The following is a 57,671-nucleotide window of genomic DNA, read 5'->3' as shown; positions in this document are numbered from 1 at the left end:
GCTAGCAATCGAAGCTGCTGGTGGTAGCATCGAGGAGTAGTAACGTGTCAAAACAATCAATGTCATCGGCTGGTATACCGCTCAATCCATTTGCTTTCATACGAAAGTATGATGAATTATGGACGCGTTTATTATTCTTAATCGGCGCATTGATTGTTTATCGTTTAGGGTCACATATTCCGGTGCCGGGTATCAATCCGGTTAACTTGGCTGATCTGTTTTCGCGCAACGAAAATACCATTTTGAGTATGTTTAATATGTTCTCAGGTGGTGCACTAGAGCGTATGTCCATTATGGCGCTCGGTATTATGCCGTATATCTCAGCATCGATTATTGTACAAATGATGTCTGCGGTATTGCCATCGCTTGAAGCCCTCAAAAAAGAAGGCGAAGCGGGACGACGCAAGCTAAACAAGTACACCCGTCAAGGGACACTTGCTTTAGCGCTAGTACAGTCGTTAGGAATGTGTGCTGGCTTAATCAGTCAAAATCTTACCTTATCTTCTGGCCTGACTTTTTATATTCCAGCCGTTACGTCTTTAGTAGCGGGCGCTATGTTCTTAATGTGGCTTGGTGAGCAGATTACAGAGCGCGGCGTAGGTAATGGTATCTCAATGCTCATTTTTGCGAGTATTGTGGCTGGTACGCCAGGTATGATTTCGCAGTCTATTGAACAGGTCAATCAAGGTCAGATGAACTTGATTGTACTGTTTATTTTTGTGCTATTAGGCATCGCGGTTACTGCTGGTATCGTTTATATTGAACGTGCTCAGCGCCGTGTTCCAGTGAACTATGCACAGAAGCAACAACAAGGTCGCAAAATCTATGCTCAGCAGCAATCTCATTTGCCGCTAAAGCTTAATATGGCAGGGGTTATCCCAGCCATTTTTGCCAGCTCGTTATTGTTGTTTCCAGCAAGTTTAGGGCAGTGGGTCGGTCAATCAACTGATCCTACTCTTACACAAAAGATATTACAGAATATGGCTTTGGTGTTGTCTCCAGGACAGCCGCTATATTTGGTTCTGTTTGGCGCGATGATTATTTTCTTCTGTTACTTCTATACGGCATTGGTATTTAGTCCACGTGAAGTAGCTGAAAACCTTAAACGTAGTGGTGCGTATATCCCAGGTATTCGCCCCGGACAACAAACTCAGCGTTATCTCGATCATGTATTAAACCGACTGACCTTTATTGGCGCGATGTATATGACGGTTATTTGTTTAATGCCAATGGTCGTCCAGTCATCGTTTGGTGTACCGTTTCAACTCGGTGGTACGTCTTTACTGATTATGGTGGTTGTGGTAATGGACTTCATTTCGCAAATTCAAGCGCATTTGATGACCCATCAATATCATGATCAGACGTTAATTCAATCGCCCACTCAACCTTAAATGAGCGGTACGATATTTCAAGGAGCATGCTATGAAAGTTCAAGCATCAGTTAAAAAGATTTGTGGTAGCTGTAAAGTTGTGCGCCGTAAAGGCCGTGTACATATCATCTGTACAGCAGAACCTCGCCACAAGCAACGTCAAGGTTAATATTTAGTATTGTAAAGTTTTAGACTTTTGTTACTATTTGAATTAATACTTGAAAAATGACGGCGGATGGGATATCATCCGCCACTTGCCGTAGTTTATGCAAAAACTTTTATAAGACCGTCAATGAATAGGCTTGTAACCAAGTCAAAGCAGCGATAATAATTATAAAAGCTTTAGTATTGACAGCAACAAATCTGAAAAATAAAGCCTTATTGATAAATAACGCTTATTTTTCTTTAATGGAGAGAAATCAATGGCTCGTATTGCCGGCGTAAACATTCCGGATAATAAGCATGCTGTTATTTCACTAACTTACATCTTTGGTGTAGGTCGTACCACTGCTCAGAAAATCTTAGAAGCAGTTGGCATTGCCCCTACTACTAAAGTTAGTCAGTTAGATGATACACAGTTAGATGCTATCCGTGCACAAGTTGCAAATTACATGACTGAAGGTGACCTTCGTCGTGAAGTGTCAATGAATATTAAGCGTTTAGTTGATCTTGGTTGTTACCGTGGCATCCGCCATCGTCGTAACCTACCAGTTAGAGGTCAGAATACTAAGAACAACGCTCGTACTCGTAAGGGTCCGACACGCCCTCTCAAAAGATAATTAACTTAGGAAGCTAAAAGATGGCTAAAGACACTCGTAGTCGCAAGAAAGTGACTCGTCGTTCAGTATCGGAGGGCATTGCCCATATCCATGCGTCTTTTAATAACACCATTGTTACGATTACCGATCGTCAAGGTAATGCACTGGCTTGGGCCACTTCAGGTGGACAAGGCTTCCGTGGTTCACGTAAATCTACACCATTTGCAGCGCAGGTTGCAGCTGAAGTCGCTGGTAAAGCGGCTCAAGAATATGGTGTTAAGAATATCGACGTTTTGGTCAAAGGACCAGGACCGGGTCGTGAGTCTGCGGTAAGAGCACTAGGTGCATTGGGTTATAAAGTTAACAGCATCTCTGATGTAACCCCAATCCCACACAATGGTTGCCGTGCGCCGAAAAAGCGCCGCGTCTAATATTAAAGACGAAGCTTTTTATCCCAAAAGCTTATAGGAGACATAACAATGGCCCGTTATATTGGACCAAAACTTAAATTATCACGTCGTGAAGGCACTGACTTAGGTCTTAAGTCTGGCGTTAAACCATACGACGTAAAAACGAAAAAAGCTGGTCGTCCACCAGGTCAACACGGTGTAAGTCGTAACAAGACCTCAGAATATGCTCTACAGTTGCGTGAAAAGCAAAAAGTTAAGCGTATCTATGGTGTATTAGAGCGTCAGTTCGCTAATTACTATAAAGAAGCTGCTCGTAAGCGCGGTGCTACTGGTGAAAACTTGTTAGCTATGCTTGAGAGCCGTCTAGACAACGTGGTATATCGCATGGGCTTCGGCTCAACTCGCGCTGAAGCACGTCAGCTAGTCAGTCATCGTACTGTTATGGTAAAAAAAGCTGGTCGTGATGAGTTTGTTCGTGTGAACATCCCATCAATTCAGCTTCAAGATGGTGATGTCATCGCTATCCAAGAGAAGTCTCGCGAACAGCTACGTATTAAAAACGCTATTGAACTAGCGACACAACGTGGTATTCCAGAATGGCTAGATGTTGATCACAGCAAACTACAGGGCACGTTTAAACAAGCGCCTGATCGTATTGATCTACCTGCTGAAATCAACGAAAGCTTGATCGTTGAGCTATACTCTAAGTAATGACGTACTGCTCGATGTCGTGAAAACGGCATTGAGCAATCAACGTTAATTAAACCAGTTTAATAAATCGAGGTGACATCATGATGCTAAATGCAACTGAGTTTCTAACGCCGAATGCCATTAATGTGGATACGGTTAATGAAACGATTGCGAAAGTCACGCTCGAACCGTTAGAACGCGGCTTTGGGCATACCCTTGGTAATGCCTTACGTCGTATCTTGTTATCTTCATTACCTGGTGCTGCAGTCATTGAAGCTGAGATTGATGGTGTTGACCATGAATACTCAACGCTTGAAGGGCTACAAGAAGATGTACTTGACTTGCTTTTGAACCTAAAAGGCTTGGCTATTACGCTTCATGACCAAAATGAAGTATTTTTGACCTTGGATAAACAAGGTCCAGGCACTATTACTGCTGCAGACATCGCGTTACCGCATAATGTAGACATCGTCAATCCAGAATTGGTGTTGGGTACATTGAGTGATCGTGGTCATCTTAAGATGCGTTTGCGTGTAGTAATGGGTCGTGGATATGAGCCAGCAAACCAGCGCCGTGAAGATGGTGATACTAAAGCAATCGGACGTTTAAAGCTTGATGCAAGTTTTAGTCCTGTGCTTCGTGTTGCTTATCAGGTTGAGAACGCTCGTGTAGAGCAGCGTACTGATCTTGATCGTCTTATCATTGAGCTTGAAACTAATGGCACTATAGATCCAGAAGAAGCAATTCGTAAAGCAGCCACTATTTTACAACAACAGATTTCTATCTTTGTTGACCTAGAAGCTGAAGAAGCGCCTGAGCCTGTGAAAGAGAAAGAAGAGGTTGATCCGGTGCTATTACGCCCTGTGGACGATCTTGAACTAACGGTTCGCTCAGCCAACTGCTTGAAAGCTGAAAACATTTACTATATCGGTGATTTGGTACAACGTTCAGAGACTGAACTTCTAAAAACCCCAAATCTTGGTAAGAAATCATTAACGGAAATCAAAGACGTACTAGCGTCTAAAGATTTAGAGCTCGGTATGCGCCTAGATAACTGGCCACCAGCTGACCTTCGTGTTGATGATCGCTTTTCTTATCGTAGCCGTTAAACTTTAAGGATTTTTGACTATGCGCCATCGTAAGAGTGGAGTCAAGCTGGGTCGTACCGGCAGTCATCGTAAGGCAATGTTTCAGAACATGACTAACTCATTATTTGAGCATGAACTGATCAAAACAACTTTACCAAAAGCAAAAGAGTTACGTCGCGTTGCCGAGCCATTAATCACTATGGCTAAAGAAGACAGCGTTGCTAACCGTCGTTTAGCGTTTAGCCGTATGCGTAGCAAAGCTATGGTAGGCAAACTATTTGGCACGTTAGGTCCTCGTTACCAGACGCGTCCAGGTGGCTATTTGCGTATCGTAAAATGTGGTTACCGTGATGGTGACAATGCGCCAATGGCTTATGTAGAATTGGTTGATCGCGACTAATTTTACAATAAGCAAAAGATGTATATAAAAAAGCTCCAATTCAATTGGAGCTTTTTTTGTGTCTGATATTTTAGTCTATTACCGCAGTAGTGAATCTACATCAGCGGCACCTTGTCTGATAATTTCAGGTTGGCTACCAGTCATATCAACGATAGTAGTTAGCTTAGTGGTCTTTACACCTGCATTTATCAAAGCGTCAATTTGATTGCCTAATAAATCCTCAATCTCAAAGGGATCATCTAGTATGTCGTCGCGATTGGGTAGAATTAATGAACTGGTTAAGATCGGCTCATCCATGGCTTCTAAAAGCGCCTGAGCAATGGGATTGCTAGGTACCCGGATGCCAATGGTTTTTTTCTTCGCATGTGCTAATTTCTTTGGCACGTCTTTCGTGGCATTGAGGATAAAGGTAATGGGCGAAGGAGTGTGTGCTTTGAGCTGTTTAAATTGTACATTGTCTACTGCGGCATAGTTGGCAATTTCGCTTAAGTCACGGCATAGCAAGGTAAACTGGTGTTTATCATCAAGCTCACGAATTTGTTTGAGCTTATCGAGTGCATCCTTTGCCCCTAAGCGACAACCAAAAGCATAGCTGGTATCGGTAGGGTAGATAATGAGTTGGTCTTTGCGTAACAGATCTGCTACTTGCTCAATAAGACGTGGCTGTGGATTTTCTGGATGAATATAAAATACTTGCATAGCAGTTCCTTATTTTATAATTATGGATTGTTGAATATGAAGTTTTTGACTAAGTAGACCGTTTTTAGCGGTCACGCTCCTTTCACGAAATTTGCTAAAAAAGTATCACTGCTTCCTTAGTATAGCGCAAAGCCAATATAAGTTTGGTAGCAAGGCGTTACTATGCGTAGACAATCGTTAACGCAAAAATGCTACACCTTTGAGCTGATATGTTGCTGTTATTCTGTATCAGATGTAGAGACACTGAGTAAGGCGTGTAATAGCGTTTTAGCATCACGTGGCAGTATATGAGGCTCAGCAATATATTGTTGCGCTTGTCGATAGACGTCATTTGCAAATGTACTATTGCTCGTATCGAAGTCAGCGAACAAATTATCTTGTGATATCTCAAATGACCGTTCGCAAGCGAGAGTAAATAGACACTCTAACGCTTGCGGCTTAATCTCTACGCGTTCAAATGCTTGCTGCTGAGCGGCGGTACGACCATCTGGTGCATACCAGTAGCCAAAGTCAGGCAAACGTCTACGAGCCTCTCCAGCCACACACCAATGGCTGAGCTCATGCAATGCGCTAGCAAAAAATCCATGAGCGAATTCAATTTTTGCGGGTTCGTTATTTTGTGCCGGAAAGTACTCTGGGTCTCCTTGACCACGAACCAATATAACGTTTTGATGAGCGAATAAAGTGTTGAAAAATTGGATGAGCCAAGCAGTAGCCGCTTGCTCGTATTTATTAACCAATGATTGAGTGCCATCTAAGCCTTTGATAGCAGATAACCTTTGCCATTCGCTTTTTACATCCTCTAAGTCCTGATCTTTTTTAAAGCTCCACGAGTCAGTAGAGGATGTATTAATATTATTGGTTAACGTGGTGAGACGTTGCAACAAGATTTTTGCTTCGAGTGCAGAGAGTAGGTTCGAGAAATCAGGTTTATTATTAAACACATTCATAGGTAAAACACTGGTTAAATAAAAGATAAAAATAAGAACTATCTTTGAATATAAATAGAGGAAATAAAGAGATGAAAATAGAGCGCATATCAAAAAATTTAACATACTAGCGCTAGCGTCGTTCAATGCTTTCCGTTAGTATGGCAGGCAATATTATACACCGTTTTGATGAATGAGGCCGCGCATGTCAAGCACTCCAGAAAGTAAACCGTCAGCAGCTTATGCTGATAATAAAAAAGCGCCTTTATCTACTAGTATGCCTGAATCTATTTCTTTGGATAAATGGGCAGATACTGGTTATGAATGGACAGGAGAGATAGAGCCAAGCGCTTTCAAACGTCTTGCTGCTACCTTAGCCACTGAACATGAACAAGCAAAAATATCGCTCAATGCTAATTTGTATCGCCGCAATAATGTCTTACATTTGGCATTTACATTGACTGGTGAAGTTTGGTTAACGTGTCAACGTTGTTTACAGCCAGTAGCTATCGATTTGTCTGATGATTATAATATTGCGCTACTAGAAGATGAAAGCCAAGCACGTTCAATCAATGATGACCAAGATTATTTATTACTTGATGAAATTATTACTGAGCCTGCACCAGAGCTTTTATTACCGTTTAAAAAATTGGTAGAAGATGAGATATTGCTGAAGACGCCAATGGCACCAAAGCATGACGACTGTGAAATGACGGTAGAGCAATTTGGTGAGATTCCAGAAGAGGAAGAAAGCGAAAATCCTTTTGCTGCTTTAGCCTCACTAAAAGGCAAGTTGTAATCTTATTAAGAGACAAGTCATATATCAATGTACTACTTAATAAATTTATGATACCTTTCATCAGCTTTCTACCAAAGAGTGAGAAGCAGGGCTTTATTAATCCGCTAAACATGCGTATAATGTCCCGTTTATTGCATTCTAGCAATCTGCTACTGGCAGATAGATGCTGATCTTGCAAACTAACTATAGATTTTAGACGTAATCAACACTTTAATACGTGGCAATCTATTTAACTAATGATGCGTAAGACTTAGGTTGTTGTGATTATATAGCCTCTGTCAGTGTCGATTAAAGCTGAATTTCAAGCTTATCCCCTTTTAAGTATAGGAGCTATATCATGGCCGTTCAAAAAAGTCGTAAAAGTCGTTCTCGTCGTGACATGCGCCGTTCACATCATCGTATGGAAATCGCTGAGATAAGCGTAGATGCTACCACTGGTGAAAAACATCGTCGTCATCACATGACTAAAGATGGTTTCTACCGTGGTCGCCAGTTGTTTAAAGTTAGTCAAGACGCTTAAGTTGTTGGCTATTCGATAGCTAATTGCAAAAATAATGATAGTACTGGTGACTGTCATTATTTCTGCAACGCTGTTATTAGGTAATATGCTTTGAGCTGAAGAAAGCCAAGTTATTTCGCTATCATATATTATGTGGCTAGATAACTTGGCTTTTTGCTATTGGCTTTTTATAGTAGTTATTTGAATAACCTTTTACCCTGAGCCTTTAGAAAATATGAAAATGAACTGATATGTTCTATCATTCTAATTTGAGTGGTATCTTTTACTGTACGTGTTTAGGTCGCATCCGCTATGATAATAGTGTGCGTCAGTGTATAGTTTATCGATAATCCGTTTTTTTAGACAAATACTAAAGCAACGGTTTTATATCGCCTCTAATAATATAATAAACCCCAATTGTTTTTAGGGATATTTCCAATTAAATAAGGAATATTGGTTATGGCCTCTGTACCCGATATGGTAAAAAAGCCGCCAACACGTATTGCGGTGATTTTTCCTGGTCAAGGATCGCAAGTAGTCGGGATGACTAGTGAGCTTGCTGAAATCTATCCAGAGATTCTCGATACCTTTACTGAAGCTAGTGCAGCGCTTGGTGAAGATTTATGGGCAATCTGTCAAAATGAAGAAAAACTCAATCAAACGCAATATACTCAGCCGGCATTACTGACGGCCAGCATCGCCATTTGGCGTATCTTGAAACAAAAAATAGCCACAGCGCCTTGTTATTTAGCGGGTCATTCTTTGGGTGAGTACAGTGCGCTTTGCGCAGCTGAGGTCATATCGCTTGCTGATGCGGTTAAATTGGTACACAAGCGCGGTCAACTGATGCAAGAAGCCGTTGTAGGTGTCGATACTGCTATGGCAGCAGTGCTAGGACTTGAAGACAATCGAGTTGAAAACCTATGTGAGCAAGCGACTGAACATGTCGAGGGTGCCATTGTAGGTGCAGCCAACTTTAATAGTCCAGGGCAGGTGGTGATATCGGGTAATGCTGCTGGTGTTAATGCTGTTATCGATAAAGTGCAAAACACAGGCAAAAAATCTATCCCGCTAAAGGTCAGCGTACCGTCACATTGTGCACTCATGGAGCCAGCCAGTAGTGCATTGGCTGAGATTTTGGCAGAAATAAAATTCGATCAAGCGATGATTCCTGTTATTCAAAATCGACATGCGCGTGTTGAGAGCAGTGCGGTAGGTATCAAGCAGGCATTAACAGAGCAATTAAGCCAACCAGTATTATGGTCAAAAACCATGCAAGAACTGGCTGACAAACAAATTAATATTTTAATCGAATGTGGCAGTGGTAATGTATTGAGCAACTTGGCGAAGCGTCAAGCACAGCCAATTACTAGCTATCCTACCGACAAACCCGCTCGTCTTGATAAATTAATGGAGGTGTTATCATGAGTCGTACGATTACCTTAGTGACAGGCGCTAGCCGCGGTATTGGTAAAGCTGTTGCCAAACGTTTCGCCAAAGAAGGACATTTTGTTATTGGCACAGCGACCACGGAAAAGGGCGCTGAGCTGATTGATGGTTATCTCCATGATAGTGGCGGTATTGGACGTGTCTTAGACGTGCGTGATACCGCGCAAGTTGATAAACTGTTTGAAGAGATTGAGAGCGTTTATGGCGCAGTACAGGTCTTAGTCAATAATGCGGGGATCACCCAAGATGGTCTACTGATGCGCATGAAAGATGAAGATTGGGAAAATGTCATCGATACCAATTTGACATCGGTATACCGCATGAGTAAACGCGCCGTGCGCGGTATGATGAAAGCGCGCCGTGGTCGTATCATCAACATAACCTCTGTTGTTGCTCAAATGGGTAATGCAGGTCAGTCTAACTATGCTGCGACCAAAGCTGGCGTTGAAGGGTTCAGCCGTACGCTCGCGCGTGAAATTGGCTCACGACAAGTAACGATTAATTGCGTAGCCCCAGGTTTAATTGAAACGGATATGACGGACGAGCTCGACGAACGTTTACTAAACTCTATGCTAGACGCTGTACCCATCAGCCGTCTTGGACAGCCAGAAGACATTGCAGCAGCCGTACATTTCTTAGCCAGCGATGAGGCCAGTTACATCACAGGCGCTGTTATTCCTGTCAACGGCGGTATGTATATGTAGGTAGGTAGTAAATAAGTGTTACACAGTTATAATAAAAAACTCTGTGTACGAGTGTAAACTATAATAAAGGGTGCTATAATGGCGAATACTTTTATGTCAAAGCCCTGTATTATAGCAAGGCTGTACCGGACATTAGTCAAAACGTATAACTAGTTATAAAACAAGTTACAAAGTACTCAGACAGCTGTGCTAGTCTGAAGATGTCATTTTATATAATATGCTATAGAGCCTAATGATAGGGCTATGGCATTTTGCCAAAATAATAGATCAAAAAGGAGAAATCTACATGAGTAATGATACCGAGCTAAGAGTTAAAGCTGCAGTAGCTGAGCAATTGGGTATGAATGTTGAAGATATCAATAATGATGCGTCATTTATGGAAGACTTAGGTGCAGATTCGTTAGACCTAGTTGAGTTGGTCATGTCATTTGAAAGTGACTTTGGTATTACCATTCCTGATGAAGATTCAGCAGAATTAACAACTGTTCAAAAAGCTATTGATTATGTACAAGCGCAGCTATAATTAGCTAGTGGCTTAGCAAGTTATTTTAGCCGCCTATCTGCATAGATAGGCGGTTTTTTTATGCTCATTATTTACTATGGCACAGACATTTATCCGACTAATCATTGCGTTAACATAAGCTACGCCAAATCAACATTACTCAACATACTATTACTATCTACCTCACCTATCTTTGACTATACTCATAATAGTGAGCAGTAACAAAGTGTGGTGATATATAAAACTATATATGCCATTAAAAAAATAATGATGAATAGTAAATAATAATATTTAAAGGAGTATGTACATGGGTATGTTCAGTTTCGCAAAAGATATTGGTGATAAAATTTTCAATCGTGATGACGCCAAACACGATGCTAAGTCAGAAACAAAAGCAGATGCTAATACGCCAGTACAAAGTAGCGAACCTTCTGCGCAATCAGTTGCCAATATTTTACTTCGTCGTATTCAGCAGCAGAATCTCAATATTAGTGATTTGAAAATCAAGTATAATGGCTCAACAGATACCGCAGAGATCAGCGGTAAGGCCAAAACGCAAGCAGACCGCGAAAAAGCGATTATAGCCATTGGTAATGTACAAAATGTGGCTAAGGTAATCGATAATATTGATATCGAAGAAGATGCGCCTGAGTCAACGATGTATACGGTGAAATCTGGTGATAGCTTGTCTAAGATTGCAAAAGAGGTTTATGGTTCAGCGGATGATTATATGAAAATCTTTGAAGCCAATAAGCCGATGCTATCTAGTCCTGATAAGATTTATCCTGGCCAAGTGCTACGTATTCCTAAGCCATAATATGGTTTTGAACTGTCAAAAATATGTGTGAGTAAAAAATGCCTCTTATTCTATTAAGAGGCATTTTTTTCGGGTTTATATAAATATAAGCTTAAGATTTAAATGTTTTCTAATTTCTCGTACTGTTCAGCTATGGCCCAGTTGATATGTACATCAAGCATCTCGTTGTGTATGCCTAGCTTTGATTGTAACTGAGTAATGGTGTCTTGATGACCATTAGCATTTCCAAGACCAATAGCAATATTGCGCAAAAAGTTCACATAGCCTGTGCGTCTAAGTGGGCTGCCTTCAGTTTTTTTCATAAATTCAGCTTCTTGCCATTGCCATAGCTCAAGCAGACTGCTGCTATCAAGGTTATGCCGTGGTGCGAAATCCTCTACAGGTGTAAGATTGGCGTAGCGATTCCAAGGACAGATGAGTTGACAATCGTCACAGCCAAAGATGCGATTACCAATTGCGCGGCGGTACTTTGTATCAATAATACCATCGTGCTCGATAGTGAGGTAGGAGATACAAGCTGAAGCATTGAGCTCATAGGGCGCGACAATCGCTTGAGTAGGACAGATATCAATACAGGCGCTACAACTGCCGCAATGCTCTTTGACGGGTTTGTCATCAGGTAACTCAAGGCTAATAAATAGTTCACCCAATACAAAAAATGAACCCGCTTGCTTATTGATGAGTAGGGTATGCTTTCCTGTCCAGCCAAGACCAGCAGCATCGGCAATGGGTCGCTCGAAAATAGGAGCAGAGTCGCTAAAAGGCCTAAAAATAAAATCTTGTTCTGAACCAATATTGAGGTGTTGCCATTCGGGAAGCATGGCTTCTATCTTTAGTGCCAATTGTTTCAAACGACTGCGCATCGTTTTATGATAGTCGCGTCCTCTTGCATAACGAGCGATGATCCCTTGATTGGGATAGTCATTGTCAGTGACCGTACGTGGGGTTGGTGTTTGAGTCAGATAATCCATACGGACACTGATGATGGTTTTTGCTCCTTCTACCAGTTGGTCAGGATGAGCACGTAAATGATGGTTGTTATGCATAAACTGCAGCTGCCCTTCATAACCTTTATCAAGCCATTGCTGCAATTGTGTAATCTGTTTAGCGAACAAAGGATGATGCACCGATAAAAACCCGCAGTCGGCAAACCCTAAAGCCTGTGCTTGGGTTTTAATCCATTGTTTGACATCTGCTGTGGTGGTAAATATTGGGCTATTATTAACATTAATCTTTTTTTCGGACGCAGGCTTAGGTTCAGAAGATGTTTGCTTAGCTGATTTCTGCTGGGTTGAAGAGATAGGCGAGTTTACTTTAGGAGGATTATTCATGTGTGACAGTAGGTGATAGAGTGAATACCGCTATGATAAGCCAGTGAGCTAAGAGCGCAAGTATAAAAGCAAATAATTTCACATTCATATTGATACATACGTTGACGTACGCGTTTGCTAAGCTGATGCTAAATGGTAGTAACCATATCTCGATAAAATAAAAAATCAGCAAAAAAATACTCAAGGATTAGTTATGAACAATCAGAGCAATTTATCACCTATAAAAAATACAAAGTCTATCCCGTTATATAGTAGTGAACAACTCTATGCGATGGAGCAAGCATGGTTTGTAGAGGGGCATGATAGTTTTGGGTTGATGAAACAAGCAGCCTGGCAAATGGCGCAACACATAGAGCAATTATATGAAGAAAAGCAATTAAATATATATTCATCAGCCACTACTTATGCTTCTCGTCGTCATATGCGTCAGCATCGAGTGAGCATTTGGGTTGGAAAGGGTAATAATGGTGGCGACGGTTGGCTCATTGCTTATTATTTACAGCAGATGGGTTGGCAGGTACAAGTGGTGACAGTTGGTTTTGAGAGTGATGATTTTGATATCAGTGACACCACCGCCTTTTCCGATGCAAAAAAAGCGCTAAAGGTAGCGCTTTTGGCTAATTGCCCTTATCAACGCTTTGAAAGTAGTGCTTATAATATAGAGGAAGGAATAGATAGTAATTTGCAAGCCGGTGTCTATATTGATGCGTTGTTTGGTATTGGTCTGGATCGTGCACCTACAGGTACTTATAAAACAGCAATTAGCGCTTTCAATGAGTTATCTGAACGAAATAATACCTTAGCAATTGCTGTTGATATTCCAAGTGGTTTGGTGGCTTCGACTGGTGAAGTATTTGAGCACGTAGCTATACAGGCTGATATAACGCTATGCTTAATTGCACGGAAATTCGGTTTGCATACCAAGGATGGTGTGGATTATAGCGGAAAGGTAATTGATATACCGCTGATACCCTATCAAGTAAATGACAAAAGGTTCATGCCAGTAGCAAAACTGATTGCTAGTGCATATTGTCTATATCCTCGCCGTCAAAATAGCTACAAAGGCAGCTATGGTCATGTGCTGGTTATTGGTGGCAACCGTATCGATGGCTCACAAGGTATGGGCGGCGCTGCGATACTGTCTGCTTCGAGTTCGATGGCGGCAGGAGCAGGTAAAATTACGGTTGCTTGCCATGAGGCCTTTCATAGCGCTTTATTAACCTCATTACCAGATGCAATGACGATCAATTTGCATGATGTGGACGGAGTGAAGCAGCTAATCAAGTCAGCCACAGTGATTGCTATTGGTATGGGGCTCGGCCGTGATGAAAAAGCAAAAGTTTTATTTATAAAGTATCTACAAGCTGCTATGGAAGAGAAAAAGTCGCTAGTGATTGATGCCGATGGACTTTATCATTTGGCATCGTTGCAATTGGAGCATCATGAACTGGTAAGTCAGCTGCGAGAATATAGCATTAATTATCAAGTTCGCTTGACACCTCACAGTGGCGAAGCCGCTAGATTACTTGATAAAAAGATCAGTGAGGTGGAAAGCGATAGACTGCAAGCTATAAAAGAGTGCGCTACAACTTATGGTGGTGAATGGGTGCTAAAAGGCTCAGGCTCTTTGATATTAGAGCAAGGCTCAGGTCAGCGCCAAGTTTATGTCTGCGCTGTCGGTAATGCTGGGATGGCGACAGCTGGCATGGGTGATGTGTTATCTGGCGTCATTGCTGGTCTGCTAGCGCAGCAAGACTTACCATCAAGCATACAAAGCTTGCACCAAGCAGTTGTGGTGCATGGATTAGCAGGGGATATGCTAGTCAACTCACCACATAATACGCTATTGATAGGACAACGAGGGCTACAGGCTCAAGATATGCCAGCAGCCATTCGCCATGTGATGCAGCTACTGATTAATGTCTCTAATTAGCATTGAGTCTAGGTAGCCGAGTTGCCACAGTATTGGTCGATTGCCTGCTGGACACGTTCACGTTTAAGCTCAATTTCTCGGCCATCTAGATATTGTCGTTTGCCATTGGCATCCATCTCATAGATGCGTCCGCCGACATTCAAGTTGGTCAGGTTATTGCGTAGTGACTGGCAACGCTGTGCATTGGCTTGTGCCTCTTGCTCTTTAATGCGTGCTTCAAGCGCTGCAACTCTTTGTTCTTCTACGCTTTGAGTATTGTTGCTTTGATTGGCATCTGTTTTGCCAGCCAATTGTCCAGCACTGCTTTGCCTGCCATCACTGCGAAATTCTATCAGCTCAATATTTTTGCCATTTTGCGGCGCATGTTGGCTATATTTGACTTCACCATGTGCACCCACAGATTTATAAACTTGAATAGCATGACTGGCATTCATCGACAGCATCAGCATATACGCAGTACTCACAAGCAATTTGGCAGCGGTGTTTATCTTAAACGCATATGCCATAGTAGCAGTCCTCTTAATGGGTAAAAAACAGATGTGTATATATGTGTCAATATATCATTTAAGTGTTGGAATGGTACTAAAAATGTACCAGCTTTTGATTCTACCAAATAATCCTTATGAATGTATATTATTTAATAACTAATAGTTAGGGATGGGCTTTAGAAGTTTTTCTTGACAATAGCTCATAAACCATCGAATATGATAGCAGTTGATTGGTCAGTGAGCGGCTTTTATGATATTGCCGTGGCACTTGAAAAAGAAGACTATAGCTTACTTATCAGTGGCTTACGCAGTTTTCTTTTCTTTGTGACAATGATATTGCAAAGATAGTAATTATAATGATTGTTATCGATAACTTTATGCATTGTCTCCGGACTTATCTGTCTACAATGACTAAGATAAACTTATTATTTGAAATGCGCTAAGCGTGACTCTAGCGGTTGTATTAAATATGGAAAAATATTCAGCAATTAAATATTTTTAATCAGCCTGTTGTAAAATATAAACCATTTTACAAATTATTATGGGCTATGAAGGTGATTTAAATTGCGGATATTGATTTCTCTGTATAGATCAATCTGTTGCAAATGCTGTCTGCTATTTATCAATAATAAGCTTCTTTTATAGATGCACTCGCATCTTGTCACTGTACATCGATAGACTCCTGCCATAAAACTGACCTTACATATATTGCTGTGTTTGAGTAGCATGCTGTCTTATAAGGCAGTCTTACTAAAATATAGCGGGCACACATTCTGGATATGGACAAGAATTTTCAGCCATTTCTATGAGACGAACAACCTTGTGTAAATAGCATTGTTTTCTCTTACGAATGAGCACCAATTCTTGACAAAAAAAAGGTGATGACAGTGACGCAAACCACGCAAAGTCCGAATATGACGGGACATACCCAAACGGGAAATGCCGCCAAAAATTTTGAAGAAAAGCAACAACGCCTTGCTGAAGGTAGTGAGCAACCTGTAATGCTATCTGGTGCTGAGATGTTGGTGCAATCACTGACTGATGAGGGCGTCAAATATATTTTTGGCTATCCAGGTGGTGCAGTTCTTCATATCTATGATGCTTTGTTTCAACAAGAGAATATCGAGCACATCTTGGTGCGTCATGAGCAAGCAGCCGGTCACATGGCAGATGCTTATTCGCGAGTGACTGGTGAAACTGGTGTAGTATTAGCGACGTCAGGTCCGGGTGCTACTAACACGGTGACGGCTATTGCCACTGCTTTCATGGATTCAGTGCCGATGGTAGTCATCGCAGGTCAGGTACCTAGCAGCCTAATCGGCGAAGATGCTTTTCAAGAAACGGATATGGTTGGCGTATCACGTCCTATCGTGAAGCATAGCTTTCAAGTGCGTCATGCTAGCGAAATCCCAATGATTGTCAAAAAAGCCTTTTATATTGCACAGTCTGGACGCCCAGGCCCTGTAGTCATTGATGTGCCAAAAGATATGACCGCGCCAAGTGAAAAGTTTGCTTACGCTTATCCAGAAGAAGTGTTTATACGCTCGTATCAGCCGTCATTAAAAGGTCATAGTGGTCAGATTAAAAAAGCGGTTGAAACGCTGCTTGCTGCAAAGCGTCCGATTGTTTACTCTGGTGGTGGTGTTGTTTTAGGCAATGCACATAAAGAGCTAACTGATCTTGCGCATCGCCTCAATTTACCAGTAACTAATACCTTAATGGGCTTGGGTGCCTTTCCTGGATCGGATCGTCAGTTCTTAGGTATGCTCGGCATGCATGGTACTTATGAAGCCAATATGACCATGCATCACGCCGACGTAATCTTGGCAATAGGTGCACGTTTTGATGACCGCGTAACCAATAATGTCAAAAAATTCTGTCCGAATGCGACGATTATTCATATTGATATTGATCCTACGTCCATTTCAAAAACGATTAATGCGCATATCCCAATCGTGGGCGATGTCAAATCTGTCCTTACCGATATACTAGAGATTATCGGTGAGGATAAAGAACTTGAACAACATGCATTGTTGGATTGGTGGTCACAAATTAATGAGTGGCGTAAGCGTCATGGTCTGCGTTATGACACTAGCACTGATAATGGTATTAAGCCACAAGCGGTCGTGCAAGCTTTAGATAAAGTGACTAATAGTAATGCGATTATTACCAGTGACGTCGGTCAGCATCAGATGTTTGCCGCGCTTTACTATACCTATAATGAGCCGCGTCAATGGTTAAACTCAGGCGGTCTTGGTACGATGGGTGTTGGATTGCCGTACGCGATGGCAGCCAAACTTGCCAACCCTGAGCGTGATGTGGTTTGTATCACGGGTGAAGGCTCTATTCAGATGAATATTCAAGAGCTTTCAACCTGCTTACAATATAATTTGCCAGTTAAAATCTTGAATCTAAACAATGCCCAATTAGGTATGGTGAAGCAGTGGCAAGATATGCTGTATGAAGGTCGTCATGCACATTCTTATATGAATTCACTACCAGACTTTGTCAAACTCGCTGAAAGCTATGGTCACGTCGGTATCAAAATTACCGATCCTGCGACCATGGAAGCACAGTTGGCGGAAGCCATGACAATAACAGATAGACTGGTGTTTATTGACGTTTATGTCGATCGTAACGAGCATGTGTATCCGATGCAAATCGCTGGGCAAGCGATGCGTGATATGTGGTTAACAAAAGGGGAGCGTACCTAATGCAACAACAACATCTGATTTCGGTATTGATGGAAAACGAAGCGGGTTCGTTGTCGCGAGTGGTCGGTTTGTTCTCTCAACGTGGCTACAACATCGAAACCTTAAACGTTGCGCCAACAGACGATCCGAGTATTTCTCGCTTAACATTGACCACTATTACGTCACCTGAAAAAATAGAACAAATCACCAAGCAATTGCATAAATTGATTGAAGTGGTTAAAGTGCTTAATCTGTCAGATACCGTACACGTCGAACGCGAGTTGATGCTCATAAAAGTACGGGCGACGGGCGGCGTACGTGAAGAAATTAAACGCAGTGCAGATATTTTTCGCGCACAAATCGTTGATGTGAATTCCAATCTTTATACCATTCAAATCGTCGGTGACAAAGCCAAGCTTGACGGTTTTATTGATGTGATTGGTCGCGAACGTATTATGGAAGTGGTGCGCTCGGGTGTGATTGGTATTGCACGCGGCGAAAAAACGCTCAGTTTATAACGAGCACTTATTACACATATTGTAGATCAAATTATTTACTCAAACATTAACATAGCGCTTATCTCACCCATCACTTCGACAAGGTGATTGTAATTTAAGTGTTTATTTATCCATGGCAAGCCATGATTTAGGAAAAGGACTCTATTTATGAACGTTTATTATGATAAAGATTGTGATCTATCGATTATCCAAGGTAAAAAAGTCGCCATTATTGGTTACGGTTCACAAGGTCATGCACACGCGCTTAACCTACAAGATTCAGACGTTGATGTGACCGTTGGTCTACGTGCCAACTCTGGCTCATGGAAAAAAGCGGAAAACGCAGGCTTAAAAGTGGCTGAAGTAGAAGAAGCGGTCAAAGCCGCTGATGTCATCATGATTTTGACGCCTGATGAGTTCCAAAAAGAGCTTTATAATGACGTGATTGAGCCAAACATCAAAGAAGGCGCGACCCTAGCGTTTGCTCATGGTTTTGCGATTCATTATAACCAAGTCGTACCACGTGGTGATCTTGATGTCATCATGGTTGCGCCAAAAGCACCCGGTCATACTGTTCGTTCAGAATTTACTAAAGGCGGTGGTATCCCTGATCTTATCGCTATCTATCAAGATGCGTCAGGTCAAGCCAAACAGTTAGCACTATCTTATGCTGCTGGTGTTGGTGGTGGTCGTTCAGGTATTATCGAAACAACATTTAAAGATGAAACTGAAACAGATCTATTTGGTGAGCAGGCCGTTCTTTGCGGCGGCGCTGTAGAACTCGTAAAAATGGGCTTTGAAACATTAACAGAAGCCGGCTATGCTCCAGAAATGGCATACTTTGAGTGTTTACATGAGCTAAAGCTTATCGTTGACTTGATGTATGAAGGCGGTATCGCTGACATGAACTACTCAATCAGTAATAATGCTGAGTATGGCGAATATGTGACTGGTCCTGAAGTTATTAATGAGCAATCACGCGAAGCCATGCGTAATGCCCTAAAACGTATCCAGTCTGGTGAATACGCGAAGATGTTTATCTCTGAAGGTGCAACCAACTATCCATCAATGACTGCTCGTCGTCGTAACAATGCAGAGCATCAAATCGAAATCACTGGTGCTAAGCTACGTGGTATGATGCCTTGGATCGGCGGTAATAAGATTATTGATAAAGATAAAAACTAATTCAATATCGGTTATTAAGAAATTACTCGCTGATATAAAACCAAGAGCCCATGCTATTACTTGATAGCATGGGCTTTTTTAATTTGAATTATTTTAGTGATGTTTCAGCCACAATCGCTTTTGTATTGGTTGAAAACTACCAATTGATGCCTCATATATCTAGCCTTAATTGATTTTTTTGAATATTCTTAGTGGAACCAATTGCTGGTTAATTATCAGGACGATTGAGTTGCGCATTCTTATTTTTTATAGATTATAGGTTGTGTGTTGTGCAAATATCTTATCCAGACTGGCTAACGCCGCAATTCGCATACATTACTCTTAGCGCTGTGGTAGCCGTTTTAATATGGATAGAAGGGGAGATGCTCAAAAAAACCGATGGCAAATTGCCTCAATCTAAGTTTTTTAAAATCAGCTCACTCTTGGATACCTTGTGGTTCTTTATTTCCGTTGTCATATTATATGTGATCGACTTGACACCACTGGCCATTACGGTACCTGCTGCGTATGGAATCTATACTACCTTTGGCTGGATATACGGGACGCGTTTACTAAAACGTAAAGGCATTCCTGATTCTCCTAAAGACTTGGTAATACCTGCCAAATACATCGCCTATAGTCAGTCATTTTCGCTGATATTTTTTGCACTTTGTTTATTGGTATTAAGTTCACCATGGCTACCGATATCTCAATGAGATATACGCTAGTGCATCACCTATTTATTATTTGAGATAATGCTTTCTATTAACTTATATGTCTCCCTTATGTTTGTATAATAGATGCCCGATGATAAAAAAATATTTTATATCAATAGTTTAGGTGGCGCTGTATTGACTATTGCGACTCCTAAAAACAGATTATTGCTGTTTACAAAAATCATCAATTTAACCTGTTGCTCTTGGCAAAAGCTGTTATAATCAGACTGTACTCAAAAGATTTTAGGTCGTAATTTCAAGTTATCTAACGATATTTTGATAATACTGACTGTTGCAGTTAGCAGAAAATAGTTTGGGTATATATCAATTAATCGGTGACGACACACGTCTCGCCAACAGTTAAAGAGTTAGGAAAATTTATGTCAGATAAAGTTGAAGGCACTGTAAAGTGGTTTAATGAAGCTAAAGGTTTTGGTTTTATCGCTCAAGACAATGGCGGACAAGACGTATTCGCTCACTACAGCGCTATCCAAGGTAACGGTTTCAAAACTCTAGCCGAAGGCCAAAAAGTGTCTTTCATCTTAGGTGATGGCAAAAAAGGCCCACAAGCTGAGCAAATCGAAGCTATCTAATCTCATTTGCCATTGAGTAAACTAATGTTTAGTCGCTCAATTGTAGTAAGATTAGCATAATGCATTGATACCTTTGTTTGTTAAAACAATAAAAATACTGTTTCAACTCTAAAAAAAAGCAACCTCTTCTCAGGTTGCTTTTTTTATGCCATTTTTCTCGCTAAAAACGTAAGGTCGTCAAAAGTATACTGATGTCAGCTATGAGCACTGACTCAATAAAGATATAAAAATTGGTAGCATACTCGCTTCAACGGTGCTATCTGATACACCGTCATTGCTGCAAGAGTTGTTTGCCGTCGCGGTATTATTTGTGCTTCAAGGTGTTATCTCGTTCATCAGGCGTAAATTTAAACTTTTAAAATCTTTGATAGATAATCGAGCCATCATATTGATGGCGCATGGTGAAAATTTAAAAGAAGCCAATCTCAGTACCAGCGATGTTCAACAGGTTTTGCGTAAGAATGGGATCAAGTCTAAAACTGAAGTATCTGCTGTCATTATGGAAACCACAGGTGATATGAGTGTCATCAAAAATAATGCGGCTAAGCCTGACTGGGCACTATTCGATGATATATGCGACAGTGAGTTGCTGGTTGGTTCCAGTAAAAATCGTAGATGTTGAGTGCCTAATTATTGTTATCGATTGATCCCAACGAGATAAATCACCACAAAACGTTAAGTGATTATGGTGTTGACAGTGCTATAAATATATAAAATATTAAAATGTAAGCTAAAGAGAACTGTAAAATTGTGTACTTATAAACTATTTATTATAGAATGGTGACAAATTTATGACGCATTATTCACGGCGTTGTCTTGACCTTATGACTGTGCTCACGCAAGATACATGGGTCTGATAATAACGGTTGGCTTAGCTTTAGCAGATTTTGTTAAGGAGTGGTGTGAGGCTATTACCATTTTCGGTATTGTTTCTTCTTGCTTAATTAACTACTATCTGTTGACGTAGTAATAACCCTAAGTAGTATTTTGAACGACAGTTTGAATAACAGTTTCAAAAAATGAACCTTTGGTTCTTAACTGACAATTTTTAATTCATAACATTAATAAACGAGGAACGTATGAAAGCATTAGTAGCGGTCAAGCGTGTCATTGATTATAACGTAAAAGTTCGTGTGAAAGCTGATAACTCTGGCGTTGATCTATCAAACACTAAGATGTCAATTAACCCTTTTGATGAGATCGCAGTAGAAGAAGCGGTTCGTCTAAAAGAAGCGGGTGTGATTGATGAAATCATTGTTGCTTCAATCGGTCCAAAAGAATCACAAGAGCAAATTCGTGCAGCGTTAGCATTGGGTGCTGATCGTGGTGTTCTAGTGTTGACTGACGACAAGCCGTATCCACTACAAATTGCTAAGATACTCAAAAATATCGCCGAGAGTGAAGGCACTGATATTATTTTATTGGGTAAGCAAGCAATTGATGACGATAACAACCAGACTGGTCAGATGCTAGCGGCATTGATGGGTATCGGTCAGGGTACGTTTGCCTCAGAAGTGAAAGTCGAAGGTGATAAAGTAAACGTGACTCGTGAAATCGACGGTGGTTTACAGACGCTAGCACTTGAGCTACCAGCGGTTATTACTACCGACTTACGTTTGAATGAGCCTCGTTATGCTAAATTGCCTAACATCATGAAAGCGAAGAAAAAGCCACTTGATGAAAAAACGCCAGCTGATTTTGGTGTTGATATGGCATCTAAGCAAGAGATCATTAAAGTCGTGCCACCTGCTGAACGCAAAGCTGGTATTACAGTAGGGTCAGTGGATGAGTTGGTCGATAAGCTAAGAAACGAAGCAAAAGTCATTTAATGTTTCAATGATTGGATACTTCGCTACGGCATATCATGTACAAGGCTATAGATTTGGATGATTCATTTTATATAAAATAATAGTTTTTCAAATAGCTTTGTACACAAACAACCGCATGAATAGATGATACGAACAAAAAAAGGACTAGAACCATGGCAATTTTGGTATATGCAGAACATGACAATGCCAGTCTAAAAAAGGCAACTTTGAACACCATCGCTGCTGCTAAGCAAATGGGTGATGATATCCATGTATTGGTTGCTGGTAGTGGTGCTCAAGCAGTCGCTGATGAAGCAGCTAAAGCAGAAGGCGTGACTAAAGTATTGTTAGCAGATAACGCTGCCTATGAGCATCAACTGGCGGGTAACGTAGCGCTATTGGTTGCTGATATCGCTGGTGATTATAGCCATATCATCGCACCTGCTACCACCACTGGTAAGAACTTTATGCCACGTGTTGCGGCTTTACTTGATGTAAGTATGCTATCAGAAATATCTGCTGTCATAGATGCACAAACGTTTGAGCGTCCTATCTATGCAGGTAATGCAACGGCAACCGTAAAAACGTCAGAAGATAAAGTGGTACTAACCGTACGTACAACGGCATTTGATCCAGTAGCAAGCGAAGGTGGTTCAGCGACTGTTGAAACTATCGACAACGTACAAGAAACTGGCAAAGCTAGCTTCGTTAACGAAGAGATGGCGAAATCTGATCGTCCTGAATTGACCTCAGCAAGCATCGTGGTTTCTGGTGGTCGTGCATTGGCAAACGGTGAAAACTTTACTAAGTACATTGAGCCATTAGCTGATAAACTTGGCGCTGCTGTTGGCGCATCACGTGCTGCTGTTGACGCAGGATATGTACCAAACGATATGCAGGTCGGTCAAACGGGTAAAATCGTTGCACCAGATTTATATATCGCAGCGGGCATTTCAGGCGCGATTCAGCATCTAGCGGGTATGAAAGATTCTAAGGTTATTGTTGCTATCAACAATGATCCAGAAGCGCCTATCGCTAGCGTTGCTGATTACTTCTTGGAAGCAGATTTGTTTGTAGCATTGCCTGAGCTGACAAGCAAGGTTTAGTCTATCAGTAGTAATAGACGTATAATAAAAACCCCCGCTATCAATTGATAGCGGGGGTTTTTATATCAAAATCATATGATATAGGCTAAGAGTACTGTCTCTGTCTCAAAGTTTCATATAAGCATAATGAGCCTGCAATGGCGACATTAAGGCTTTCTTGACCATTGGGCTGTGGTAGAGCGATAGGGGTGGCGCACTGCATCAGCTCATCACAAACGCCTTGTCCTTCATGACCCATAATCCAAGCGATAGGCTTTTTTAAGTCATGTTGATAAATCACTGTATCGGTATGTGAGCTGGTCGCAAATAGCGGCGTTTGCACATGGTCCAAAACATCTTGCACACTTAGATCTTCATAGATGGTCAAAGAAAACTGAGCGCCCATACCTGCCCGTAGAGTCTTAGGAGACCAGGCTTGCGCTGTAGCGCTGGTACAGAGTATATTCTTGATGCCGACCGCTGCTGCGGTGCGTAATAGGGTGCCCACATTACCGCTGTCTTGCACATCATTCAAAATCAAGCAGTCATCATCAATCATCGATAAACTAGGCGTTGGTACTTTAATGATTGCCATGATATCGATACCAGTACCTAAGCTACGAATACTCTCATACAGCGAATTTGATAACGTTAAAATAGGCGTATAAGTAGGCAAGCGCGTCAAAACCTGCTGAACCTCAGGATGGTTATGTGCAGACTCTGCGAGTAGGATTTGGGCAAAGGGGTAGTCACTACGCAGCGCCGCATCGATGAGATGGACGCCCTCAATCACCGTTTGACCTTGCTTCTTACGCTGTCGCGCTTGCGTTAGCAACGATTTGACAAGTTTAACGGTCGTATTTTTATCTGAGGTAATAAGCTCGGTGGGATTTGCTACCATAGTGGATCGCTTAGAGAAAAATATAGAAAAATTAAACAATCAGTATAAAGCCTATACATGCTGTAGTTTTATACTGATTGTTATCAAAGTAAAGTTAAAGGGCTTATTTATCAGCGTAATTTACATGCAGATTTTTAACATAATCGACTTCATTTTTGCTGCCAAGTACCACAGGAACGCGTTGGTGGATATCGATAGGTTCTATATCTAAAATGCGATTGACTGCATCAGTGGCAGCGCCACCCGCACGCTCAATCAATAAGCTCATTGGATTGGCTTCATACATCAAGCGTAATTTGCCTGCTTTATTGGCATATTTGGTATCGAACGGATAAGTGAAGAGGCCGCCGCGACATAAAATACGATGCACGTCACCGACCATGGCCGCCACCCAGCGTGTATTAAAATCGCGACCACGGACACCAGTTTCGCCAGCAATCAACTCATCGATATACTGCTGCATGGGTGCGCGCCAGTAACGGTAGTTTGAAGCATTGATAGCATATTCGCTGGTATCCGCATCGATTTTCACGTTTTCTTCTATGAGCACATAATCATTGGTGTCTGGATCTAGGCTAAACATCACGACATGATCGGTGATGGTCAGCGCCAATACCGTAGAGGTACCATATAACAAATAGCCTGCTGCTAACTGTTGATTACCTGCTTGTAAAAAATCAGCATTCTCACTGATTTGACCTTGGTGTTGGTACGGTAGAATAGAGAAGATAGTGCCGACGGCCATATTAATATCGATGTTTGATGAGCCATCAAGCGGATCGAACAATACCAACAAACTGCCATCTGCATTGGCAGGGGTAGCATCGTCAAGCTCTTCTGAGGCAACGCCTGCACAATGGGTGTTTTTTGCCAACGCGTCTAATAATAAATCATTAGCAAGTACGTCCAGTTTTTTCTGGTCTTCACCTTGGACGTTTTGGTTGCCAGCTTCGCCTAGAATGTCGGCTAGCGCCCCTTTTCTCAATAATTGTGAGATGGTTTTACCCACGTCAGTGACAGTCGTAATAACGTCACTCAGTGCAGGATTGGGTGAATAATCATTGAGATAGTCTGTAAGGGTTGTCATAAGGCTTCCTAATAAATGCTGTTAAAATAAATGCTACTGAAACTAAGGATTAAATAAGGGATTGAAAAATTGGTTAGGTGGCACTTTACAGACCTAAAGTTGTCAAATTTTTAAATACCCTGCACGGCATCTTTGTCCTGACCACAAAATCAGCTACACTATCACTATTATTATTTATTTATCGTTTGGATAAGCGGATTTTTGATGATGGTTTCGACAGGTGTATGGCTATTGCCCAAGAGGACGACAACGTCTGTTTTTTACGGCGCTATGTCTATCACTGCCACTGGGGTAAATTGTAGCAAATAAGTGCCAAAATGTCCTTGTCTCTGTGCTTATCGTCGACTATAAATCGCCAAAAAACGCATAAATGATGATTATTAAATTATATAAACCAACAATAAAGACCTGCCATTATGTCAAATTCTATCGATAGTCGCTCAACTCAGACCGTCTCGCCAACGGATTATGCCAAATTCGACCCTGATACCATTCATGAGAAACTGGATGCGTCTTTAAGTCGTCCGCAGCTTAATAGCGATGGCAGTATTCGCCATTTTTTGGGGGTAGAAGGTCTTAATAAAGCACAATTGCAGGCGATTATTGCCAAAGCAGAGACGTTTTTTGATGATAACGGACAGCTCATTAACCGTCCTGAGCTTGAGGGCTATACGGTGATGAATTTGTTTTTTGAACCGTCAACGCGTACCCGCACGACCTTTGAAGTAGCCGAAAAGCGTCTCGGTGCCAATGTGCTCAATATCGATATCGAGCGCTCTAGTACTAAAAAAGGTGAAAGTTTGCGCGATACGCTGTGGAATTTACAAGCCATGACGGCAGATATCTTTGTGGTACGGCATTCAGCGTCAGGTGCTGCCCATTTTATGGCAACTGAAGTAACACCAGATATTGCTATTATTAATGGTGGTGATGGCTGGCATGCACATCCGACGCAAGGGATGCTCGACATGCTCACTATTCATCGTGAAGCACCGCGCCCATTTGAGGAATTGTCAGTGGCTATCGTTGGCGATATCAAGCATTCGCGAGTGGCGCGCTCAGATATCAGTGCACTACAGACCTTAGGTGTCAAAGACATCCGCGTCTGTGCGCCGCGTACCTTATTACCGAAAGGCATTGAGCGCTTTGGGGTACAAGTCTATGAAGATATGAATGAATGTGTCACGGACTGTGATGTCATTATGGGATTAAGAATACAAAACGAGCGTATCGGCTCGCCGCTGCTGGCATCATCGAGTGAATACTATAAGCATTATGGTATTACACCAGAGCGCATGGCATTGGCTAAGCCCGATGCGTTGGTCATGCATCCAGGGCCGATGAACCGCGGTGTTGAGATTGCATCAAGCGTTGCTGATGGCGACCAGTCAGTGATTTTAAAACAGGTGAATAACGGTATCGCTATTCGTATGGCAGTACTGTCGCTAGCTATGGAAGGTCAACGCACTCACCAAGCCGCGAGTAAATAATCCTCTGCTTCGCTGTTTTATATTTATTTATCCCATTTTATTGATACGGTAATAAAGCTCATGACAACTATGTTAAATACGGATGCACCGATAATTAACCATCTTCCTCAATCATTTAAAGACTCACTATCAAGTGCTGCGACAGCTAAGTTAGCTTCACTTGAAGCTGGCCGTGAAATGTGGCTACTGCCGCCTTTGGTTGATCTGTGCGCCCGCTTGCGTGAACCGGGTCAACAACAACATGGCACTTTGGAGTCAGAAGGGCGTGCTGCTCGTGGCAATGGTTTTTTGCATGTGGTCATTCCTCCTGATACCAATCCTATCTTAGAGAACGGTTCATTATTAAAAGGCTTACGTGAACGCGCGCTTGGTGATGGCGGCATATATTTGCATATTTTGGGCGCATTGACTGCTGGTTTAGAAGGTGAGCGCCCGTCAAATATCGCTGGGCTTAAAAAAGGCGGTTGTATAGCAGTCTCTAATGCGCGCCGTCCTTTTCGCAATGACTTAGTATTGCTGCGTACACTGGAATACGCCGCGACTTTTAATATGAAAGTATTCTTTTACCCTGATGAGCCAAGTCTATCTGGTGATGGCGTGGCTCATGAAGGTTATATCGCTTCATATCATGGCTTGCAGGGGATTCCTTGGATTGCTGAAACGGTTGCCTTATCAACGCAGTTGCTAATGGTTGAAGAAACAGGCATCGCCGCTCACTTTAGTCAACTGTCGTGCAAATCTTCAATCGAATTGATGCGCTGGGCAAAAGATAAAGGTCTGCCCGTGACTTGTGATGTGGCGATGCATCAGTTGTATTTGACCGATGATAATTTAGAGGGTTTTAACGCCCAAGCCTATGTATTACCACCCCTGCGTAGTAATACCGATCAGCAAGCCATCCGCCGTGGTTTGAAAGATGGCACCATTGACGCGATATGTAGCCATCATGAACCATTGAACAGTACCGCCAAAAAAGCCCCATTTGCTGAGAGCACGCCAGGTATCTCAAATTTTGATACGTTTATGGCACTGGCTTGTCAGCTAGTAAATGATGACGTGTTAACTTTAGAGCAACTCGTCGATAAAATCTGTCTCAATCCGGCAAAAATTGCTGGTATTAGCGAGCAGTATGAAAACATCGGCGGCGCAGTACTGGTGGATCCCAATCTGGAGTGGCAAGTGACTGCCCAATCCATGCTGTCCAATGGTAAAAACACGCCATTCTTTAATCAGCAGTTGCAAGGCCGCGTTGTGGAGACTTTCTTTGCCTAATTTGCCTAGGCAGAATGATAGTCTGCAACCATCTCCGAAGGATAACGATCATCACTTGCGCAATCAAACCATCAAGTCGCACGGTACTGCCAGTGAATCCATCAAAGCGGTGGCCATTTATGAAGTTGTCAAAGGCGTTGGTGCGTTATTAGGTGCAGGCGCATTGTGGTCGTGGCATACCGATCTTGAGCATTGGCTGACGACCGCGACAGATTCTTGGCAACAAACCTTTGGACAGCTACTGGCGCCACAAATTGACAGTGCGGTTCGTATTGCTCAACAAGCAAGTAAAAATTGGCCGGTATTTTTGTTATTGATATTTGCTTACGCCAGTCTGCGTTTCCTTGAGGCTTATGGCTTATGGCAAGATAAAACATGGGCGTATTGGTTTGGTGTGCTTGGTTATGGGGTGTTTATTCCTATTGAACTTTACTATCTAATCGTTAGTCCATTTGATTGGTTTAAGCTTGGAATATTAGTCTCGAACCTTCTTATTGTGCTCGTGGTTTATCGTAATATGAAGCGAAAGGGTTTGATATAAAAAGGGCGTATATATCGCCTATCGAAAAAATTAAATGTATATGAAAAAGCCAGCGCAAGATATTATCTTATGCTGGCTTTTCTTTTACTAAAACGACTGGCTTAAAACTATTTATAGCTTATAGCTTATAGCTTTGCTATATCTTTATCAGTGCGAATGCTTTTGGCGACTTTGCCAACACTTAAACCTTGTACCAAGATCGAGAATATTACCACCGCATAAGTGAGCGCCAACAAGATATCGCGTTCGGTTCCCAACGGTAGTTGCAACACTAAGGCAACGGAAATACCACCACGTAATCCGCCCCATGTCAGTACTTTCCAAGCACCAGTGGGCAAATCGAGCTGACGATGAAAGGTTTTGGTGGTCATACCCACAACGATAAAACGCGCAAGTAGGGCGATCACAATCGTCAAGCCAGCGGCGATAAATAAATTACCCGAATACGCAATCATCACTACTTCTAAACCGATGAGTACGAATAAAATAGCGTTGAGAATTTCATCGATTAATTCCCAAAATAAATCAATATAGTGTCGTGTTTTATCGCTCATCGCCAATGCTCGTCCGCGATTCCCAACCATCAACCCCATCATTACCATGGCAAGTGGTCCTGATAAATGCCAATGGCTGGCCAGTGCATAACCACCTATCACACCAGCAAGCGTTAACAATACTTCTTCTTGGTAACTATCGATACTTTTAAGCATATAATACAAAATCGCCCCAAGCACCAACCCAAAAATAATACCGCCACCGGCTTCAACTGCTAAGGTGTGCGCCACATAATTGGCCGTCGGTATATCACCACTTGATAAAATTCCCAGCAGCAACACAAAAATCACCACGCCGATACCATCATTAAATAATGATTCACCCGCGATGACTGTTTCTATGCTTTTTGGTGCACCTGCGGATGACAGGATGCCCATTACAGCAATAGGATCGGTCGGTGATATTAGAGCACCGAATAACAAACACCAAAGAAATGGCAAGCCAAAGCCGAACAGTGGCAGCATAAAATAAAGTGCCGTGGCGATAAGCACGGCAGAGACGATGGTGCCGACGCAAGCAAGGATGCCAATAGGCAGTTTATAACGCTTTAAATCGCTGATATTGACGTGCAGTGCCCCTGCAAATAAAAGCATAGAGAGCATGCCATCTAATAAGACTTCGGTAAAATCAAGCTGCTCTAATAAGCTTACTTCATAATCAATAAGCTGATCAAATCCCAAAAACCCCAAAAATATCGCGCCAATAGATAATAAAATGGAGATAACCATCACACCAATCGTGGTCGGTAGGCCAATAAAGCGATGGTTGACGTAGGTCAGTAAGGCTGTGATAGATAAAAATATCGCGCTGATTTCAAGTATGGTCAGGCTGCTGGTAGGGGCCATGAAAAAAGTCTCAAGTAATGATGAATGGTCTTAAGCTTAGCGCTTATAAGGATTAGAAGGTTTTAATTTTGGTTGTTTTCTCATTTTTACCTCAGCGGTATGTATCACATTATCAGTAGCAAAAGCTTATCTTGATTGCGTTTGTAATGCCTGACGAATATGGGTGTCAAACTCACTAACATAGTTAAAATACTGATGATGAGCATCGTTGCTAAGAATGAATTGTTGGGCTTGTTGGCACATCGCGCTCAAATCATCTATCAGCTCTTGATAGCCTAGGTTTTCTTCTCCTGCTCGCTTAATCAGTTGTAACTCATGCAGTAAAGTCTGCTGCTGCGCTTGATTTACGCGAGCATAATTTAGATTTACCATCGCCTGACATAGCGCTTTCAATACCATTAAATCAGCGGCTGCATAACGACGTATTTCGCCAAGCGATGTATTGATAAAATCGGATATCTTGGGAATATGGGTAACCACGGCTAAAATGGCCAAACGCTGCTTTTCAACCTCGGTTTTGGGAGCATCATCATCTGATGAGAGGGTGTGAAAGTGATAGGGACTGGGCGGCTGACGACGCATCATGATACTTAAGCAGCTGGTCAGTGATTGTACGCAGTTGACTGCTGTTTTTGGATCGTTGATACCAGGAGACAATGCTCGCACGGCGATTTCAGTCATTTGCCCTAAACTATAAGCAATATCGTTAGAGTTAGCCAGTCGTTGCTCGATACGTATACAGCCTGCAAAGCGTTGCCAAAAAAGTCCGTCAGTGGCACGCGGTACAACGGCTAAATGTGGTGTCGTTGTTTTTTGTTGATTATTTGGGTGATTTGCTGGACGCTGGTAAAAATAGCCAATGACATTTTTGTCAGTGACATAATCACCAAGATTGGTATGTATCTGTACCACGCCGCCATAGTCTTGTGTCAGTGTAATCAGTGACTCAAGGTAGATTTGCTGAACATAACCTGAGCTTGGTGGATAGATGGGCATCGCTGACCATTTATGAAACTGCTCAGTGTCATGATGCTCTACATCACGTTGATGTTGGATATCGCAATGATCGTGATACCAATAGTGAATATTATCAATAGCATCATTGCTGGCGTTTTGAATAACATGTGAGGCCTGAATGGCATGTACCATATGTTGTACAAAGTATACCAATAAAAGTGCGCAGATAATCGCCATAATAATGGCAAAGGTAACAGCGAGCTGTGGTACACCAAAAGCGACGTCATATTTATGGATGGATTTTAAGACCAATAAACTATAGCTAAAGGTGCCAATAAATGCGCCTAAGACAAACTGATTGGGCGTGTCCGTCAAAAAGTTACGTAATAATCGAGGGCCAAATTGTGAGGAGGCCATTGATAGGACGGCAATAGTAATTGAAAACGTGGTACCAGCAACGCCCAATACAGCCCCTGCAATTGCTGTCATGATGGCACGTGCAGCATCGTCGTCACCAGTAAAAGCAAAAGTGATTTCTCTGACAGTTTCGCGGTCAAAGTGTTGATCGATAGTCACTAATAAAGGAGCAAGCAATATACCTGCAATGACGCACGCAGTTGGGATAAACCAATAAGAGCCAATAAGCTGCTGCCATAGGTTTCTTAGGCGATCGGGCAAATCGGTCAGTGTCTGTAGCGACCATAACTGGGCAAACTGTTTTAGTCTGTGCATGACTGCCAGCCATGCAGATTTAAACCAGCCACTTTCAGGGTGTTTATCCAATATTATATGCTCCACAAATGACCTAAAAAGCGACCTAAGAAAGAATCCATTTTTTATTAATAAGCTATGATTTTGTTTGGCTAATAAAATCTATTAAAAGTAAATTACCTTACCATATAAGCAATAAAGATTAAAAATTTAGTAAAAAATAAGCCCCTGTAATAGGAGCTTATTTTTAACGTGATGAAGCTTTCGTGTTATCTATTGACTAACTAGCTAAATCGTCAATCCAAGTGCTTATCGCGGTGCTTAATTTCCCTAGTACTGATGGTGCTGCTGTATTATCCACACTTAACGACTGTTTCTGCCTATTGTCCATCGTTACCGTTTGTTTTTGCATACTGTCCATAATTAATGGTAGGTTGTTGCCGGCTGTTGCTAAGATAAAGCTTGGGTTTTTCGTCATCATCGTCCATTTTTGATTACCGCCACTGTTGCAGCCATAACGAATTAAGCGTGCGCGGTTTTCTTTTAAATGACCACCTTCTAAATCAAAACACTGATTTCCTTGCTTGATTTCTTTAGTGCTAGTGACCATTTCCCAATGCTGCGTATCAATATTAAGACTACAAGCTGCCAAATTAACCACACCACCTTGAGTCGTTAGACACTGATCCATCGCCATTTTACTGTGGATTTTACCCTTCGTATCTTGAATCCATTGTTCAGAGTCGTCACCCGTACAAGCGCTTGGACCACTAATAAAGGCATTTAGCTTACCATCTTCTAGTGTTTCAGCTTTAAGGCAATTATTACCGTTAAGCATAGGACTGGCGTTTTCTAAAGGTTTGTCATCCTGTAGGTCTAACTCTACAACAAACTTTTGAAATCCAGTAAGTGCTTCAGGCTCGTTCTTAATTAAATCAGTACGATAGACATTGACCCAACGATTTAAGCGGTACATGGTTTGTTGTTGCTGCTCATAACGTTCTAATGTTTGGAGTGCTACAGGACTAAGCTCTTGACTTAGCTCATTACGATCGTTTTTATAAGAGTTATATATTAATTCACCATTGGCGTCTAAGCTAATAGTCGAATTTTCAGCTTGAGCAAGGAGTTTCTGCTCTAAGATCGGTAATTCAACTTTTCTAAGTGCTGTATAGCCATGTTCTCTACCAAAAGTCACAGCTGGTTTAATGGCATCGCTATATTGACCAATATCTATTGAAGACAATAACACTTGTGCTTCATTGGCCTTTTTACAGTACAAATCCACCTTTTTCGGATCTTCAGCGATTGCTAAATTGACATGAAATTTATTGGCATTGCCATTCATTCGATTAGGTGCCAAAGCAATAGTATTAAATGCGTTATTACTATAAGTGACCGCCAACCAGCAGCTTGCTGCTTCTAGCGAGTTATTGGGCGTTGGTAAATCAAAAACGTTACCCCAGTTACCACGTGCTGCTGGATAAATGATGCCTTTTTGCGCGACAGGGTCATAGCCACCTAAAATAGTGAAAACAGGCACACCCTGCAAACGTGCTTTTAAGTAATTACCATCGGTACTGTTGTACCACACATTGGTAGATCTTGGTACTTTAGGCTGGATGACTTCCATCTTTCTAAGATCAGCATTCCATTTCTTATAGCCGGTCGGTGAATCAGCATCAAATACTGCCCGATCAAATGCTGGCTGTATTTTAATTTTTGTACTGTAACCCGTATAATGAGTATAGTCTGAATAAGCGCCGCTATGTGATCCGCCAGACATAGCATCGCGACCATAGCCATAGGTGCTTAAAAACGTAGGTTTGCCAGTTAGACCATCACCCACGTTGTTTCGTGGCCAGTCTAAGTTACTGCGCATTTTATTTCTAACGCTGTTATAGCCCCAGCCACTATTGGCATGATGCTCTGCCCAAAAATAATCTTCGCCGACTTTACCAGGGTAATGACCTAAGCCATAATGATGGCCGATCTCATGACTGAATTCATTACCAACAGAGTCAATTAAAGTCAGCATGCCATTACCACCGCTTAAGCCATGGTTGCTTTCGCCATTGGCATATTTGCCGCGGGCGTGGTGCGCATTGACGTTTTGGGTCAATTGTGGCTGCTCTTGGCTTTGCATTGAGGCACTGGTGACGCCCCAATTGGCTAAGTTAATGCCGACACCAAAAGTTGATTTACCGGTATTTTCACGCATATCGCCTTCATAAACACCACCATTTGAGTTACTCACCGAATCATAAATAGTGCCATTGGCAACCATTACTCGATCAAGCTTGAGGTCATCATATTTAGCAACAGTCATTTGTGCCGCTGGAATGGTTTGGAAGTAGTCTGAACCGGCTCTTTCTGGGTCGCGTAACATGTAATGACCCCAAGATTGAGGCGCATCCGTTAGCATACCTAGACGAATATTGGTCAATACCAACTCGCCTGGTGCCGCAAAATCTATTTTATTTTCTAACAATTCACCGCTACGATTTTGCTCATCCACAATGCGGATTTTGAGACCACCTTGTACTTCGTCCCAGTTGAGCTTAGTCGACCATGCGCGCTTACTATAAGAAACACGGGGACGTTGGTCAGTATTGGTCTGATCCGTGTCTGGAATTTGAGTAGGATCGGCTAAATTGACAGTTCTTAATAAAACCCCATCTTTGTAAATTTCAGCCGCTAATTTATTAATATCACCCATTTCAAGAGTAGGCGTCACTAATAACAGCGCTTCTTTTTCTGCCGTCAGGCGCGGCATATTTTTTGCTTCGTTACCCTGTGGATCAACAGTATGATTTTGACCAAACTGAATCATCGCTTGGAAATCGCCAACTAAATCTGGACGAATTTCTCGAATTTCTCCCGCTCTACCATCGTGGTCAAAAAACCCTAATAAATAAAAATCAGCAATATCCTTTTTTGGTTCTGGATATTTGATTGGTGTACTTGGTTCAAGTGGCGTTGCAGGAATACTGGTTACTGGTGGTACAAGTGATGATGTGCTTCCATCACCTTCACCACAAGCAGAAAGCATAATAGATACGACACCAATGCTTAGCGCTTTTACTGGAAATGCTATTGTATTTTTCAAGTTATTACCCTAATAATAGTTTAGGGCAATATAACAGCTATGTTAGTATATTGTACGACTTTTGTTCAATTAATAATAATAAGTTTTGTTTTTATATGTTATAAAAACTAATTTTTATTGTTTAATATGTTTCATTTATTACTAATGCTCTTGCTAATTTATTTTTGGGTTGTCTGCTTCAGTAATGATATCGCCTTTATGATTAAAGAGATTAGCATTGGTTTTAATTTTAGAGTCATTCAAATCTTTAGGAATAAGAATCTCATTATCGTGCTCGTCGCATTCAACATCACTGTCTTTATCATAAGCTAGTGGGTCAAAGTGTGGCGTGCCTTCAATTGGCTCACTCTGGGCTAGTGGCATAGTGGTTGCCGAGGTTTTTCTAAATAAACTTGATTGACTGCCTTTGACACCTTTTCCATTAGAATCGGCTTTTTTACGTGGCTCGCTATTGGCAAAAATAACATTTAACGGTACATCTAACTGTTGCTTGGCATAAGCTTCCGTATTCTCAAAACGATTGACTAGCAAGCTAAGCCAAGGTTTTTGATCCTCTGGGCTCATCTCATCTAGCTCATGTTTGATAGGTAAAGGGTAGGGTAGCGTGCGATAAAAATCCCATAACGTCATTTTACTCAAATCTTTCTTGAGCACATAATCATTATCTTCAGTCATAGTAATTAAGTTGCTGTCTTGCAAATAATTAATATAGGTATACCATTTTGGCAACTCTTTGCGTCCTAGCACATTACGTAGCGCTTGTTCGCTTACCGCTTCCCCTTTTAAATGATGGGTATAAACGAGGTTTAGCATATCGAGCAAACTTAGGAGCGGGTGGCGTGGATAGACCTCTTCAGTCTCAAAAATCGTCAAGGTATAGCTGATTTCAACGCCTAATAGGATTAAATTCCAAGACAAATATATCCATAGTAAGAAGATGGGCAGTGCCGCGAAAGCCCCATAAATCGCTTCATAACTGGTGAAGTTTGCCATTACTGTACCAAACAGATTCTTCATCAGCTCAAATACGATAGCGACAAAGAGACCGGCAATGGCTGCATTTTTCGCGGGTACGCGCGCTTTTGGGATGAACCAGTACATACCAATGAAGCCTGCGACAGTGATACCAATGGATACAGCTTGTACCCAAAAAGACCAGTCAATGCCATAACCGGCGATTTGTCGATTTAAAAAACTCAAGCTTTGCACCGCACTTGAGGCGATAAAAGCCGTACCCAAGACCAGTGGTCCTAATGTCACTATGGTCCAATAGCGCAGCATGCTTTTTATGCCGCCTGAGCGATTTTCTACTCGCCAGATTTGGTTAAAAGCGCGCTCAATAGTTGTTAATGTCATAATGGTCGTAAAAAATAACACCATCGCCCCAATGATGGTTAAATTTGATGATTTTTCAGCAAAGCTATTGATATACTCACTGACCTGCATACTTGATTGTGGTAGCAAGTTGCTGTAAATCACTTCATATATCTGTGCTCTAACGGATGCAAGTGCTGGTACCGAAGATAGAATCATCAATAGGACAGTTAGGACTGGTACAATCGACAGCATAGTTGTATAGGTCAGCGATGCAGCCTTTTGCTGGCAATTGTCTTCAAAAAAGTGCCGAGTCAAGAATCGTAAGAATTGAAACCAGCGTTGATGTAAAAACGGGATTTTTTTTGATAAATTTTCCATATCGACCATTTAGCAGGTATTTGAGTGACAGTAGTGTAACAAACATGCGCTGTTACCATCTGCGGTTTAATTGTGTCAAAATGCACAGCATCAACCTATCTAACAGGTTATTAGCGACAAGGTGTACCAAGGCTGTTTGCATGTCAGTGAATGACTGGGGCATAATATATACCTGCATTTAGGCTATCTGTCACAGGTTGCGTATAGCTATGTAATAAGCAAAGCTTTATGCTTAAGATGTGGCTATATAGAAGCTGTTGTAGGTGATTAGAATCAACAATAATATTAATGGTTTTATGAGGAAGTATTGCTAATGAGTCAGACCGCCCCTTATGTTTTGGTGCTTTATTATTCAAATTACGGTACGACTAAGACATTGGCTTATGCTATCGCTCAAGGTATTGAGGATGCTGGTATGACAGCCCGTATCCGCACGGTACCAACGGTTGCACCCGAAACCACATCGAGCAAGCCTGCAATACCTGATGAAGGTGATTTATATTGCACCATGGACGATTTAAAAGACTGTATGGGTTTGGCGCTTGGTAGCCCGACGCACTTTGGTAATATGGCCGCCCCCATGAAATACTTTTGGGACAATACTGTTACCCTTTGGCTAGCAGGTAATCTACAGAACAAACCTGCCGCTGTATTTACTGCCACCGGCTCGATGCATGGCGGGCAGGAGACAACGTTGTTGACCATGATGTTGCCATTGATGCATCATGGCATGATCCTTGTTGGCGTGCCGTATGCTGAGCCTGCGCTCAATCGTACGCATCGTGGTGGATCGCCTTATGGTGCCAGTCACGTGAGTGGCGCGTTACATGATCAACCCGTCTCAGCTGATGAGCGCGAGTTGGCTATCGCCCAAGGTCGACGCTTGGCTATTAGTGCTACTGCATTGGCGCAAGCTAACTGGACTCGTTAAGCGGATTTTTATAGCATGCAACGTCTTATATAACGCTATTAATTAGGAAATAAGTATATCTAATGGTCACAAACCGCTCCGATAGTGAGATAAATGCAAGCGCACCAGCAAAAAAATCTGCCAAAGCTGTTAAGGGCAAAAAGCCTATTACGCCCATTCGTCAACGCCTGATGGTGACTTGGCTGATTTGGTTGGTTTATAGACTGCTTGGGCTACCTATTTTTATTAGTGTTTTTAATCCCAGTAGCCCTGATATCATTGGTGGTATCGCATGGCAAGCGCTGTGGCTAATACCTGCATTTTTCTTAACGCCAGCGATACTAAGGGGTCGTTCGCCGTATGTGCTATTGATAGGCAGTATGTTTACCTTGGTTTATTTGGGGGCGAGTGGTGTGGTGCTGTTTACCCGCGCTTATGGTAGCAGTTGGGCGGAGATAGTGGTTTATCTGCTTGATTTTGTCTTATTACTGGCAATCAATGTCTGGTTATTTATTCTACTAAAACGCCTCCCTTCAATGAACAACGTTGTTAAGCAACCACGTTAATTAATTTAGCTAAGTTTAAGACATAAAAAAGCGGCACTTTATTTAGAGCGCCGCTTTTTTTATACTATTTTTGCTTGATTCATACAGGGTTTAATTCACCTTGGTTAACTCTAAATCCATCTTTTTGCCATCATTAATTTGGCTCACTTTTACTGGTAGGTAATCTAAGCTTGGTGCTAGCCAAAAACTGGTAGAACGACTATTGTCATCGTGGATACGGTCGACACGTACGGTATCAAATGTACCCGCTGGAACGGTAATCTTGGTATTACCCGATTTTTTGAAAGGCGTTTTTTCTATTTTGTCTTTTTTCGCCATGTAATAGTTGCCAGAAAATTTATCGTTTAATAAATCTTGGCGAATTTGTACTTCCAAACTCAAATCGTCAAAGGCTTGTTGCGCCATGTTCATGGTTGTCGATTTGCCTTTATAGTTACTCACCACCTTTTTACTACTTGGATTAAAGTCTAATTTGTGCGTACGGCCAACGCCTAATAGCTTATAAGTGGTACTTGCTTGACTCGGAATGACATTATTGCCGTTGATGGTAAAAGTACTGTTTTGCGAAGCGCTTGCGACACCTGCCACCCGAGCATTGACATTATATTTCCAAGTATTACCCGCTTTTTCCAGAGTACGAGTGGCAGTACCTTTATATTTGTCTTCAACCGTAAAGCTGTAGTTGGCGCTTGAAGGTTCGATACTCTTTGCGCTGGCAAGGGTAGGTGCGGTCATACTTAAAGCTCCAATCGTAGCAATACTCGCCCCAGTGGTTAAAGCGGTTAAAAACTGAGACTGGCGGCGTTTGGTATTATCAGCATCGGTTGATGATGATTTTTGATTGTTCGATAAAAAACTCATGGATATTCCTTAATTGCTATTTATGGCATTGCTTATAACTATTATTGTAATCCCAAGAACTATAATGGTCATGGGCTGTTGCCTTTTCAAGAGTGAAGGCCGTCCCTGTGGTGTTGCTATTGTAGCCAACGTTGCTGGCTTTGAGTACGATATCATGAGACGTCACTTGCTGTAAGTTTCCTAAGAAAGGATAAGTTAATCGGTCAGTTGCAAACGATATGGGGTAGCTTAATTGATTCAATTCAGTATTGAAATTTACCTCTCAGATCGCTGATTTTAAAATCCTGCTAAAGCCTTTAATACAGTGCAATCCAATCAAATGACTTTTCATAAACGTCATTACCACCTAAATAACCCATGATATGCAAAATTCTTGTAAATTTTTGGGCTTTACACTTGAAGCTAACTCACTTTGCCCCCACTTTTTGATACAAGCTCAAAGCTTATCTTTAGAATGCTGTTTTAAGCAGTAATGCCTACAGATATTGGTATTGAGACTATTAATTCAAATAAACCCTTACTGTAAATAACCAAATTATTGGAGACATATTGATGAATATTCGTCCTTTACATGATCGTATTGTTGTCCGCCGCATAGAAGAAGAAACAAAAACGGCTGGTGGTATCTTGCTCCCTGGTTCTGCTCAAGAAAAACCTTCACAAGGTGAAGTGCTAGCAACTGGTAACGGCCAGATTCGTGACAATGGTGAAACTCGCGCGTTAGATGTAAAAGCTGGCGACAAAGTCCTGTTCGGTCAATATGCTGGTCAAACCGTGAAAGTTGACGGCGAAGAACTATTGATTATGAAAGAATCTGATGTGTTGGGTGTGCTAGAAGGTTAGTCATTTTGAGTATATTTTTATACTCAGCACATTTTTGACAATAGTTTTTGATAAGAATATATCAACTCATTTAATTGCATTCTCATACTTATAATAGTGGAGTAATTTAACATGGCAAAAGACGTGAAATTCGGCATTGATGCCCGTAAACAAATGATGGACGGCGTAAACGTTCTAGCAAACGCAGTACGCGTAACCCTAGGGCCTAAAGGTCGTAACGTGGTTATCGATAAATCTTTCGGCGCTCCTACCATCACTAAAGATGGTGTATCAGTTGCCAAAGAAATCGAGCTTGAAAACAAATTTGAAAACATGGGTGCTCAATTGGTCCGTGAAGTCGCTAGCCGCACAAATGATGTCGCTGGTGATGGTACGACCACTGCTACAGTATTGGCTCAGTCAATCTTGCAAGAAGGCATGAAATCAGTTGCTGCTGGCATGAATCCAATGGATCTTAAGCGCGGTATCGACAAAGCAGTTCGCGCGGCTGTTGAGCAAATTCATTTGTTATCAACGCCAGCTGACGATTCAAAAGCAATCGCTCAAGTGGGTTCTATCTCTGCAAACTCAGACACCAAAATCGGTGACTTGATTGCGCAAGCGATGGAAAAAGTAGGCAAGCAAGGCGTTATCACGGTAGAAGAAGGTTCAAGCTTTGAAGATACCTTAGAAGTTGTCGAAGGTATGCAGTTTGACCGTGGTTATATCAGCCCGTACTTTGCCAATAAGCAAGACAGCTTAACCGCTGAGTTTGAAAACCCATACATCTTGCTTGTTGACAAAAAAATCAGCAACATCCGTGAGATTGTGCCATTACTTGAGCAAGTAATGCAGCAGAGCAAACCATTGCTAATCATCGCTGAAGACGTAGAAAACGAAGCGCTAGCGACTCTTGTTGTTAACAACATGCGCGGCGGCTTAAAAACTTGTGCGGTTAAAGCACCAGGTTTTGGTGATCGTCGTAAAGCCATGCTAGAAGATATCGCGACTCTAACTGGTGGTACTGTTATCTCTGAAGAGATCGGTCTGAGCCTAGAGACGGCGACGCTTGAGCAATTGGGTACCGCTAAGAAAGTTACTGTCGGTAAAGAAAACACCGTAATCGTTGATGGTGCTGGTAACAAAGCTGATATCGATAATCGCGTTGCGTCTATCAACCGTCAAATCGAAGAGTCAACGTCTGACTACGATAAAGAAAAGCTACAAGAGCGTGTTGCGAAACTGGCAGGCGGCGTAGCAGTTATCAAAGTTGGCGCAGCGACCGAAACCGAAATGAAAGAGAAGAAAGATCGAGTTGATGATGCGCTACATGCGACTCGTGCAGCTGTTGAAGAAGGCGTTGTCCCTGGTGGCGGTGTTGCCTTAGTACGTGCAATGAATGCATTGTCTGAACTAAAAGGCGATAATGATGACCAAGACGCAGGTATCAATATCCTACGCCGCGCGATGGAAGCGCCACTACGTCAAATCGTAACCAACGCAGGCGAAGAAGCATCAGTAGTGGTTAACGAAGTGAAGAATGGTACTGGTAACTATGGTTACAATGCTGCCTCTGGTGAATACGGCGATATGCTAGAAATGGGTATCCTTGATCCAGCGAAAGTTGCTCGTTCAGCACTAGAAAACGCCGCGTCTGTTGCTGGCCTAATGCTGACTACCGAAGCCATGATTACTGACCTACCAGAAAAAGATGATGGTATGGCTGGCATGGGCGGTGCTAGTGGAATGGGCGGCATGGGTGGAATGGGCGGCATGATGTAATTTATGCCTTCTAATCTATACTTGCTTTAAATAATAAAGAACCCTAACTCAATGAGTTAGGGTTTTTTTATGTGCTTCACACTAGCTTAGTTAAACGCTCTAAATTATAATTAATTGAAATAAATATTTATATAAAGACATGATTATGCAGACTACTTTTAATGAGTTTTGTTCGAAATCTTTTGAATTCCGTGAGGCACTATTAAGAGAAACTAAGAATGTTTCGACATTTGAAAGACTTAAAAACAGGGATATAGCTACTCTAATCTTGGCAGATATATCTTCAGAGCATGGCCATGCGATTCATATTTTAGCAAAGAATCGTTGTAGTATTTCAGCAAGTAGCCTATTACGCTTACAGTTTGAGTCGTTATTAAGAGCAAAGTGGCTGTACTGGGTAGCTTCTAATAATGTTATTGAAAGGTTTAATAAGCCTTTAACTGAGCAGAATGTAAAGCAAGCAGAAAAAGGAATACCTACCATTAATATTATTTTATCGGAACTTGAGGTTAAAGTAGAAGAAGGAAAGGTTCCTAAAAAAGCATTAATGCTAATGCAAGAGTTTAAAGATATGGCTTTAAAAGCTTCTAATTCTTATGTTCATAGTGGAATGCATGCATTTTCTAGAAGAAAAGATGGATTTCCGGAACCATTAATGATTCAGATTCTACAGAACTCTAATGGATTAGAAGCTTTAAAAGCAATGTTACTTGTGACACTAGTCCAATCTAATGAAATAATGCAAGAAGTACTTAATCTCCAATATATTTATTTAGATTGTTTACCAATGTATACACCGGAAATCATGGATAGGTTCTACGGCATTTCATGATAAAAGCTTAAATAATTAAGTTATATTAATGTGTTAGGAGGAACGGCTATTTATTTATCCGCCGCATCTCGTCTAAACGTCCATGTTTTATCATCAGAAGCCTTTTCACAGTAATAATACCCTGCTAAATCAAACTGCTTTAGCTGCTCAGCATTGGTCAGCTTGTTATCAGCGGCATATTTCACCATTAGGCCACGTGCTTTTTTAGCATAAAAGCTAATCACTTTATATTGACCATTTTGTTCATCTTCAAATCGTGGCGTGATAATTTCAGCGTCTAGCCCCTTTTTCTTTATAACTTTGAAATATTCATTAGACGCAAGATTAATCAAAACCTTGTCATTACTATCTGCCATACGCGCATTAATAACGTCAGTCACTTCTTTTCCCCAAAACTCATAAAGATTATCACCACGCTCGTTTTTTAGCTTGGTGCCCATCTCTAAGCGATAAGGCTGAATCAAATCCAACGGTTTTAACACGCCATATAGTCCAGACAAAATACCCAGATGTTCATTGACATAGATGGCTGTGTCTTTATCCATGTGATACATATCGAGACCAGTATAAACATCACCATCGAACAAATAGCCTGCAGGTTTGGCATTGTCTAAAGTAAATGGCTTATCGTTGCTCCAACTCCATTGTTGATTGCGTTCAGCGTTTAGTTGGGCTAAGTCGTCAGATATGCTCATCAATTCTTGTAAATCAATTGGTTCTTTTGATTTTAAATTTTTCATTAATGCTTGTGAATGTTCAATTAACTCAGGCTGACTGTAGTGGTTGCCTAGGTTTACTGGCACAGCGTCTTTCTCATTTAAAGATTTGGCAGGGGAGAGTAAAAAATACATCGTCATTCCTTATTATAGTGATTCAATGGGCATTCTACTTATGTATCAAGTTTTCTTATTATACGATATGCAGCATTTTATCTTGACCTACTCATCGCTATTTTGTGTTTTTTAACGTTACCCCTAAAAATGACAAACATTTAAGCGATTTTTAGGGGTAGGAGCAGATATCTTGTCAGGCTTAGCGTTTCATTGAAAAGGAAAAATTTTTAATATAACAATAAAAGTTATGTAGATGGTGTAAATACCTAACTTTTTATTTTACTTGTGGGTCATCATTAGGCAATGAAAGTTGGCAGATGATATCTCTATAATAAAAAGGAATGATGGAAAAGTATCTATCATTTATTAAATTGATGACCTTCGGTCGTAATGTTACATTAATAATGACCAAAGGTCTTTTTGTCCCCTGTGCTTTTTAAATATGCGTTGAGGGTATTAAAGGTAGTCGTGAGACGTAAGTATAGTCATTAGACGTAAGTAAGGAGACGGTATGAAAATCGGTGTAATCAGTGCGGATATCGCGAGCGAGAGCCGTGTAGCGCTAACCCCAGATGCAGTTAAAAAATTGCGTAAGCTTGGGTTTGAAGTTGTCATACAGTCAGGTGCAGGTCAAGCAGCATATTATGCTGATGAGCTGTATCAGGCTGCAGGCGCCGACATTGCCAACAGCAGCGCCGAGGTAATCACACAGTCTCGAATTATTACCACCGTCAATGACCTACCAGCGGAAGCCGTTGATGACTTGTCACCTGGTCAGATTGTCATTGGCATGCTTGATCCTTATCGTAATACTCAGCTTGACACTTATGCGGCTAAAGGTACGACGGCCTTTGCAATGGAACTCTTGCCTCGCACATTGTCACGTGCACAAAATATGGATGTATTGTCATCGCAGGCTAACCTTGCCGGTTATAAAGCGGTATTGCTAGCAGCTAATGAATATTCGCGTCCCTTTCCTATGTTTATGACCTCAGCAGGGACGGTCAAGCCAGCCAAAGTAGTCATATTAGGCGTTGGGGTTGCAGGTCTGCAGGCGATTGCAACGGCAAAGCGCTTAGGTGCAGTCGTTGAAGCCAGTGATTTACGTCCGACCGCTCGCGAGCAAGTGGAGTCACTCGGTGGTAAATGGCTTGATGTCCCGATGAGTGCAGAGGAGGCTGAGACAGCTAAGTCCACAGGTGGTTATGCTTGGACGCCATCAGAGCAATATGTCAAAGATCAAGCGGCTGTCGTGGATAAAGCCTTGAGCAATGCTGATATCGTTATTACCACGGCACAGATTCCTGGACGTAATGCCCCGCGCTTAGTACATCAGGCAACCCTTGCCAAAATGAAAGCGGGTTCCGTGCTGATCGATATGGCTGCTGGAACGGGTGGCAACGTCGAAGGTAGTGTACCTAATGAGACCATCACCACGGACAATGGTGTGCGTATTGTTGGTGCTGCCAATATTCCATCAATGCTCGCCGCTCAGTCTTCAGACTTGTACGCCAATAACTTGGTTAACTTTATTACGACTTTAATTGCGCCTGCTAGCGATGATGCTTCAGCAAGTGACGCATCACCTAACTTATCGCTTAACTTAGACATGGAAGACGAGATTCAGGGCGCACTGGCAGTGACACATGACAGTCAGGTACGACTGGCTAAACGCTAGATTTTGACTGTTTATCAGGACATGTTTGTCACTATACATTGGCCAGTAATGAATAAATTTTTAGGAGGATTAGATGATTGCCACTATTTTAGCGGCAGCGCCAGCGGGTGCGGCCATGAGTAGTACACCATTTGTAGCGATTTTTACGGTATTTGTACTCGCTATTTTTGTCGGATACTACGTGGTTTGGGGCGTTACCCCTGCCTTGCACACACCACTGATGGCAGTAACCAATGCCTTATCAAGTATCGTCATCGTGGGTGCGATGCTACAGACTGTTAATATAGACGGCTCGATGTTTACACCGACCAGTTTGCTCGGTGCCTTTGCCGTATTTTTAGCCAGTATCAATATCTTCGGTGGCTTTGCCGTGACTGAGCGTATGCTTGCGATGTTTAAACCTAAAGTGAAAAAAGCACCCGCTCTTGAAACTAATGCAACAGAAACTGGAGGCGACGCATGAATGATTTCTCAACAATGATTGCGGCAAATGCTGATTGGTTTTATTTAGTAGGCGCTATCCTCTTTGTATTGACCTTACGTGGTTTATCTAGTCCAAAGACCGCTATCCGTGGTAACCGTTTTGGTATGGCAGCGATGGCGATTGCCGTCGTGACGACATTCTTTTTAGCAGAAGGCCCTGTCCTTTGGCTCATTATCGGCGCAATGGTTTTGGGTGCCCTTGTCGGTATGTGGAAAGCAAAAACAGTTGCGATGACCCAAATGCCAGAAACCGTTGCCTTGATGCATTCATTCGTCGGTTTGGCAGCGGTTGCGATTGCACTTGCGACGGTATTGCATACTGAGCAGCAGCATGGCGCCGTTGCCCGTGTTGAGCTATTTATCGGTTGCTTCATCGGTGCGATTACGTTCTCAGCTTCGGTCTTTGCCTTTGGTAAACTGGCGGCAAAAAGTTGGGCGAAAACATTGGTTGGCGGCTGGGTAAAACCTGTCCAAGCGCTACTATTTATTGCTATGATCGGCTTCGGTGGCGTATATTTCGTCACTGATTCGCTACCAGCGTTTTATGCGATGGCAGTGATTGCGGTAATCTTTGGTTGGATGTGGATTGCGCCAATCGGTGGCGGTGATATGCCAGTGGTTGTATCACTATTGAACTCGTTCTCAGGTTGGGCGGCAGCAGGAATTGGTTTCACGCTTGGTAACTCAATGTTGATTATCGCAGGTTCACTAGTCGGTTCATCAGGTGCGATCTTATCTTATATCATGTGTAAAGCCATGAACCGCTCATTACTCAATGTATTGTTCGGTGGGATGGGTACGTCAGCCGTGGCGGCAAGCGGCGATGATGGTGCACCGAAAAACTACAAGGCAGGCTCAGCAGAAGATGCAGGGTTCCTCATGTCTAACGCCAGCAGCGTGGTCATTGTACCGGGTTATGGTATGGCACAGGGCCGCGCACAGAATGCGGTAAAAGAGCTGTATGAATTGCTAAAAGAAGAAGGCGTTAACGTTCGTTTTGCCATTCATCCCGTTGCTGGTCGTATGCCAGGTCACATGAACGTACTATTGGCAGAAGCTGATGTGCCTTATGATGATATTTTAGAGATGGATGAGATCAACTCAGATTTCGCTAGTACAGATGTGGTCTTAGTTATCGGCGCAAACGATGTTGTGAATCCCTCTGCGAAAGATGATCCTACGTCTCCAATCTTTGGTATGCCGATTCTAGAAGTCAGCAAAGCCCAAACTGTGATGGTCATCAAGCGCTCAATGAGTACGGGTTATGCGGGTCTAGATAATAGCTTGTTCTACATGGATAAAACCATGATGATCTTTGGTGATGCTAAGAAAATGGTAGAAGAGATGGTACGTAGTATCAATGGTAGCGGTCATTAATAATTAAAATATGTTTTTGACTATTCGCTTTTACCTATAAGTTTTTAAACAAAGAAAGTCACTGAGGTGGCTTTTTTTGCGTTAAGGTACGCTGCATTTATAGCCAGTCGCTGTTTATATATTATATACAATAATTTATACCCAATAAATTTACATAAAATAAGCGTTAAGAGAGTCATTTATGAATATGTTGATACGTTTTTTTATTATGGTCAGCTTGCTAAAACAACAACTTAAGCAGCAATCAATAAGCGAGCGCCTTAGTACTGAGATCTTGATTGCACCGACGGTTCGTCATTATCGAGTGTTGCCGCATGATATGGGCTTTCGGAATCATCTACCTAATTATCGTTATTTGTCTTTTATTGAGCTAAACATTACTCGCTGGCTGATGGCATGCTGTCATCAAAAAGGTATTAAAACATTAGGTTGGGTTATCGCCATGCAAGAGATGGTTTATCTGAAAGAAATTAAATTCTTAGATAAAATGACGGTAAATAGTACGCTTGTCGGATGGGATAAAAAATACGTTTATTTTGAAACGCGCTTCTTTGTAAATAACCAGTTGATGGGCGTTGGTATGACGAAGTTTGTATTGACCAATAAAAAAGGCAAATGTGCACCAGAGATATTGGATATGATAGGCGAGCGGCTGAATGAGGTCATTGATACTTGGAATCAGCATCAAGTGGCGATTAAATCTGCCAAATCTGCTGAGCCGACTAAAACAACAAGTGCTGCATAACGAACTTGTCTATAATCAGTGGGCGAATTTTGGTAGGATAGCGGTTATTAAGTCGCCAATCAAATCACCAGTCAAATTGACCACTGGTTCGATGACGTGTATAAAAATGATTCAAAGTTAAGGAGCCACCATGACCCCGCAAAAATTAAAATGGACAGACAGCTTAGATATCGCGATTGAGCTGTATGAGAAATTTCCAGAGACCGATCCGCAGTACATTCGCTTTACCGATTTGCATCGCTGGGTGACTGAGCTTGAAGGCTTTGATGATGATCCGCAAAAATCAAATGAAGGCATCTTAGAAGCCATTCAAATGAATTGGATTGATGAAGCAGATTAAACTAACGTTGCAACGTTAATCGTTTTAAATATGATTTTAAATAAAAACCAAGTAAATATATAGGATAGACGGCATCATGACTTCACAAATTAAAGAGCTATCCGAAGCGATAGTGTGCAAGGGTATCAGTGCTCGTACCACTAACAATGCAGAAATCAGCCATGACACGGCCAAATTGGGTCGATTATGGCAAAAGTTTTATCAAAACCATAAGTCGCATCTTTCTGAAGGTGAAGATATTTATGGTATCTTCCATAACTATGAGAGCGATGACTTAGTAGGCGCTTTCGATGTGGTGGCAGGTTGGAAAGTAGACAGCGAGCAAGAGCAGCAAAGCGCTGGTAATTTAGTAACGGTCAATATTCCTGCAGGGAAATATTTGGTCTTTTCTGAAGAGGGCAGAATGCCTAATACTGTGATGAATGCTTGGGAAAAGGCATGGACATACTTTAATGATCGCAGCTGTGAGCATGTAAGAACGTACAATGTTGATTTTGAGCATTATATTGGCGGCAATCTAGAGTATGGTAAAGTTGATCTCTATATTGGTATTGAGTGAAGCTATTGATTCTAAATAACTGAGTGAAAGCTCTTATAATCAATTCAAATAAATTTAATTATTAAGGCACATCAATTACTTAAAAGTAATGTTTTAGCAGTATTATACCTTAGCTATTATATCGGAGTAATAATGAGTCAGTTAGAGCCAAATTCTCAAGATAGGTTGGTTAGCATTGCTAAAGCAGTAGCAGGTACACTTCCATACATAGGAACTCTAGTCTCAGAACTGCTTGATAGCGTTGTCCCTAATCTGAGGTTCGAACGTATAGTAGTATTTCTTCAAGAGTTAGACTTAAAAGTATCTCAAATCGATGAAAAGCTTGAACACTTTAAGTTAAATTTAAATAGTGAGGAAGGCATAGATTTACTAGAGGAAGGTATGCTACAGGCTTCTCGTTCGATAAGTCATGAACGTAAAGAGAGACTTGCATCTATACTTGAAAAGTCCTTGGGTAAACAAGATTTAAAATATGAAGAATCAAGGAAAATTCTCAATATATTTAGAGAGTTAACCGATCCTGAGATAATTTGGTTGATATATTATTCTCTTGAACCAAGACTTGGCAAAGGTCCACATTCTGATTGGATATTACAGCACCCAGATGTTTTGTATCCGATATCTAGAGATAATACTGCTTCTGATGAGCAACTGGAGAAAGCTGCATTGCAAGATAGCTATAAAGACACATTACTACGCTTTGGACTAGTTAAAAGCAACGGTCGTACAACACATATGACAACTTTAGGTGAAATGGTTATAGGGTATATTAAAGATTAAAGCTGTATTTTAGAGTAACAAAAAAAGCGCCAAATCTGTATCAGATGGCGCTTTTTGACTTTTACTGATAGGATTTATTAATCCAGTAGCAAATTCTCTAAAATTCCCTCATAAATTTGCGCAAGCTTTCCTAGATCATCGACTTCTACTTTTTCGTCAACTTGATGAATTGTCGCATTACGTACACCCAATTCAACCACTTGTGCACCAGTCGGGGCGATAAAGCGTCCATCTGATGTGCCACCAGACGTAGATAATGTGGTATCAACATCGGTCACTGCTTTAATCGCACGCTGGCAGGCAGACACTAGCTTACCTTCAGGGGTCAAAAATGGCTGACCAGATAACTTCCAATGGATGTCATAACTGGCTTTACTGTCAGCAAAATGCTTATCAAAGATGGCGTGAGTTTTGGTTTTTAGCTCTTCTTCAGTTGTTTCCGTTGAAAAGCGGAAATTGAAGATAACTTTTAACGTTTCAGGAATGACATTGGTGGCACCTGTACCGCCATTAATATTAGAAATTTGCAGCGAAGTCGCAGGGAAGTAGTCATTGCCATTATCCCAAGTAGCGGCAGTCAATTCCGCCAAGGCTGCCATCGTTGCATGAATAGGGTTGCAGGCTAAATGCGGGTAAGCAACATGACCTTGTTTGCCAGTGACCGTAAGTTCCGCCCCCAATGAGCCGCGGCGACCGTTTTTAATGATATCGCCAAGCGTATCCGTGCTCGATGGTTCGCCAACGAGGCAATACGTGATTTTTTCGTTACGGGCTTCTAAGGTCTCAATGACTTTGACCGTGCCATTGATAGACGGGCCTTCTTCATCTGAGGTGATTAAAAAAGCAATAGAGCCTTTATGTTCAGGATAATTAGCGACGAAACGCTCGGCAGCGACGGTAAAAGCAGCAATGCCCGTTTTCATGTCAGCCGCACCGCGAGCCCATAGGTAACCATCAGCGATGGTTGGCGTAAATGGCGGATAAGTCCAATTGTTTTCATCACCTGTTGGCACGACGTCGGTATGACCAGCAAAACAGATAACTGGATCAGTGGTGCCACGGCGCGCCCATAAATTTTTGACTTCTGCATGTTCGCCGCTTTGATCTCTATCGCCAAAATACATAAATTCGCAGTCAAACCCAGCTTGTGATAATCGTTCTGACAAGATATCTTGGCAGCCATCATCATCTGGTGTGACGGAAGGACGTTCAAGTAGAGCAATACTTAAATCTAGTGTTTGCTGCTGATGGTTTTCTGGTTGATGGGTGCTTTGTTTATTGAAGTCCGACATGAATAAACCTTTTTATTATGAATTAAAATGATAAATTTTTAAGATTGGCAGCCACGATAAAATCAGTCATTGTTTTATACTTATTACTTACTTTTTCTGATAGCTGATGAATTTTAAATATTGTCTTCAACAAAAGGCACCAAACCATCACGGCGCATCCACGTAGCGATAGAATAACGCTGCCGATGGGCAATTTGCACTTGATGTTGTAGGTCACTGTCAAATATCACCAATCTATTGGCGACAGGCATGACGTTATGATGAACGCCATGTTTATCAATGACTTCTAGTGCGCCACCGTCAGTTGGTTCCCATTCGTCATTGAGATAAAACACCGCAGAGATAACGCGTTCATCACGCCCAGCCGGATTGTCACTATGCCATTGGTAGCCGAACCCCACCGGGTAGCAAGCATAATGCGCTTCACTGTGGCGAATACCCGCAAATAAACTGCGATTAAACAAGGCGGCAAGCGCATTGATGCTTTGCAAATAATAATAACCTGCAAAGAAGTTTTCTGTAATCCAGCGGATGCGATCACCGCGAATATCGCTGACACGAATACCGGCCGTGAGCTCTGCGTCACGATAGTTAATAAAGCCACTCTCTGCTTGCAAGGCTAACAGCGCTTTCGTTTCAAAGACATCATCAATAATTATCCAGCCATCTTCAACGAATGTATCCAGTTGTGTATCAGTCAGCTTATCTTGCCAACTGATCTCAAAATCAGACGGTTGTAATATGTGCTGAGTCAGTGGCTTTTGGCTTGGATCATCACTATGTGGAAACAATAAAGGTGGATTATCTTCTCCTATCGGATTATCAATCACCAACTTTGTCACATCAAGATTGCTAATAATTTCTGTCATTTCGTCTCACTATGGTCAGTTAGCTAGCAATACATAGCCAATCAATGCCTTTTTACCAAAACCATCGTTATCTTTTACTCTGCCTATGCTACCATAGATGTAATTTTTCTTATTTAAACTTTTGAGATTATGAACTATAAACACGCCTACCACGCTGGTAACTTTGCTGATGTGGTTAAACACATTTTATTGGTACAACTCCTTAATCAATTGGGGCAAAAAAACAAACCTTTTTATGTGCTTGATGCTTATGGTGGTCGCGGACTGTATTCACTGAGCAGTGAAGAGGCGCGCAAGACAGGTGAGGCCAAAGGTGGTATCCAAGCGTTATTAAATGCCAATACCGATAAGGCACCCGCTGCTGTCAAAGATTATATGGAAGGCATTAAGCAAGCCCGTTTCACTTATGACAATAAAGTCTATCCTGGTTCTCCTTGGTGGGTTGCCCATCATATCGAGAAAAATCCAGATGCGGGTGTGCGCGGTGAAGCTTTTGAAGCCAAAGCTAGCGAATATGATGCGCTAAATTATCAGTTGCACAAGTTACCCATTGGTATACAGCATCGTGATGCCTTTGAAGGTATTACCGCCGTTATTCCGCCAAAAGAAAAGCGTGGTCTGATTTTTCTTGATCCTCCTTATGAGCAAGAGCACAAAGATTTTACCCGTCTGATAAACCTACTCGTTGCGGCTTATAATAAATGGCCACAAGGCACTTACGCGCTTTGGTTCCCTATTAAGAACGTTGAAGCTGTTGAGCTGTTTTATAAAAAGCTTAAGCGTACTGAAATGCGCCGCCAGCTGGTTTGTGAGCTGAATATTTATCCAAATGATGTGGCGGTTGGTCTTAACGGAACAGGTTTATTGGTTATCAATCCACCTTGGCAATTTGATAATCATGCACGTGAGATATTACGCTTCTTACAGCCTGCGTTAAAAGTGGCTGATGCTCCAGACTTAACGCCTGATAGCGCAACCAATGTACGCTGGCTAGTCGGCGAATAACAATCTCTGCGAATAACAATGTCGGCAAATAAGGATATTGAGATGACTAACGTGCAATTACCTAAAGACGAATCAAATCATCCGCCCCTAAATGATGGGTTGTTGCAAGACAGTGCGGCAACACAGCCCCCCTTTGTCGATGAGCACGAGTTTAATATTCGCTTAGCGGATAATGAAAATTATGATGGCTTGACCTTTGAGGTAATTGAAGCAGAAGTTGCTGAAGGGCAGAGGGTTGTAAGTCGCGGTGTCTATCTAGCGCCAAATTTGATTACAACCTTGTCACTGCTTTCCGGCTTCTATTCGATCTTGGCCAGTACGCAAGGCGAGTTTTACAAAGCGTCTCTAGCCATTTTTTTGTCCGCTATTCTTGATGGCGCTGATGGGCGGGTCGCACGTATGCTTAATGCGCAAAGCCCCTTTGGCGAGCAATATGATTCGCTTGCCGATATGCTAGCGTTTGGCGTAGCACCTGCTATTTTAATTTATAGCTTTGCTCTAGAACCACTTGGTCGTATTGGTCTTGGCTGTGCGTTTGTTTTTACCGCTTGCGGTGCTTTTCGTTTGGCACGCTTTAACGTGCAGGTTGGTATCGTCGATAAAAAATACTTCGTCGGTTTGGCAAGTCCGCTTGCCGCCATTTTGGTTACTGCGGCTGTGATGGTTGCGGTTGATCATAATGAGTGGATTGGACAGTACGATACGGCAGTTATGTTCTTATTCGCAGCTTGGGTCGTTGTTTGTGGCTTGCTGATGGTCAGTAACGTCAAATACTATAGCTTTAAAGAATTTGATAAAAAGAAAGTCCCCTTCGTTGTTCTTATCATTGGCGTACTTGTCATGAGTATTGTGCTTTATGATATACCTGTTGGTATCTTGGCGATTGGTATTATTTATGCGTTATCGGGTATTGTTACGACATTGAAAGCCAAAGCAGAGCATTAATATGACTGACATATCCTGCTTTATTCCTTACAAGAGTTGAGATTGTAAGTTATAAACACAAAAAACCCCTCTTATTTTTAATAAGAGGGGTTTTTTGTGTTTTTTTATTTGGTGCGAGGAAAACTTATACATAAGTACAGGTTTGTAGGCTTTCTTAGCCATTAGTAAGCTTACTCTGAAATGCGTCTCAGCTCATCATGTCATATCTACCGTTTATCTGTAATATTGTATTTTTTCTTTACATATTAAAGGTGTTTTTGATACATTTGAAATATTATCTATACAAATATATACATTTTTGTGTTTTTTGTTGTTATGAGGTTTTATTCTTGTTTTGAAAGATAAAGATTTCTAGGTAGTAACTCGAAAGTGGTTTTACTGAATTTCAGCAGAACAGTTCATCCGTTATTTATTTGGTACAACAAAACATAGCTCTATTTTATACGGCAATATAATCAAATACCTTACCAGTAATGCTACATACACTTAGGATTCTCTCATGTTAAACCATGTTTACCGCGTTGTCTTTAATCGTTCTACAGGGTGTTATACAGCTGTTAGTGAAATCAGCAAGTCGGGCGGAAAGTCCAATAATAGATCAAGTCAAGTGGGCACAGTGCCAGCTGCGATATTAGGAAAGTCACTACGCCGGAGTGCTATAGGGGTTGCTATTGCTGGCGTGCTGGGATTGACGGCAATGAGTAGTCAGGCAGACGTGTGTATAACGCAGACCGGTGGAACAAATGGCAGTACTTCTCCGTCACCTGATTCTATAGCTTGTGGGTATTTCAACACAACGCAAAATGGAGCCAGCTCAGCAGTAGGTTTTCAAAATAGAGCTGAAGGTGTTTATAGCTCAGCTGTCGGTACTAGAAACACTGCTTCTAATGAAAGTAGCTCAGCGATAGGTGCTTACAATAGCGCCTTAGGTATTAATAGTTCTGCTATAGGGTCGCAAAACAGTGCTGATCAGCTAGGAAGTTCCGCATTAGGCATACTAAACAAAGTGGACAATACCTATAGTACGGCAGTAGGTGCTAGCAACATAGTGAATGGACAAATGGCTTTAGGGTCAGGGTATAAGAACATAGCTTCTGGTCGATTCAGTTCAGCAGTAGGTTACGTCAACACCTCTGGAGGTCAATATAGCTTGGCAATAGGTAGTGACAACTCAACTGTTGAAGACCGTAGTACCGCAATTGGTAGTCTAAACGTAGCCTCAAAGCTGAATAGTTCAGCAGTGGGTTATAGCAACGAGGCCTCTGGTGAACGTAGCTCAGCATTGGGTAATGACAACACTGCTTCAGGTAGCGACAGTTCAGCAGTGGGTCGCATCAACTTAGCTTCGGGTAATGAAAGCGCAGCAGTGGGTCGTATTAACACAGCTTCTGGTATTGCTAGCACAGCGATAGGTGTTGCTAACCAATCTTCATCTAATAATAGCTCAGCGTTGGGTACTGGAAACAGAGCTTTAGGCAGTGACAGCTCAGCGATGGGTCGTGCCAACTTTGCATCAGGTCTTAATAGTTCAGCATCAGGTTACCTTAACCAAGCCACAGGTAACAATAGCTCAGCAGTGGGTTATAGCAATATAGCGTCAGGCTATGCCAGCTCAGCATTAGGTGGTTATAGTAGAGCCGATGCTAGTGGGGCTACTGCACTCGGTAGTGGCAGTACATTTGCAGTAGCTTCTGTTGAGGGTGCTACTGTGCAAGCGGACTTCACGGCTGCAGCCACACAGGTTGAGACAGACGCTCAAGGCCGTAGGTTTAAAGCAGACGGCGTTGGTGGTTTAATCTATGAATTTGTACCGACAGACTATGAAGCATTAGGCATCGGTGCTACGGCAAGCGGTATCCGAGCAGTTGCGCTTGGTACTAACGCAGTAGCTGATAAGCGTGACAGCATTGCATTAGGATCGAAAAGTAAAACGACTACTGTAACTGGTGTGGCAGGTTATTCAGCTAATAGCGATACTAGCCCTATTTGGCAGTCAACTCTTGGTGCTGTTAGTGTTGGTGATACCAGTAACGCTAGTCCGAGCCAATGGCAGACCCGTCAGATTACTGGTGTAGCAGCAGGTACAACTGATACAGATGCAGTGAACATTGCGCAATTAAAAAGACTGGAAACGACGGGTGTTTCTTATTTCGGCAATGTAGCCGCTGCTTTGGGTGGGGGCGCGCAGCTTAACAGCATGGGTGTATTTCAAGCGCCCAAATATCGAATAAGCAATGCAGACTACAACAATGTGGGTGCAGCATTCACTGCAGTTGATGGCAAGTTGACGGATTTACAAACACAGATAAATACAATTGAGTTAACACCAGGACCTAAAGGTGATCAGGGTGAGAAAGGAGATGCTGGTCCACAAGGCCCAGCTGGCCAGAATGGAGCAGATGGTTTAAATGGTGCTGACGGTAAAGATGGGACTAATGGCATTGATGGCGCTCAGGGTCCAGTTGGCTCACAAGGCCCAGCTGGTCAAAACGGTGTTGATGGCTTGAATGGTAAAGATGGCTCACAAGGCCCAGCTGGTCAAAACGGTGTTGATGGCTTGAATGGTAAAGATGGCTCACAAGGCCCAGCTGGTCAAAACGGTGTTGATGGTTTGAATGGTGCTGACGGTAAAGATGGGACTAATGGCATTGATGGTGCTCAGGGTCCAGTTGGCTCACAAGGCCCAGCTGGTCAAAACGGTGTTGATGGTTTGAACGGTAAAGATGGTACCCAAGGCTCAGCCGGTCAGAACGGAGCAGATGGTTTGAATGGTGCTGACGGTAAAGATGGGACTAATGGCATTGATGGTGCTCAGGGTCCAGTTGGCTCACAAGGCTCAGCCGGTCAGAACGGAGCAGATGGTTTGAATGGTGCTGACGGTAAAGATGGAACTAATGGCATTGATGGTGCCCAAGGAGACAAAGGTGATTCAGGTATCAGCGAAGAAGCTAGAGTTGAATTAGAAAATAAAATTGAACAAAGCAAAGAGCATTTCGTTAGTGTTAACACTTCGGGGACCATAGCTGAAGTTAACTATAATAACGAAGGAGCTACAGGCAATGGGTCAATCGCTATTGGTGTCGGTGCTCAATCAATGGGAAAAAATAGCGTGTCAGTTGGAATAGGTTCAACAGTAACTGGTAATAGCTCAATTAGTGTTGGTACTAAAAATACTGTATCAGGTGACATGTCAGGAGCTATTGGTGATCCAAGTATCATCGGTGGTGACAGTAGCTATTCATTAGGCAATGATAATGTTATAGGCAATACTTCTAACAACGTTTCTGTAATAGGTAGCAATGCGAAAGTAGGTGCAACAGGTGCTGAAATAGTAGATGGTAACCCTGTTTTTACAGGAGTCACCGACGCATCAAACTCTATTGCTATTGGTGAGTCTGTAAACATTCAAGCCAAAGACGCAGTAGCTGTCGGTGCTAATAGCAGTGTAACTCATAGCAACGCGGTTGCATTAGGAGCAAACTCACAATCAACAGCTGCCAACACGGTATCGGTAGGTAATGCAAACAACCAACGCCGCATTACCAATGTCGCTGCTGGTATCAATCCAAATGATGCAGTTAACGTCTCTCAACTTAATCAAAATCGTGCAGAAGCTTTTGGTTATACAGATAGAAAAATAAATGATCTTGAAGGAGATACTTATTCAGCAGTTGCAGGTGCTTTAGCCTTTGGTGCGCTGCGCTATCCTAATGTTCCAGGAAAAGTCAGCGTTGGTCTAGGCGGTGGTACATGGGAAGGGGAAACAGGTTATGCAGTTGGTGTAGGTTACACCACATCTGACGGACACTTTTCTATTAGTAGCGCCTTTGGTGGTAGTGGTAGTCAAAACGGTGGCAACGTTGGTGTGAGCTATACTTTTGACTAACGGGTAGTTCTAGTAAATAAGAAAATAAATGGGCCTACTATTGTTTTTAATAGTAGGCCTAATCAATTGAGTTCGGAAAATTAGAAGATTTCTAAAAACTTCCTTTATCCAGTCCAAAGCCCTCGTAGACTGCCACCCTTTTCGAAAGGCAAGTGGTTTGGAAGCTTAGATAATCAAGCTATTTCACACTAAATAGAAATTACCTCTTGACTCAAGATTTAAAGCGTCTATAATACGCCCACACAAGACGGACTGGCAGTGATTAGTGTGTAGATTACACATAAATAACGCAGTTAACTTGAAGAAACAAATTATAAAAAAGCTTGACAATTCATATCATTATGATAAGATAGTCGGCTCGCTAGATGGCTTAACCGGCAACGGACTAAGGCAGACAGTGAAAGCAATACCCTATATATCAGTTACTGGACGACAGTGATTGAGCACTATTTAAAAGCATAACTAAAGAACAACTTGTGTGGATTTTTGCTGATTCAGAATGCTAAAAAATAAAGTTGACT

Annotated in this window: 55 protein-coding genes (1 of these 55 running past the window's edge); 41 read left to right on the top strand and 14 right to left on the bottom strand. The window is 42.0% G+C overall.

Translation table 11 applies throughout. From position 1 onward, the window contains the following. From rplO to rplQ, 8 genes are all read left to right on the top strand, one after another. On the top strand, positions 1-40 hold the 3' portion of the coding sequence (rplO, locus tag JMX93_RS11560) for a 50S ribosomal protein L15 (protein WP_193011071.1). 401 nt of this gene lie to the left of the window's left edge; 40 of the gene's 441 nt are visible here — the last part of the coding sequence; the start codon falls outside the window, past its left edge; the stop codon is at positions 38-40. Positions 41-59: 19 nt separating this feature from the next. Beyond that, complete coding sequence (gene secY, locus JMX93_RS11555; protein ID WP_193011088.1) at positions 60-1,391, top strand: preprotein translocase subunit SecY; 1,332 nt, start codon at positions 60-62, stop codon at positions 1,389-1,391. Between the two features lie 31 nt (positions 1,392-1,422). Beyond that, positions 1,423-1,539, top strand: coding sequence for a 50S ribosomal protein L36 (gene rpmJ / locus JMX93_RS11550; RefSeq protein ID WP_010196721.1), 117 nt, complete (start codon positions 1,423-1,425; stop codon positions 1,537-1,539). 253 nt (positions 1,540-1,792) lie between these two features. Further along, on the top strand, positions 1,793-2,149 hold the full coding sequence (rpsM, locus tag JMX93_RS11545; protein ID WP_021813384.1) for a 30S ribosomal protein S13: 357 nt from the start codon (positions 1,793-1,795) through the stop codon (positions 2,147-2,149). Between the two features lie 20 nt (positions 2,150-2,169). Further along, positions 2,170-2,559, top strand: a complete 390-nt coding sequence (gene rpsK / locus JMX93_RS11540) for a 30S ribosomal protein S11 (RefSeq protein ID WP_045454458.1) — start codon at positions 2,170-2,172, stop codon at positions 2,557-2,559. A gap of 48 nt (positions 2,560-2,607) precedes the next feature. After that, complete coding sequence (rpsD, locus tag JMX93_RS11535; protein WP_010196731.1) at positions 2,608-3,249, top strand: 30S ribosomal protein S4; 642 nt, start codon at positions 2,608-2,610, stop codon at positions 3,247-3,249. 80 nt (positions 3,250-3,329) lie between these two features. Continuing rightward, on the top strand, positions 3,330-4,337 hold the full coding sequence (locus tag JMX93_RS11530) for a DNA-directed RNA polymerase subunit alpha (protein WP_045446643.1): 1,008 nt from the start codon (positions 3,330-3,332) through the stop codon (positions 4,335-4,337). A 19-nt stretch (positions 4,338-4,356) separates the two neighbouring features. Next, positions 4,357-4,716 (top strand): 50S ribosomal protein L17, encoded by a 360-nt coding sequence (gene rplQ, locus JMX93_RS11525; protein ID WP_021813387.1) that lies wholly within the window; start codon positions 4,357-4,359, stop codon positions 4,714-4,716. Positions 4,717-4,794: 78 nt separating this feature from the next. Here rplQ and JMX93_RS11520 read toward each other — a convergent pair whose 3' ends face one another. Both JMX93_RS11520 and JMX93_RS11515 read right to left on the bottom strand, forming a co-directional pair. Continuing rightward, positions 4,795-5,415: an L-threonylcarbamoyladenylate synthase gene (locus JMX93_RS11520; RefSeq protein ID WP_193011072.1), complete on the bottom strand. Its 621-nt coding sequence runs from the start codon at positions 5,413-5,415 to the stop codon at positions 4,795-4,797. Positions 5,416-5,633: 218 nt separating this feature from the next. Beyond that, a complete protein-coding gene (locus JMX93_RS11515) occupies positions 5,634-6,365 on the bottom strand; it encodes an elongation factor P hydroxylase (protein WP_443559375.1) in 732 nt (243 codons plus the stop codon). 184 nt (positions 6,366-6,549) lie between these two features. On the opposite strand from JMX93_RS11515, the gene JMX93_RS11510 reads away from it, so the two are divergent. From JMX93_RS11510 to lysM, 6 genes are all read left to right on the top strand, one after another. Next, positions 6,550-7,143 (top strand): YceD family protein, encoded by a 594-nt coding sequence (locus JMX93_RS11510; RefSeq protein WP_443559373.1) that lies wholly within the window; start codon positions 6,550-6,552, stop codon positions 7,141-7,143. A gap of 337 nt (positions 7,144-7,480) precedes the next feature. Further along, a complete protein-coding gene (gene rpmF, locus JMX93_RS11505; protein WP_011512869.1) occupies positions 7,481-7,663 on the top strand; it encodes a 50S ribosomal protein L32 in 183 nt (60 codons plus the stop codon). Positions 7,664-8,101: 438 nt separating this feature from the next. Continuing rightward, positions 8,102-9,070: an ACP S-malonyltransferase gene (gene fabD, locus JMX93_RS11500; protein ID WP_193011075.1), complete on the top strand. Its 969-nt coding sequence runs from the start codon at positions 8,102-8,104 to the stop codon at positions 9,068-9,070. After that, positions 9,067-9,795, top strand: coding sequence for a 3-oxoacyl-ACP reductase FabG (gene fabG / locus JMX93_RS11495; protein WP_025652200.1), 729 nt, complete (start codon positions 9,067-9,069; stop codon positions 9,793-9,795). The genes fabD and fabG overlap by 4 nt, the downstream gene beginning before the upstream one ends. A gap of 286 nt (positions 9,796-10,081) precedes the next feature. Continuing rightward, positions 10,082-10,318 (top strand): acyl carrier protein, encoded by a 237-nt coding sequence (gene acpP / locus JMX93_RS11490; RefSeq protein WP_025652201.1) that lies wholly within the window; start codon positions 10,082-10,084, stop codon positions 10,316-10,318. Positions 10,319-10,604: 286 nt separating this feature from the next. Further along, a complete protein-coding gene (gene lysM / locus JMX93_RS11485; RefSeq protein ID WP_055125278.1) occupies positions 10,605-11,114 on the top strand; it encodes a peptidoglycan-binding protein LysM in 510 nt (169 codons plus the stop codon). Between the two features lie 98 nt (positions 11,115-11,212). Here lysM and queG read toward each other — a convergent pair whose 3' ends face one another. Then, complete coding sequence (gene queG, locus JMX93_RS11480; protein ID WP_499204811.1) at positions 11,213-12,445, bottom strand: tRNA epoxyqueuosine(34) reductase QueG; 1,233 nt, start codon at positions 12,443-12,445, stop codon at positions 11,213-11,215. A 193-nt stretch (positions 12,446-12,638) separates the two neighbouring features. Between queG and JMX93_RS11475 the strand changes: the two genes are divergently transcribed. Then, on the top strand, positions 12,639-14,378 hold the full coding sequence (locus JMX93_RS11475) for an NAD(P)H-hydrate dehydratase (protein ID WP_499204810.1): 1,740 nt from the start codon (positions 12,639-12,641) through the stop codon (positions 14,376-14,378). A gap of 8 nt (positions 14,379-14,386) precedes the next feature. On the opposite strand, the gene JMX93_RS11470 is transcribed toward JMX93_RS11475, so the two are convergent. Beyond that, positions 14,387-14,884, bottom strand: coding sequence for a DUF4124 domain-containing protein (locus tag JMX93_RS11470; protein WP_499204809.1), 498 nt, complete (start codon positions 14,882-14,884; stop codon positions 14,387-14,389). Positions 14,885-15,867: 983 nt separating this feature from the next. Here JMX93_RS11470 and JMX93_RS11465 point away from each other — a divergent pair. The 8 genes from JMX93_RS11465 to JMX93_RS11430 all read left to right on the top strand — a co-directional run bounded on the left by JMX93_RS11465 (position 15,868) and on the right by JMX93_RS11430 (position 23,443). After that, the gene (locus JMX93_RS11465) at positions 15,868-17,580 is read left to right on the top strand and encodes an acetolactate synthase 3 large subunit (RefSeq protein ID WP_499204833.1); all 1,713 of its coding nucleotides are present in this window, start codon (positions 15,868-15,870) and stop codon (positions 17,578-17,580) included. Further along, complete coding sequence (ilvN, locus tag JMX93_RS11460; protein ID WP_198333330.1) at positions 17,580-18,077, top strand: acetolactate synthase small subunit; 498 nt, start codon at positions 17,580-17,582, stop codon at positions 18,075-18,077. Before JMX93_RS11465 ends, ilvN begins: the two co-directional genes overlap by 1 nt. A gap of 147 nt (positions 18,078-18,224) precedes the next feature. Beyond that, a complete protein-coding gene (ilvC, locus tag JMX93_RS11455; protein WP_193011081.1) occupies positions 18,225-19,241 on the top strand; it encodes a ketol-acid reductoisomerase in 1,017 nt (338 codons plus the stop codon). Positions 19,242-19,510: 269 nt separating this feature from the next. Beyond that, a complete protein-coding gene (locus JMX93_RS11450; RefSeq protein WP_499204808.1) occupies positions 19,511-19,936 on the top strand; it encodes a hypothetical protein in 426 nt (141 codons plus the stop codon). Positions 19,937-20,316: 380 nt separating this feature from the next. After that, positions 20,317-20,529 carry a cold-shock protein gene (locus JMX93_RS11445; RefSeq protein WP_057758834.1) on the top strand — a complete coding sequence of 71 codons (213 nt, stop codon included), beginning with the start codon at positions 20,317-20,319 and terminating at the stop codon, positions 20,527-20,529. A gap of 253 nt (positions 20,530-20,782) precedes the next feature. After that, the gene (locus JMX93_RS11440; RefSeq protein ID WP_499204807.1) at positions 20,783-21,151 is read left to right on the top strand and encodes a DUF421 domain-containing protein; all 369 of its coding nucleotides are present in this window, start codon (positions 20,783-20,785) and stop codon (positions 21,149-21,151) included. 457 nt (positions 21,152-21,608) lie between these two features. Then, positions 21,609-22,358, top strand: a complete 750-nt coding sequence (locus JMX93_RS11435; RefSeq protein WP_198333327.1) for an electron transfer flavoprotein subunit beta/FixA family protein — start codon at positions 21,609-21,611, stop codon at positions 22,356-22,358. Between the two features lie 152 nt (positions 22,359-22,510). Continuing rightward, positions 22,511-23,443: an electron transfer flavoprotein subunit alpha/FixB family protein gene (locus tag JMX93_RS11430; RefSeq protein WP_443215630.1), complete on the top strand. Its 933-nt coding sequence runs from the start codon at positions 22,511-22,513 to the stop codon at positions 23,441-23,443. Positions 23,444-23,528: 85 nt separating this feature from the next. On the opposite strand, the gene JMX93_RS11425 is transcribed toward JMX93_RS11430, so the two are convergent. Together JMX93_RS11425 and JMX93_RS11420 are read right to left on the bottom strand one after the other, a co-directional pair. Further along, the gene (locus tag JMX93_RS11425) at positions 23,529-24,323 is read right to left on the bottom strand and encodes a TrmH family RNA methyltransferase (RefSeq protein WP_193011085.1); all 795 of its coding nucleotides are present in this window, start codon (positions 24,321-24,323) and stop codon (positions 23,529-23,531) included. Between the two features lie 103 nt (positions 24,324-24,426). Next, entirely contained in the window at positions 24,427-25,410 is a 984-nt protein-coding gene (locus JMX93_RS11420) for a class 1 fructose-bisphosphatase (protein ID WP_499204806.1), read from the bottom strand. A 416-nt stretch (positions 25,411-25,826) separates the two neighbouring features. On the opposite strand from JMX93_RS11420, the gene JMX93_RS11415 reads away from it, so the two are divergent. Genes JMX93_RS11415 through JMX93_RS11405 form a run of 3 tightly spaced genes read left to right on the top strand, consistent with a single transcriptional unit; the run spans position 25,827 to position 28,713 of the window. Then, entirely contained in the window at positions 25,827-26,900 is a 1,074-nt protein-coding gene (locus tag JMX93_RS11415) for an aspartate carbamoyltransferase catalytic subunit (RefSeq protein WP_443215632.1), read from the top strand. A gap of 60 nt (positions 26,901-26,960) precedes the next feature. Then, positions 26,961-28,172, top strand: coding sequence for a dihydroorotase (locus JMX93_RS11410; protein ID WP_499204805.1), 1,212 nt, complete (start codon positions 26,961-26,963; stop codon positions 28,170-28,172). Then, a complete protein-coding gene (locus JMX93_RS11405) occupies positions 28,165-28,713 on the top strand; it encodes a DUF2127 domain-containing protein (protein ID WP_499204804.1) in 549 nt (182 codons plus the stop codon). The genes JMX93_RS11410 and JMX93_RS11405 overlap by 8 nt, the downstream gene beginning before the upstream one ends. 125 nt (positions 28,714-28,838) lie before the next feature. Here the strand turns inward: JMX93_RS11405 and JMX93_RS11400 are convergent, their stop codons facing one another. The 4 genes from JMX93_RS11400 to JMX93_RS11385 all read right to left on the bottom strand — a co-directional run bounded on the left by JMX93_RS11400 (position 28,839) and on the right by JMX93_RS11385 (position 36,585). Further along, on the bottom strand, positions 28,839-30,113 hold the full coding sequence (locus JMX93_RS11400; RefSeq protein ID WP_499204803.1) for a cation:proton antiporter: 1,275 nt from the start codon (positions 30,111-30,113) through the stop codon (positions 28,839-28,841). Positions 30,114-30,239: 126 nt separating this feature from the next. Next, complete coding sequence (locus tag JMX93_RS11395) at positions 30,240-31,853, bottom strand: DUF2254 domain-containing protein (protein WP_499204802.1); 1,614 nt, start codon at positions 31,851-31,853, stop codon at positions 30,240-30,242. A 208-nt stretch (positions 31,854-32,061) separates the two neighbouring features. Beyond that, positions 32,062-34,833, bottom strand: a complete 2,772-nt coding sequence (locus JMX93_RS11390) for a M66 family metalloprotease (protein WP_499204832.1) — start codon at positions 34,831-34,833, stop codon at positions 32,062-32,064. 210 nt (positions 34,834-35,043) lie between these two features. Then, on the bottom strand, positions 35,044-36,585 hold the full coding sequence (locus tag JMX93_RS11385) for a YihY/virulence factor BrkB family protein (protein WP_499204801.1): 1,542 nt from the start codon (positions 36,583-36,585) through the stop codon (positions 35,044-35,046). A 313-nt stretch (positions 36,586-36,898) separates the two neighbouring features. On the opposite strand from JMX93_RS11385, the gene wrbA reads away from it, so the two are divergent. Together wrbA and JMX93_RS11375 are read left to right on the top strand one after the other, a co-directional pair. After that, on the top strand, positions 36,899-37,516 hold the full coding sequence (gene wrbA, locus JMX93_RS11380; RefSeq protein ID WP_193011513.1) for an NAD(P)H:quinone oxidoreductase: 618 nt from the start codon (positions 36,899-36,901) through the stop codon (positions 37,514-37,516). A gap of 62 nt (positions 37,517-37,578) precedes the next feature. Next, the gene (locus JMX93_RS11375) at positions 37,579-38,061 is read left to right on the top strand and encodes a hypothetical protein (RefSeq protein WP_499204800.1); all 483 of its coding nucleotides are present in this window, start codon (positions 37,579-37,581) and stop codon (positions 38,059-38,061) included. Positions 38,062-38,151: 90 nt separating this feature from the next. Here the strand turns inward: JMX93_RS11375 and JMX93_RS11370 are convergent, their stop codons facing one another. Then, entirely contained in the window at positions 38,152-38,922 is a 771-nt protein-coding gene (locus JMX93_RS11370) for a DUF3108 domain-containing protein (protein WP_443518592.1), read from the bottom strand. Between the two features lie 549 nt (positions 38,923-39,471). Here JMX93_RS11370 and JMX93_RS11365 point away from each other — a divergent pair. The 3 genes from JMX93_RS11365 to JMX93_RS11355 all read left to right on the top strand — a co-directional run bounded on the left by JMX93_RS11365 (position 39,472) and on the right by JMX93_RS11355 (position 42,358). Further along, positions 39,472-39,765: a co-chaperone GroES gene (locus tag JMX93_RS11365; protein ID WP_025652227.1), complete on the top strand. Its 294-nt coding sequence runs from the start codon at positions 39,472-39,474 to the stop codon at positions 39,763-39,765. A 111-nt stretch (positions 39,766-39,876) separates the two neighbouring features. Beyond that, the gene (groL, locus tag JMX93_RS11360; RefSeq protein WP_499204799.1) at positions 39,877-41,526 is read left to right on the top strand and encodes a chaperonin GroEL; all 1,650 of its coding nucleotides are present in this window, start codon (positions 39,877-39,879) and stop codon (positions 41,524-41,526) included. A gap of 145 nt (positions 41,527-41,671) precedes the next feature. Then, complete coding sequence (locus JMX93_RS11355) at positions 41,672-42,358, top strand: DUF6988 family protein (protein ID WP_499204798.1); 687 nt, start codon at positions 41,672-41,674, stop codon at positions 42,356-42,358. 50 nt (positions 42,359-42,408) lie between these two features. Here the strand turns inward: JMX93_RS11355 and yaaA are convergent, their stop codons facing one another. Further along, positions 42,409-43,209, bottom strand: coding sequence for a peroxide stress protein YaaA (gene yaaA, locus JMX93_RS11350; RefSeq protein WP_499204797.1), 801 nt, complete (start codon positions 43,207-43,209; stop codon positions 42,409-42,411). Between the two features lie 493 nt (positions 43,210-43,702). On the opposite strand from yaaA, the gene JMX93_RS11345 reads away from it, so the two are divergent. The 7 genes from JMX93_RS11345 to JMX93_RS11315 all read left to right on the top strand — a co-directional run bounded on the left by JMX93_RS11345 (position 43,703) and on the right by JMX93_RS11315 (position 49,153). After that, the gene (locus JMX93_RS11345) at positions 43,703-44,869 is read left to right on the top strand and encodes a Re/Si-specific NAD(P)(+) transhydrogenase subunit alpha (protein WP_499204796.1); all 1,167 of its coding nucleotides are present in this window, start codon (positions 43,703-43,705) and stop codon (positions 44,867-44,869) included. 73 nt (positions 44,870-44,942) lie between these two features. Next, positions 44,943-45,332 carry a proton-translocating transhydrogenase family protein gene (locus JMX93_RS11340; RefSeq protein ID WP_443511657.1) on the top strand — a complete coding sequence of 130 codons (390 nt, stop codon included), beginning with the start codon at positions 44,943-44,945 and terminating at the stop codon, positions 45,330-45,332. After that, positions 45,329-46,729 carry an NAD(P)(+) transhydrogenase (Re/Si-specific) subunit beta gene (locus JMX93_RS11335; protein WP_499204795.1) on the top strand — a complete coding sequence of 467 codons (1,401 nt, stop codon included), beginning with the start codon at positions 45,329-45,331 and terminating at the stop codon, positions 46,727-46,729. The genes JMX93_RS11340 and JMX93_RS11335 overlap by 4 nt, the downstream gene beginning before the upstream one ends. Before the next feature lie 181 nt (positions 46,730-46,910). Further along, positions 46,911-47,474, top strand: coding sequence for an acyl-CoA thioesterase (locus tag JMX93_RS11330; protein ID WP_499204794.1), 564 nt, complete (start codon positions 46,911-46,913; stop codon positions 47,472-47,474). Between the two features lie 130 nt (positions 47,475-47,604). Further along, positions 47,605-47,814 (top strand): Fe-S cluster assembly protein IscX, encoded by a 210-nt coding sequence (gene iscX, locus JMX93_RS11325; RefSeq protein ID WP_021812734.1) that lies wholly within the window; start codon positions 47,605-47,607, stop codon positions 47,812-47,814. Positions 47,815-47,890: 76 nt separating this feature from the next. After that, positions 47,891-48,373, top strand: coding sequence for a GyrI-like domain-containing protein (locus tag JMX93_RS11320; protein ID WP_193011527.1), 483 nt, complete (start codon positions 47,891-47,893; stop codon positions 48,371-48,373). A gap of 132 nt (positions 48,374-48,505) precedes the next feature. Further along, a complete protein-coding gene (locus JMX93_RS11315; protein ID WP_499204793.1) occupies positions 48,506-49,153 on the top strand; it encodes a hypothetical protein in 648 nt (215 codons plus the stop codon). Between the two features lie 77 nt (positions 49,154-49,230). Here the strand turns inward: JMX93_RS11315 and dapE are convergent, their stop codons facing one another. After that, positions 49,231-50,445, bottom strand: coding sequence for a succinyl-diaminopimelate desuccinylase (gene dapE, locus JMX93_RS11310; protein WP_499204792.1), 1,215 nt, complete (start codon positions 50,443-50,445; stop codon positions 49,231-49,233). Between the two features lie 113 nt (positions 50,446-50,558). Beyond that, positions 50,559-51,314 carry a 2OG-Fe(II) oxygenase gene (locus JMX93_RS11305; protein WP_443518601.1) on the bottom strand — a complete coding sequence of 252 codons (756 nt, stop codon included), beginning with the start codon at positions 51,312-51,314 and terminating at the stop codon, positions 50,559-50,561. A gap of 129 nt (positions 51,315-51,443) precedes the next feature. Here JMX93_RS11305 and JMX93_RS11300 point away from each other — a divergent pair, with 129 nt between their 5' ends. The 3 genes from JMX93_RS11300 (at position 51,444) to JMX93_RS11290 (ending at position 57,150) form a co-directional block, all read left to right on the top strand. Further along, positions 51,444-52,319, top strand: a complete 876-nt coding sequence (locus JMX93_RS11300; RefSeq protein WP_045446718.1) for a 23S rRNA (adenine(2030)-N(6))-methyltransferase RlmJ — start codon at positions 51,444-51,446, stop codon at positions 52,317-52,319. Positions 52,320-52,361: 42 nt separating this feature from the next. Beyond that, complete coding sequence (gene pssA, locus JMX93_RS11295) at positions 52,362-53,264, top strand: CDP-diacylglycerol--serine O-phosphatidyltransferase (protein WP_499204791.1); 903 nt, start codon at positions 52,362-52,364, stop codon at positions 53,262-53,264. Between the two features lie 499 nt (positions 53,265-53,763). Then, positions 53,764-57,150, top strand: coding sequence for an ESPR-type extended signal peptide-containing protein (locus tag JMX93_RS11290; protein ID WP_499204790.1), 3,387 nt, complete (start codon positions 53,764-53,766; stop codon positions 57,148-57,150). Positions 57,151-57,671: the final 521 nt, after the last annotated feature.

The sequence above is a fragment of the Psychrobacter muriicola 2pS genome (genome assembly GCF_904846535.1).
In the GTDB taxonomy this organism is placed as follows: domain Bacteria; phylum Pseudomonadota; class Gammaproteobacteria; order Pseudomonadales; family Moraxellaceae; genus Psychrobacter; species Psychrobacter aquimaris.
Note: the sequence above shows the minus strand (reverse complement) of the source record. Positions and strands in the feature narration are given on the sequence as shown.

Bases quoted from the DNA above. Each gene is read 5' to 3' on its own strand.
- JMX93_RS11300 (WP_045446718.1), top strand. From the start codon at position 51,444: ATGAACTATAAACACGCCTACCACGCTGGTAACTTTGCTGATGTGGTT.
- queG (WP_499204811.1), bottom strand. From the start codon at position 12,445: ATGAATAATCCTCCTAAAGTAAACTCGCCTATCTCTTCAACCCAGCAG.
- iscX (WP_021812734.1), top strand. From the start codon at position 47,605: ATGACCCCGCAAAAATTAAAATGGACAGACAGCTTAGATATCGCGATT.
- rpsD (WP_010196731.1), top strand. From the start codon at position 2,608: ATGGCCCGTTATATTGGACCAAAACTTAAATTATCACGTCGTGAAGGC.
- JMX93_RS11425 (WP_193011085.1), bottom strand. From the start codon at position 24,323: ATGGTAGCAAATCCCACCGAGCTTATTACCTCAGATAAAAATACGACC.
- JMX93_RS11390 (WP_499204832.1), bottom strand. From the start codon at position 34,833: ATGCTTTCTGCTTGTGGTGAAGGTGATGGAAGCACATCATCACTTGTA.
- yaaA (WP_499204797.1), bottom strand. From the start codon at position 43,209: ATGTATTTTTTACTCTCCCCTGCCAAATCTTTAAATGAGAAAGACGCT.
- rpsM (WP_021813384.1), top strand. From the start codon at position 1,793: ATGGCTCGTATTGCCGGCGTAAACATTCCGGATAATAAGCATGCTGTT.
- JMX93_RS11400 (WP_499204803.1), bottom strand. From the start codon at position 30,113: ATGGCCCCTACCAGCAGCCTGACCATACTTGAAATCAGCGCGATATTT.
- rpmF (WP_011512869.1), top strand. From the start codon at position 7,481: ATGGCCGTTCAAAAAAGTCGTAAAAGTCGTTCTCGTCGTGACATGCGC.
- secY (WP_193011088.1), top strand. From the start codon at position 60: ATGTCATCGGCTGGTATACCGCTCAATCCATTTGCTTTCATACGAAAG.
- JMX93_RS11445 (WP_057758834.1), top strand. From the start codon at position 20,317: ATGTCAGATAAAGTTGAAGGCACTGTAAAGTGGTTTAATGAAGCTAAA.
- JMX93_RS11315 (WP_499204793.1), top strand. From the start codon at position 48,506: ATGAGTCAGTTAGAGCCAAATTCTCAAGATAGGTTGGTTAGCATTGCT.
- JMX93_RS11345 (WP_499204796.1), top strand. From the start codon at position 43,703: ATGAAAATCGGTGTAATCAGTGCGGATATCGCGAGCGAGAGCCGTGTA.
- JMX93_RS11385 (WP_499204801.1), bottom strand. From the start codon at position 36,585: ATGGAAAATTTATCAAAAAAAATCCCGTTTTTACATCAACGCTGGTTT.
- acpP (WP_025652201.1), top strand. From the start codon at position 10,082: ATGAGTAATGATACCGAGCTAAGAGTTAAAGCTGCAGTAGCTGAGCAA.
- JMX93_RS11290 (WP_499204790.1), top strand. From the start codon at position 53,764: ATGTTAAACCATGTTTACCGCGTTGTCTTTAATCGTTCTACAGGGTGT.
- groL (WP_499204799.1), top strand. From the start codon at position 39,877: ATGGCAAAAGACGTGAAATTCGGCATTGATGCCCGTAAACAAATGATG.
- JMX93_RS11530 (WP_045446643.1), top strand. From the start codon at position 3,330: ATGATGCTAAATGCAACTGAGTTTCTAACGCCGAATGCCATTAATGTG.
- JMX93_RS11515 (WP_443559375.1), bottom strand. From the start codon at position 6,365: ATGAATGTGTTTAATAATAAACCTGATTTCTCGAACCTACTCTCTGCA.
- JMX93_RS11430 (WP_443215630.1), top strand. From the start codon at position 22,511: ATGGCAATTTTGGTATATGCAGAACATGACAATGCCAGTCTAAAAAAG.
- JMX93_RS11510 (WP_443559373.1), top strand. From the start codon at position 6,550: ATGTCAAGCACTCCAGAAAGTAAACCGTCAGCAGCTTATGCTGATAAT.
- JMX93_RS11410 (WP_499204805.1), top strand. From the start codon at position 26,961: ATGACAACTATGTTAAATACGGATGCACCGATAATTAACCATCTTCCT.
- pssA (WP_499204791.1), top strand. From the start codon at position 52,362: ATGACTAACGTGCAATTACCTAAAGACGAATCAAATCATCCGCCCCTA.
- JMX93_RS11435 (WP_198333327.1), top strand. From the start codon at position 21,609: ATGAAAGCATTAGTAGCGGTCAAGCGTGTCATTGATTATAACGTAAAA.
- rpsK (WP_045454458.1), top strand. From the start codon at position 2,170: ATGGCTAAAGACACTCGTAGTCGCAAGAAAGTGACTCGTCGTTCAGTA.
- dapE (WP_499204792.1), bottom strand. From the start codon at position 50,445: ATGTCGGACTTCAATAAACAAAGCACCCATCAACCAGAAAACCATCAG.
- wrbA (WP_193011513.1), top strand. From the start codon at position 36,899: ATGAGTCAGACCGCCCCTTATGTTTTGGTGCTTTATTATTCAAATTAC.
- JMX93_RS11340 (WP_443511657.1), top strand. From the start codon at position 44,943: ATGATTGCCACTATTTTAGCGGCAGCGCCAGCGGGTGCGGCCATGAGT.
- JMX93_RS11470 (WP_499204809.1), bottom strand. From the start codon at position 14,884: ATGGCATATGCGTTTAAGATAAACACCGCTGCCAAATTGCTTGTGAGT.
- JMX93_RS11355 (WP_499204798.1), top strand. From the start codon at position 41,672: ATGCAGACTACTTTTAATGAGTTTTGTTCGAAATCTTTTGAATTCCGT.
- ilvN (WP_198333330.1), top strand. From the start codon at position 17,580: ATGCAACAACAACATCTGATTTCGGTATTGATGGAAAACGAAGCGGGT.
- JMX93_RS11520 (WP_193011072.1), bottom strand. From the start codon at position 5,415: ATGCAAGTATTTTATATTCATCCAGAAAATCCACAGCCACGTCTTATT.
- JMX93_RS11370 (WP_443518592.1), bottom strand. From the start codon at position 38,922: ATGAGTTTTTTATCGAACAATCAAAAATCATCATCAACCGATGCTGAT.
- JMX93_RS11420 (WP_499204806.1), bottom strand. From the start codon at position 25,410: ATGACAACCCTTACAGACTATCTCAATGATTATTCACCCAATCCTGCA.
- rplQ (WP_021813387.1), top strand. From the start codon at position 4,357: ATGCGCCATCGTAAGAGTGGAGTCAAGCTGGGTCGTACCGGCAGTCAT.
- JMX93_RS11335 (WP_499204795.1), top strand. From the start codon at position 45,329: ATGAATGATTTCTCAACAATGATTGCGGCAAATGCTGATTGGTTTTAT.
- JMX93_RS11465 (WP_499204833.1), top strand. From the start codon at position 15,868: ATGCTATCTGGTGCTGAGATGTTGGTGCAATCACTGACTGATGAGGGC.
- ilvC (WP_193011081.1), top strand. From the start codon at position 18,225: ATGAACGTTTATTATGATAAAGATTGTGATCTATCGATTATCCAAGGT.
- JMX93_RS11320 (WP_193011527.1), top strand. From the start codon at position 47,891: ATGACTTCACAAATTAAAGAGCTATCCGAAGCGATAGTGTGCAAGGGT.
- JMX93_RS11475 (WP_499204810.1), top strand. From the start codon at position 12,639: ATGAACAATCAGAGCAATTTATCACCTATAAAAAATACAAAGTCTATC.
- fabG (WP_025652200.1), top strand. From the start codon at position 9,067: ATGAGTCGTACGATTACCTTAGTGACAGGCGCTAGCCGCGGTATTGGT.
- JMX93_RS11305 (WP_443518601.1), bottom strand. From the start codon at position 51,314: ATGACAGAAATTATTAGCAATCTTGATGTGACAAAGTTGGTGATTGAT.
- fabD (WP_193011075.1), top strand. From the start codon at position 8,102: ATGGCCTCTGTACCCGATATGGTAAAAAAGCCGCCAACACGTATTGCG.
- JMX93_RS11415 (WP_443215632.1), top strand. From the start codon at position 25,827: ATGTCAAATTCTATCGATAGTCGCTCAACTCAGACCGTCTCGCCAACG.
- rpmJ (WP_010196721.1), top strand. From the start codon at position 1,423: ATGAAAGTTCAAGCATCAGTTAAAAAGATTTGTGGTAGCTGTAAAGTT.
- JMX93_RS11330 (WP_499204794.1), top strand. From the start codon at position 46,911: ATGAATATGTTGATACGTTTTTTTATTATGGTCAGCTTGCTAAAACAA.
- JMX93_RS11375 (WP_499204800.1), top strand. From the start codon at position 37,579: ATGGTCACAAACCGCTCCGATAGTGAGATAAATGCAAGCGCACCAGCA.
- lysM (WP_055125278.1), top strand. From the start codon at position 10,605: ATGGGTATGTTCAGTTTCGCAAAAGATATTGGTGATAAAATTTTCAAT.